This is a genomic window from Gordonia rhizosphera NBRC 16068, assembly GCF_000298195.1.
GTDB lineage: Bacteria > Actinomycetota > Actinomycetes > Mycobacteriales > Mycobacteriaceae > Gordonia > Gordonia rhizosphera.
This window is the reverse complement of record NZ_BAHC01000046.1, coordinates 55,542-111,902: the sequence shown is the minus strand read 5'-3', so window position 1 is coordinate 111,902 and position 56,361 is coordinate 55,542. Positions and strand designations below refer to the sequence as shown.

Sequence of the window (56,361 nt, the reverse complement as noted above, 5' to 3'; positions counted from 1 at the left end):
CGTGTGTGCGTGTAGATCGTCGGCATGCACAGGTTGCAGTGCACGCAGCGCGACGTCACCGTCGGGTCGGCCGCGATGCGCAGCGGCAGATCGGGTTCGCGGAGCAGGGCACGCCCCATCGCGACGAAGTCGAAGCCCTCGGACAGGGCTGTGTCGATCGAGGTGCGGTCGGTGATGCCGCCCAGCAGGATCAGCGGCATCCGCACCGACGCCCGCAGCTGCCGGGCCAGCGGCAGAAGGTAGGCGTCGTGATAGGCGTAGTGCTTCAGGAAGATCGGGCCCGCGGCCTTGAGACCCAGACGCATGACGCCGCCGAATGCGTCGGCGAACTCCGCGCGGGGCGGTGTGCCGTGGAAGAGATACATCGGGTTGAGCAGGGAACTGCCGGCCGTCGGTTCGATCGCGTCGAGATGGCCGTCGGACTCGAGGAGCTGCGCCACCGCGCACGCGTCGTCGAGGTTGAAGCCGCCGAAGCTGCCGAGGCCCGGCAGGCGCCGGGAGCGGGCCGAATCGATTCGACCGATGCCGTCGTACAGGTTCAGCTTCACCCACACCGCGGCCTCGTCGCCGACCTCGTCGCGCACCACCTCGACGACCTCGCGGGCCAGCCGGGCCCGGTTCACCAGCGACCCACCGTAGGAGTCGCGGCGCCGGTTCAGCAGCGGTGACAGGAAGCAGCTGATCAGATAGTTGTGGCCGCAGTGGATCTCGAGGCCGTCGAAACCCGAGTCCACCGCGATCCGCGCGCCGCGACGGAACTTGGCCAACAGGTCGGTGATGTCGCCGGTACCGAGTCTGGTGGTCAGCGACATGCCCAACGGCGCCGGAATCCGCGATGGACCCAGTGCCTTCGCCCGATTGGACGCGGTGTTCGCCACCGGTCCGGCATGTCCGAGCTGCGCTGCGGCCAGTGCACCTTCGGCGTGGATGGCGTCGGTCAGCCGACGCAGCCCGGGCATCGCCTCCTCACGCAGCCAGAGTTGATGGCGGTCAGTGCGGCCCTCGGGCGAGACCGCGCAGTAGGCGACGGTGCTCATCCCGACACCCCCGGCGGCGACCTCGCGGTGGAAGGCGATCAGATCGTCGGTGACGAGCGCATCGGGGGTCGCGCCCTCGAATGTTGCGGTCTTGATGAGCCGATTGCGCAACGTGAGGGGTCCGAGGCGGGCCGGGGCGAACGGGTCGGGGGTGGTCATGACTGCGTCTGCGGGCCGGTGCGGGCCGGCGTACCGAGCCCGGCGACGACGAACTGTGACAGCGCGTCCACCGAGGGCGCCGACAGCGGATGTTCGCCGCCGAAACCGGCCAGGATCAGCGCAAAGGCCAGCGACCACCGTCGGCGGGCGTCCTCGGTGGACAGTCCCGGGACGAGTTCGACGAGAAGCGTCGACCACCGCTCGAGCCGGAACCACGGCTGTGTCCACCCCGCCCGCGGGTGGGAGAGCGCGAATCGGCTCAACAGTTGGAGGTGCAGTCGTCCGCGTGGATCGCCCTGGATGGTGACGAACGGCGCCACCACGGTGTTCACGAGGTCGGCGACGCGGTGACACGCCGGGTCGAATCGGTCGAGCGGGTCGGCCCACAGCGGCGCCAGGCGCTCCTCGAGCAGGGCGACGGTCAGCTGGTCTTTCGACCCGAAGTGGTAGTGCACCGCGGCCGGGTTGGCCTGCGCCGCGGCGCAGATCGCCCGTACCGACACCTGGTCGTAGCCGTCGGCGAGGAACAGCGATTCGGCGGCCGCGAGCAACGCCGTGCGGGTCGAGGTGGTCGTCGTCGACGTGGAGGCGGACACGACGATGATCGAAGCACAGTTCAAACGTCGATTCAATCATTGTTTGAATCGATCGGGGTGGCGGATGAACTTACCGTGGAGTATGGGGACGCCCTGCGGCGATGACAGGGTGGGACGTAGGCTGACACTCGTGGCTGAACACTTTCAAACAGTTGTATTGGGTGCCGGTCCTGGTGGGTATGTGGCCGCGATCCGGTCCGCCCAGCTGGGCATGAAGACCGCCGTCATCGAGGAAAAGTACTGGGGCGGCGTCTGTCTCAACGTCGGATGTATCCCGTCCAAGGCTCTCCTCCGCAACGCCGAATTGGCGCACATCTTCAACCATCAGGCGAAGACATTCGGCATGTCCGGTGACGTCTCGTTCGACTTCGGCGCCGCGTTCGATCGCAGCCGTAAGGTGTCCGACGGGATCGTCAAGGGCGTCCACTTCCTGATGAAGAAGAACAAGATCACCGAGATCGACGGATACGGCAAGTTCGTCGACGCGAAGACGATCGTCGTCGGCGACCGGGAGATCACCTTCGACAATGTCATCATCAACACCGGGTCGACGGTGAAACTGCTGCCCGGCGTGCAACTCAGTGACAACGTGGTCACCTACGAGACACAGATCCTGACGAGGGAACTACCCGGCTCGATCGTCATCGTCGGCGCGGGCGCGATCGGCATGGAGTTCGGCTACGTGCTCGCCAACTACGGTGTCGACGTCACGATCATCGAGTTCCTCGACCGGGCACTGCCCAACGAGGATGCCGATGTCTCCAAGGTCATCGCCAAGGAATACAAGAAGCTCGGCGTCAAGGTTCTGACCTCCACCAAGGTGCAGACCGTCACCGACAACGGCGGCAGCGTCACCGTGACCTACAAGGACGCCAAGGACAACGACGGCCAGATCACCGTCGACAAGGTGCTCATGTCCGTCGGATTCGCGCCGCGTGTCGAGGGATTCGGCCTCGAGAACACCGGCGTGCAGCTGACCGACCGTGGTGCCATCGCGATCGACGATTTCATGCGGACCAATGTCGAGAACATCTACGCCATCGGTGACGTCACAGCCAAGCTGCAGCTCGCCCACGTCGCCGAAGCGCAGGGTGTCGTCGCTGCCGAGGTGATGGCCGGCGCCGAGACGATGACGCTCGGCGACTACCGCTTCATGCCGCGCGCGACATTCTGCCAGCCGCAGGTCGCGTCCTTCGGCCTGACCGAGCAGCAAGCCAAGGACGAAGGCTACAACGTGAAGGCGACCAGCTTCCCGTTCAGCGCGAACGGCAAGGCCCAGGGCCTCGGCGAGACCGCAGGTTTCGCCAAGCTCGTCACCAATGCGGACACCGACGAGCTGCTCGGCGGACATCTGGTGGGCGATAATGTCTCCGAGATGCTCCCGGAGATGACCCTGGCCCACAAGTGGGACCTGACGGCCAAGGAACTCGCGCGTAACGTGCACACACATCCGACGATGTCGGAGGCTTTGCAGGAGACCTTCCACGGCGCGATCGGGCACATGATCAATTTGTAGGCAGGTTGGTAGGGCGACCGTGCTGGGCGCGTCGGAGGTGAGGCCTCCGCCGGGACGGGTGCTGGTTGCGTCCGATGGGTGAGCTCAGGCGCGACTGGCGGCCGGGGTTCGCCCTCGACGTCCGGGCCACGGTCGGACTGCATCGTCGGGGGAGTGGCGATCCCGCGTTCGTCTACGGTCGCGACGGTTCGGTGTGGCGGGCGGTCCAGACGCCGGACGGTCCCGGCACGGTGACCATCGTCTACGACGGCACGACCGTGTCGTCGCGGGCCTGGGGAGCCGGGGCCGCATGGTTACTCGAACAGATGCCGGATTTTCTGGGCGCCAGCGATGATCCGGAAGCGCTGACCCCGCGCGACCCCGTGGTCGACCGACTGGTCCGGCAGTCGGCAGGCCTGCGTATCGGCCGGACCGACCGCGTCTGGGAGGCTCTCGTGCCGGCGATCCTCGAGCAGAAGGTCGTCGGCGCCGAGGCGTGGCGGGCGTGGCGGTATCTGTTGCGGCGCTTCGGGGAACGCGCACCTGGCCCGGTGCCCGACACCATGCGGGTGCCACCGCCGCAACGGGAGTGGGCCCGGATCCCGAGTTGGGAGTGGCACCGCAGCGGCATCGAACCGGTGCGGATGCGGACCATCCGCGGCGCCACTTCGATGGAGGTGGAACGACATCCGGACCGGATGCGCCTGCTGCGCGGGGTCGGTCGCTGGACCGAGGCGGAGGCGAGGGCACGGGCACTCGGCGACGCCGACGCCGTCTCGGTGGGCGACTACCACATCCCGGCCATGGTCGGGATGACGTTGGTCGGGGAACCGGTCGACGACGGACGCATGCTCGAACTCCTCGAACCCTATGCGGGACAACGGCAACGAGTGGTCCGGATGATCGAGCTGCACGGGGTACGCCGTGAGCGGCGCGGGCATCGCATCTCGGTGCGGGACTACCGCGAGATGTGAGGGCCAGGGCACTTGCGTCCAGGAGGCGCCGAGGGTGGTGGGGCCTCGGCCCCACCACCCTAGACTCGCATCACAAGCTTGGAGAAAGGTCAGTCCCGCACGATCATCAGCGGGGACTGGGTGTGGTACAGCAGTTTTTGGCTCGTCGAGCCGAGTAGCAGGCCGGTGAATCCGCCGTGCCCGCGGCTCCCGACGACCACGAGATCGGATACAGCGGACGCCTTCGTGAGCACGTCCACCGGCGACTCCTCGAGGACGTCGGCACCCACGACCAGGTCAGGGTGTTGCGCGTGGATCTCCTCGGCCTTCTCGCCGAGTCGCCGCTCGATCTCGGGTCGGGCCGCGGCGTATCCGGTGTCGGTGTAGTCGAAACCCGTAGAGTCCCAGATCGACACGAGGTCCAGTGCCGCGCTGCGCAGCACCGCCTCGTCGACGGCGAACTCGAGAGCGCGTAGCGAACTCGGCGACCCGTCAATGCCCACGGTGATCAGACCAGTATCCGGGCGTTCGAGTACCTGGTCGCGGATGACGACTGCGGGGCAGGGTGCGTGGGTCATCACCGCACTCGCGACCGAACCGAGCAATGCCGAACTCACCCTTCCGGATCCGGACGCGCCGACGACGATCAGCGACGAATCCTCCGACCACGTCAACAGCGCCTTGCGCGCCGAGTCCTGCTTAATGTGCGTGCGTACCTGCGGGGTGTCCGGTTTCTCCGACTCGGCCACGGCGCGCGCCTCGGCGAGGACGGTCTCCGCGATCGCGCCTGCTCTGTCGAAATAGTTTGCGGGAACAGAATATTCAACCATTGGTGCGGAAACGCCCTCGACCGCGTAGATGATGTCGAGGTCGGTGTCGTGCAGCGCTGCCGCATGCGCTGCCCAGCGGACGGCATCCATCGAGACCGCCGACCCGTCCACTCCGACGGCGACTGGTTTCGCGAACTGCATGACCCCCATTGTGGCGCGACGACCTGATCGAGTCCTGAGTCTTAGGTCACATGTATGTCGCGATTGGGGTCCGCCCCGGCGACGGCGGGACCGATCAGTCCGGTTTGACGGCGATGACGTACTGCCCCTGACCGGTGATGGTCTGCTCGATCTGATCTGCGCCCGCCGAGCGGAGGCGGTTGGTGATCTCATCGCGGCCGAAGATGCGGAAACCCGACATCTCCGCGAGTCTCCCGACGCCGGGTAGCGCGTTGAGCTCGGTGCGTACCGACGTGAAGATCACCACCTCGCCGCCGGGCCGTGTGACTCGGAGCAATTCGTCGAGGACGGGCAGCGGATCACCGATGAGGTAGAGCGCGGCCAGGCAGGTGACCACATCGAACGTGTCGTCGGGAAAGGGGAGCGCGTGAGCGTCCGCGCGGAGGTAGACCGCATGCCCACCGGCGTTGGTGCGCACCGCCTGGGCCAGCATCGCCGGCGAGTAGTCGACCCCGATGCAACGGCCGTCGCCGGTGAGACCGTCGGCGAACCGACGGGTGTAGTTGCCCGGCCCGCACGCGACGTCGAGCATCAGCCGCTCGCCCGGGCGTGACAGGTAGGCGCTCAGCGCGCGGTCGAAGTCGGCGGTCCCCGTGCCGCCGAGGCTGAACAGTCGGGTGAATACCGGCCGCCAGTGCCGTTCGTACACGTGCGAGAACAGCGGGTTGTGCATCAGCCGCTGTGCCATCGAGTTCATCGCGCGTTCCCCTCCAGCTCCCCCGATCGGAACGTTCAGACCTTCACGTCGCGCTGGATGCGCAGCGTGCCGATCGTGGTGGCCAGCGTGTCGTATTGACCGACCAGCAACACGAACGCGACCAGCTTCGACTCCTCGAGATGTCGACCCAGCGCCGTCCAGGTCTGATCGCTGATGTCCTTGGTGACGATCAGCTCATCGGTGGCGGCGAGCAGCGCCCGCTCCCGGTCGCCCCAGCCCGCGTCGGGCCCCTCGATGACCCGGTCGAAGACGTCGCCCCGGACCCCGGCACGTGCCCCCAGCCGACGATGATGGTCCAGCTCGTAGTCGCACCCGCGTAGATGCGCGACCCGGATGATGATCATCTCGGTCTCGGTGAGCGACAGGGCCCCGAACGGCATCAGACGAGCGCTGAAGTGCAACCAGCCGCGGAATAGCCCCTTCGCCCGGCCGAGGGTGGAGAAGATGCGCGCGTCGTCGACCCCGATCAGGCGCGACGCGCCCCGGGCGAACAACCAGTTGATCGGGCCGAGGTCGGTGAAACCGCCCGGAGAGACGCGAGGAGTGCTCATGGCCTCACGGTAATGTACGAGTCCATGACGAGCCTCACACAACGTACGTTCACCAGTGTCGACGAACTCAAGGCCGCGATCGGCGAGGATCTGGGTTCCGGGGACTGGTTGGAGATCACCCAGGAGCGGGTCAACGCCTTCGCCGATGCCACTGGCGACCATCAGTGGATTCACATCGACCCCGAGCGCGCCAAGGACGGCCCGTTCGGCGCCACGATCGCACACGGCTTCCTGACCCTGTCGCTGTTGCCGATGCTCGCCGGCAGCATCTTCACCGTCGAGGGGCCGAAGCTGGTCATCAACTACGGCATGAACAAGGTCCGCTTCCCCCACCCGGTCAAGGTCGGTTCACGCATCCGTGCCAACGCCGTCATCACCTCGGTCGAACAGACCCCGGCCGGTGTGAACATGGTGGTGAAGAACGTCATCGAGATCGAGGGTGTCGAGAAGCCCGCGTGCATCGCGGAGAACGTCCGCGTCATGGTGTTCTGAGCGCGAGTTCCCACGAACTCCGCCCGGCGAATACGGTTTCGCCGGGCGGAGCGGATCCGGGGGTGCGTTTCGCGGGCGCCCCGCACCTCGTTGGTGAGGTGCTCTGATCAGCGAGGTGCTCTGATCAGCGAGGTGCTCTGATCAGCGAGGTGCTCTGATCAGCGAGGTGCTCTGATCAGCGAGGTGCTCTGATCAGCGAGGTGCTCTGATCAGCGAGGTGCTCCGATCAGCGAGGTGCTCCGATCAGCACTGACTCTTCGGCGGATGCCCGGCGAGTCGCTGCTCGAGCCAGTTCATGGCGTCGGGGAAGCCGACGAAGAGGGTCGTGATGTGTTCGCCCGGGTACTCCCGATAGGTGGCGTTGGCGCCGAGTCGGCACTGTTCGGCGAACAGTGAGCGGGCCTGGCTCGCCGGAATCCACCACTCCTGGGTGCCGTGATAGATGTAGATCGGCATCGCGGCCTTGTGACCCTTCATCTCGGTGATGTCGAAGATGCGTTCTGCGACCGGCGAGTGGAAGGGGTCGGGGTCGTTGGAGAGCAACTGGGTGGGCACGAACGTCGCACCGAGGTTGCCCATCGTTCCGGTGCAGATGTTCTTCAGGGTCTCATTCGTGGCCAGCCAGCGCGCGAGATTGTTGGCCAGCGGCAGCAGCTCCGGCCGCTCCCGGGTGATACCGAGGATGGCAGCGTGGAAAATGCCGGTGCCGAGATTGGCGTTCATCGCCCGCGCGAGCACGCGATAGTCTGCGGGCACGCCGCCGATCGCGGCGCCGACGAAGCGACTTGCGACGTCGGGTGCATACGACGAGGCCAGTTTGGCCGTGGCGTTGGTCGCGATCGCGCCGCCGGAGTACCCGAGCATGGCGATCGGGCCCTTGCCGAAGTTACGGGGGTCGAACTTCGCCGCGGCGCGGGCTGAGTCGAGGACGACGTGCGCGGCGATATACGGTTCTGCGTAGGCCATCCGCGGCCCGGTGTGGTCGGGCATGATCACCGCGTACCCCTTGGCCAGCGACTGTCCGGTCGTCGGCGGAAACACGTCGCTGCTGTTGGTGTCGTCGCCGTAGCCGTGCGACATCGTGTACCCGGTCGTACAGCGGGTGCCGAGGGTCACGATCGGCGGGTTGTTGATCATGATCGGCCGCGCCCCGGGGCCCTTCCATGGCGTCGGCGGCACGAACAGGGTCGCGGTCCCGAATATCGGCCGGTTCTCGGCATCGACGGTCCGGAACTTGATCTGGCGTACGGAACCGACCGGCGCGCCAAACAGCAGTGGGGCGGCGACCTTGGTGACGGTCCGGCTGGTCAGCACATCACCGGGCTGACGGGCGGTCAGGCCGCGCGGCCAGTCGTCGAAGAAGGAGTCCCCGACCGGCGTGGGCATGATCGCCTCACGCAGTTCCTGCAGTTCACGGGATGCCCCGGGGGTCACCGACCGGGCCGGGATGGCCGCGAGCTTCGGCACCGCCGGCGGCGGGACCAGTGAGTCGACCCGATTCGGGAGCTGTGTCGGTGCCGGCAGCAGGTTCACCGGCTCGGCGATCGCGGGTCCGGCTGCCGTGACGGCCACCGTGGCTGCCGCAACCGAGGTGATCAGCGCGCCCAGCGACCATCGCCGAAACGCTTTTCCTACCGACATCAACTAACTCCTCGTCGCACTCTCCCGAGCCACCCCCACCGATGGACGGCCACCGTGGCACGAGCTTTTCCCTGTCGAACTCGATCTTCGAGGGATTGTAGAGTGTTGCGCCGACACGTGTCAGCCGAGGCCGACCGTCGCGACCGGTCGTCCGGCGTAGCTCAGAGTGTCTCGGGGTGCCTCGTGGTTCAGCGTGGACACCCGTTCGGGGCGGGAACCCCCTGCAGTCGGCGGGTCAACCAGTCCAATGCGTCATCGAAGCCGAGCAGCGCGGTCGAGACGTGCTCGCCGAACACCTCGCGGTAGATCGCACGGGCGCCGAGCCGGCATTGTTCGGCGAACAGATTCCGCGCGCCCTGCGCGGGGATCCACCATTCGTAGGTGCCTTGATAGAGGTAGAGCGGAACCACCGACTTGCGGCCGGGCATGGACGTCGTCCGGTAGATGTGCTCGGCCACCGGGGAATGGAACGGATCGGGGTCGGTGGACAGTAGCTGCATCGGCCAGAAGGTCCCGCCGGCGAACGCGACCGGGAGCGTGCAGACATTCTTCAGCGGTGATGTCGCCAGCCATCGCGCGAACGCGTTGGCCATGGACAGCATCTCCGTGCGTTCCCGGGCGATCCCCAGCGTGGCCGCGTGGAAGAAGCCGGTCGCGAGGTTTGGCGTTCATACTTCCGGCGAGCATCCGGAAGTCCGCGGGCACCCCGCCCAGAGTGGCGCCGACGACGCGTCCGGCCAGTTCCGGCGCATAGGTGTTCAGCAGCTTGGCGGCGCCGTTGGTGGCGATGGCGCCACCCGAGTACCCGGTCATGGCGATCCGGCTCGCCCCGAACGATTCCCGGTCGGTACCGAGTGAATCGATGGGCACATTGTTGACGACGACCGGCCGTGGGCCGCGGTACGGTGTGCGCGGCACCAGGACAGTGGCGGTGCCGAAGGTCGGGTTGTCGGTAGCGTCGGTGTTGCGGAACTTGACGAGTGTCGCCGAGCGGATCGATGTGGTGACGACCGGTGCCGCCGTGACGGTCACGTCGCGGGTCGCGATGATCTCACCGGGCGCCATCGTCGGGAGGTCGTCGGGCCATCGGTCGAAGATGGGATCGCCGGTGGGCAAAGGTAATACGGCCTCGCGCAGCTCCAGGATGCGGTGATCGAATCCGGCGGCCCGGGCACGCAGGGGGATCGTGCGCAACTGGGGTACCGACGGTGCTGGAACCACGCCATTGATCAGGTGCGGCAACTGCGGCGGGACCGGCCCCAGGTTCGGTGGATCGGCCGCGGCGGTGCCGGCGGTCGCGGCCAGCGTGGCGGCCGCGACGGCGGTGACGAGAACCGTTGCAGCCGTACGGCATCGAAGGAACACAGGATGTGAACGTCGTCCCCATCATGGGTGTGGCTCCCGCTCGGGCGCGAGACCCCCGAAGTCCCGCACACTGAGACGAATACTGCGACTCGTCTCAGGCGGATGACCCGGACAAATGACCAACCAGATCCGAATCGGTACCGGTTCGTGATCTCCGACGACGTCGTCGGCGGGTCCCGCGGGGAACGCGAATCAGCTGGTCATATAGGGCGACACGGTGCTGCGGTGAGAATCGATCCGCAGCTGCACGCCGAGCGCCGGGAAGGCGCGCTGCGGACAGTTCTGGCGATCGCACACCCGGCAGCCGGCGCCGATGGGTGTGACACTGGCCTGTGGGCCGATCTCGAGTCCGTCGGAGTAGATCACCCGGCCCGCATGCCGCAGTTCGCAGCCGAGACCGATCGCGAACGTCTTGCCGGGCTGTCCGTAGCGGGCCGCCCGTCGCTCGACGGTCCGCGCCACCCAGAAATACTCACGGCCGTCGGGCATCTCGGCGATCTGTGTGAGGATCTTCCCGGGTGACGCGAAGGTCTCGTAGACCGCCCACAGCGGACAGGTGCCACCGCTGGAGGAGAAATGGAATCCGGTGGCGGACTGCCTCTTCGACATGTTGCCGGCGCGGTCGACACGCACGAACGACCACGGGATGCCGCGAAGGTTCGGGCGCTGCAGCGTGGACAGTCGATGGCAGATGGTCTCGTAGGAGACCGCGTAGAAGGCCGACAGTCGCTCGATGTCGTAGCGGAAGTCCTCTGCGGCACCGTGGAATTGGCCATAGGGCAGGACCGCGGCGGCGGCAAAGTAGTTGGCCAGCCCGAGCAGCGCGAGCTGTCGCGCCTCCTCGCTGGTGAAGTTGCCCTCGTCGGCGAGTCCGTTGAGGAGGTCGCCGTATTCGAGATAGCCGAGCTCGGCGGCGAGTTTCATCGTGCGCTGGCCGGCCGACAGCGCCGCGGAGAACTCCAGACGCCGGGTCTCCGGATCGAACCGATGCAGCGTGTAGTCACCGAGGTCGACGCGCCTGACGATGCTCACCCCGTGCACGTTCTCGAGTCGGCTGGAGATCTCACGGCGGATGTCGGCGGAGTGCATGCGCATCCGCGCCGTCATCTCCTCGGCCGCGACGTCGAGGGCGTGGATGTAGTTGCGCCGCTGGTAGAAATAGTCGCGCACCTCTTCGTGCGGTGCGGTGATCGAACCCCGCATGCTGCGATCGCCGCGTTCGTCGGTGACCGCGGCGAGCTGGTCGGTGGCGATGCGATAGCGCTGGTGCAGGTTCACCATCGCCTGCGCGATGGCGGGGTGGGTCGAGACGACCGCGCTGATCTCGGACACGTCGGTCGCGCCCTGCGGTGCCTCGACGTCGTCGTCGAGCAGCACCTCGCGGAGTTCGGCGACGAGCCGCACATTGTCCTGGGTGTCGAAGAACTCCTCGTCGATACCGAAGACCTCGGTGATCTTCGACAGCACCGGGACGGTGAGCGGCCGGGCGTCGTGCTCGATCTGGTTGAGGTAGGACGGCGAGATCGACAGCGTCTGGGCGAGGGCGACCTGTGAGAGTCCGCGCTCGGAACGCAGCTGACGCAGCCGCGAACCGACGTAGGTCTTGGTCATGGCATCCTCCTGCATCCGGTGTCCAGGGTACGGTGACCGCGTGGGTGTCCTGGTGTCTCGGCGCTGGGCGGCGGGGGTGACCACGGTGGTCGGCGCCCTGGCCGTCCTCCTCGGCTGTGGTTCGGGCACGACACCGTCGCCGACCTCGGCCGCCCCGGCCGACCTCCTGCTCTCGCCCGACGAGCTGCCCGCCGGCTTCACCCCCGCCCAGCTCTCGGTCTCCGATCTCGTCGCGAGCAATCAGGGGGCCGTCGACTCCGCCGAATCGGCCGGCGTCGACCCGCCGGATTGTCGCCCGACCGCGGACGCGGAGCTCAACGCACAACTGACCGCCGGCAATGCCGCCGTACTCGCGGCCCGGGACTCGGGGGCGGGCCTCGTCGAGCTGGTGACCACGGCGCGCCGCGACATCGACTCCGACATCCGGGTGACCACCGGTATCTGCGCCACCACGACCACGACACTCCACGACGGCGACCTGCGCGGCACCCGGATCGTCACCCGGTACTCGGAACTGCCCACGAAGGAATCGGAGTCGGAGTTGGATCGGCCCGAAGTGATCGAACAGTCCCTGGTGCTGCGGTCGGTGGTGACGACCAGGCTGCCCGACGGTGGGATCCGAGCTCAGGTGGGATATGCGGGGTACGCGACGCTCGATCGTCCCGGGACGGGTTCGGTCACCGTCCAGCTGACCGTGTCGGGGGAGGCGACCCCGGCCGGTCCGACACCCGCCGAACCCGTCGAACCGATGAGCGCGGCGGAGTTCTCCACGCTGTTCGGCCAGGCCGTGAGCGCCGCCGCGGGCTGATCGACGCCGTCGCCGGATACGGACCCGCCCGCAAGTAGTGTGAAACACATCACATTCTGGCCTCGGCGGCCCCGGGGGCGGCGGCATCCGGGTCCCGGCCGCGCGCCGATGCGGCGGGCGGCGTGGAGAACAAAGACGCAGTACGCGCGTACTTTTTTGCTATGGCGGGTCGCTTCTTCACATGTCGAGGTTTGCAAACTTGGCAAATCCTGCTCTGGGACTGTCCGAATTTTGCACCCAAAAGGGATTGGACCTGCGACTTTGATCTGTGGCACCCTTGTTTCAGGCACCACCGGGGAGCGACGAATTGTTCGCAAATGTCTGGTCCGTCGTTCACATCCCGGAACTGTCTGTCAGCACCGAGACCCCCGGAGCCCTCGGGTCGAAGCACGACAAAACGAAAGCGAAGTAGGCAATGAGCAACGTCGGAAAGCCCCGCACCGCCGCGGAGATCCAGCAGGATTGGGACAGCAACCCGCGCTGGAACAACGTCAAGCGCGATTACACCGCCGAGCAGGTCGCCGAGCTGCAGGGTTCGGTCGTCGAGGAGCACACCCTCGCCCGCCGCGGCGCCGAGATCCTCTGGGACGGCGTGACCAAGGGTGACGGCAGCTACATCAACGCGCTCGGCGCGCTGACCGGTAACCAGGCCGTACAGCAGGTTCGTGCCGGTCTCAAGGCCGTCTACCTGTCGGGTTGGCAGGTCGCCGGTGACGCGAACCTCTCCGGCCACACCTACCCCGACCAGTCGCTCTACCCGGCCAACTCGGTGCCGAACGTCGTGCGTCGCATCAACAACGCCCTGCTCCGTGCGGACGAGATCTCGCGTGTCGAGGGCGACGACTCGGTCGACAACTGGCTCGTGCCGATCGTCGCCGACGGTGAGGCCGGCTTCGGTGGTGCGCTCAACGTCTACGAGCTGCAGAAGGCCATGATCGCTGCGGGTGCCGCCGGCACCCACTGGGAGGATCAGCTCGCGTCGGAGAAGAAGTGCGGTCACCTTGGTGGCAAGGTGCTCATCCCGACCCAGCAGCACGTTCGCACCCTGAACTCGGCTCGCCTGGCCGCCGACGTCGCCGGTGTCCCGACCGTCGTCATCGCCCGCACCGACGCCGAGGCCGCCACGCTGATCACCTCCGATGTGGACGAGCGTGACCGTCCGTTCATCACCGGTGAGCGCACCGCCGAGGGCTACTACCACGTGAAGAACGGCATCGAGCCGTGCATCGCCCGTGCGAAGTCCTACGCTCCGTACGCCGACATGATCTGGATGGAGACCGGTACCCCGGATCTCGAGCTCGCCCGCAAGTTCGCCGAGTCCGTCAAGTCCGAGTACCCGGACCAGCTGCTGTCCTACAACTGCAGCCCGTCCTTCAACTGGAGCGCGCACCTCGACGACAGCACCATCGCGAAGTTCCAGAACGAGCTCGGTGCCATGGGCTTCACCTTCCAGTTCATCACCTTGGCCGGCTTCCACTCGCTCAACTACGGAATGTTCGACCTGGCCTACGGCTACGCCCGCGAGCAGATGACCGCCTTCGTCGACCTGCAGAACCGCGAGTTCAAGGCCGCCGAAGAGCGTGGCTTCACCGCCGTCAAGCACCAGCGTGAGGTCGGCGCCGGCTACTTCGACAGCATCGCCACCACCGTCGACCCGAACACCTCGACGGCTGCGCTGAAGGGCTCGACCGAAGAAGGCCAGTTCCACTAGGAGCTGGGCTCGTCCGCCACCCCGTGTTTTGGCGAACCAGTCAGGCGGCTCGCGGCTTTCGCTGCGGGCCGCCTGTTGGCATTTGTGGGGGTTAGCCCGTACCCGGGGAGTTACCCATGTGCTTGCGAGATCAGTTGTTGCGGGCCGCCTTCCGCTCGCTGAGGAGCCAGTGGCGCCCACCGCTCCCTGAGAAGCCGGGCGAGGCGCTAGCCGAGCCGGCGTCTCGAAGGGTCGCCTTCGAAGTGAAATCTGTTGTTACGTAGATCTTTAGATGCGAGGTTAGTGTGGCTGGCGAAGGCATTTCTCGGGTCGGCGTCGTTGGTGCGGGGCAGATGGGGGCCGGCATCGCCGAGGTGTGCGCGCGGGCGCACACCGACGTCCTGGTCTGCGAGTCCACCCGCGAACTCGCAGCGGCCGGGCGTGCGCGCATCCTGCGGTCCCTGGATCGGGGTGTCTCCAGCGGGAAACTGACCGAGCGTGAGCGCGAGCAGGCCGCGTCGCGGCTGCGGTTCACCTCTGATCTCGGCGACTTCGCCGACCGGCAGTTCGTCTGCGAGGCCATCGTGGAGGACGAGGCGGTCAAGACCCAGATCTTCGCCGACCTCGACAAGGTCGTCGCCGACCCGAACGCGGTACTCGCCTCCAACACCTCGTCGATCCCGATCATGAAGCTGGGCATGTCAACTCAGCACGCCGAGCGGGTCATCGGCATGCACTTCTTCAACCCCGTCCCGGTACTGCCCCTCGTCGAGTTGGTCACCACGCTGATGACCTCGCCCGAGGTGAGCGAACGCGCCGAAACCTTCGCCCACGACGTGCTCGGCAAACAGGTCATCCGCTCCGCGGACCGTTCCGGGTTCATCGTCAATGCGCTCCTGGTGCCCTACTTGCTGTCCGCGATCCGCATGGTGGAGAGCGGATTCGCATCCGAGGAGGATGTCGACAAGGGCATGGTCCTCGGCTGCGCGCATCCGATGGGACCGCTGAAGCTGGCCGATCTGGTCGGCCTCGACACCATAAAGGCGATCGCCGACTCCATGTACGAGGAGTTCAAGGAGCCCCTCTACTCCCCGCCGTCGCTGCTGTTGCGCATGGTCGAGGCGGGGCGGTTGGGCAAGAAGACCGGTCGTGGCTTCTATCGGTACGCCGACGCAGCCAGGTGAAAACCCGGCCTGATCAGGCCGTTCTCGTGTCACCGATGTTGACGGGAGATCAACAAATCGTGACGCACACCTCACCTGCTAGCAAAACGCTTGCAATTGTTAGCAGAGCGTGGATACTGGGAAGTGGAAGAACGCACATGGCCCAAGCGCCATCGACATCCACGGCATCGCCGGCGGGTCGCTGACCCGGTTCGTCGGCTGAGTCCATTGTGCCGCAGTGCGATTGGTGACCACACAACCGAAGGAGTCCGCCATGAGTGAAACAACCCGCACACTTGCCAACCCGGTCTACGCCGCCGTCGGCGCCGGTGACTACGTCGTCGCCCAGTTCAACGACATCGTCGCGCAGCTGCGTGAGCGCACCGAGGCCGCCGGAGAGACCGCTCAGACGCGTTTCGAGGAGACCCGCTCGGCCGCTCAGACGCGTTTGGAGGAGACCCGCACGGCTGCCCAGACGCGTTTGGAGGAGACCCGCTCGGCCGCTGAAGCACGCTTCGAGAAGGCCGTCGAGGACGCCAAGGCCGGTTTCGGCGAGACCAAGACCCGCGTCACCGCCCTCCCCGAGGACGTACCCGCGACCATCGAGGAACTTCGCGGCAAGTTCAGCCCCGAGGAGCTGCGCAAGATCTACGAGGGATACCTCGAGGCGGCGACCGAGTTCTACAACTCGCTCGCCGAGCGTGGCGAAGGTGCCGTCGAGCGCCTGCGTCAGCAGCCGCTGGTCCAGGAGAACATCGACCGTGCCGGCAAGGTCTACAACGACGCGGTCGACATGACCGAGGATGCCCTCGGCGTCGTGTCGTCGCAGACCCGGCTCGTCGGTGAGCGTGCCGCCAAGCTGACCGGACGTGTCAGCAGCAAGGTCGAGGACCTCGCCGCCGATATCGAAGAGGCCGGCGAGACCATCAAGGCCGAGGCGGCCGAGGCGGCCGAGGAGATCGACGGCGCCGCAGGCACTGTCGAGGCCAAGGCCCGCACCGCCAAGGCGTCGCCGGCCAAGAAGGCTCCGGCGAAGAAGGCTCCGGCCAAGAAGGCTGCGCCCGCCGCCGAGTCGACCGACGAGGAGTGAGCTGATCTCCTGATTCGAGATCGCTTCTCGCGATGAGACAATTCGGTCCCGCTCGCCCACCAGGGTGAGCGGGACCGAATTGTATGCGGGGTCAGCCCGGCGAGTGGATGGTCAGCACCGCGGTCGCGCCGGCGGTGCTGGTATAGGTGTGGTCGGCATCGCTGATCCACTGCAGTGTTTGCCCGGCGCCGGCGTGGCGTTCGGCCCCCGCGCGACCCGCGACGAGTTCCCCGGTCACCACGAGCACGTTCTCCACCACGCCCGGCCCGTGCGCCGGCGAGGTGCGGGTGCCTCCGGGCAGTACCCGGAGCCAGAACACCTCGGTCGTTGCGCCATCGGGGTGGTGTTCGACATGGAGGATCTGCGCGCGCAGGAACTCGCCGCTGCCCTCCGTCCCCGATTCCTCGCCGAGCAGAGCGGTCAGCGGGACGCCGAGCGGACCGGCGATCGCGTAGAGGGTGTCCAGGGTCGGGTTACGTTGTCCGGCCTCGATTTCCGACAGCGAACCCTTACCGATGCGGGCCCGGCGCGCAAGCTCGGACAGCGACAATCCGCGCTCGGCCCGGATCGTGGCAATCCTGGCGCCGACGGCCTGCCGGTGCTTCTCGATGGTCACTGCGCATGGGTCCTCTCCATCTGCCGTTCTGTTTACAGAACGATTTGGGGTATTGTCCCCCGGGTGACCATCGCATCTCAAGACCGACTGCAGCAACCGATCATCGCCGGTGTGGTCACCGCGCTCGTCGGTTTCACGTCGTCGTTCGCGGTCGTCATCGCGGGATTGCGCGCCGTCGGGGCCTCGCCCGAGCAGGCGGCCTCGGGTCTGCTGGCCCTGACGGTCGTCTTCGGCCTCGGGGCCGTCGTGCTGAGCGTCCGGAGTCGGGCGCCGGTCACGCTGGCATGGTCGACACCGGGCGCGGCGATGCTCGCAGGTATGGGCGCCTCCTATCACGCCGGATGGCCCGCCGCGGTCGGCGCCTTCCTGCTCGTCGGGCTGGCGATCCTGATGACCGGCCTGGTTCCGGCGTTGGGGGAGTTGATCGTTCGGATTCCTACCCCGATCGCGCAGGCCATGCTGGCCGGGGTGTTGCTGACGCTGTGTCTGGCCCCGATGCGGTCCCTGGTCGAAGTGCCGTTGCTGACCCTTCCGGTGCTGGCGGTCTGGCTCACCGCGACCCGATGGCTGCCCCGCTGGGCGCTTCCGCTGGCCCTGGTGACCGCACTCGTCGTCATCGGCATCCATGTGGCGGTCTCCGGTGAGGCCGTGTCGTCGGCGAACTGGCTTCCCACGCTGACGTTCACGGTGCCCACCTGGGACGTCGGGGCCGTCGTCGGGATCGCGGTGCCGTTGTTCATCGTGACCATGGCGTCGCAGAACATCCCCGGTGTCGCGGTGCTGTCGTCGTTCGGCTATGTCACGCCGTGGCGGGCCGCGATGACGGTCACCGGGGTGGGGACGATGGTCGCGGCGCCTTTCGGCGGGCACGCGGTCAACCTCGCTGCGCTGTCGGCGGCGCTGTCGGCGGGGGAGGAGGCCGGGCCGGATCGCTCGAGGCGATGGATCGCCGGGGTGTCGTCGGGCCTTTCCTACCTGTTCCTGGCAGGCCTGTCCGGAGCGCTGGTCACCGTGGCCGCGATCGCGCCCGGAGGTTTGGTGGAAGCCGTTGCCGGACTGGCGCTCCTGGGTACCTTCGCGTCGGCGGTCGTCGGGGCGTTCACCGCGGTCGCAACCCGTGTCCCGGCCGCACTCACCTTCGTCGCCGCGGCGTCGGGGGTGACGTTCTTCGGCATCGGCGGCGCGTTCTGGGGTCTGGTCATCGGGCTGGTGGCGTACGGCGTGCTGCGGCCCGATCCCGAGCCGGCCTGATACGGATCGCTCGCATCAGGCTCCGTGAGCCGGCGCCGGATGCATTTGGTTCCGGCGCGAGCGTGCGTCAGCGGGGCGGGTAGAGCGGTCCGCCGCCGAATGCGCCGCGATGCGAGTCGGGCGCGGTGCCGTCGTTGTTGGTGATGCCGTACCCGGCGCCGAGTTCGGCGGTCACCAGGGTGTGCCCGTTGTACTCGGCGAGCGCGGGGTCGGCGGCGAGTGTGGCGATCACCCGGCCGACGAACTCCGGATCCTCGGCGCGTCGCAGCGAGAACCCGGCGAACTCATCGACACCCAGCGAGAGCAACAGTGCAGTGCGGACCAGGCCGGGCCACAGCGACACCGCGGTCACCCCGGTGCCGTCGAGTTCGCCGCCCATGTCGAAGGCCATCTTGTCCAGCGCCGCCTTGCTCATGCCGTAGAGCACCGAGTGCAGGTGTGCGCGGGAACCGAAGGACGAGATCGACGCGATCAGGCCGCTGCCGCGCGGCACCATCACCCGCGCGGCGTGCACCGACGACACGTAGTGGGCGCGCAGCCCGACCCCGATCAGCGTGTCCCAGTCATCGATCGGGCGTTCCCAGAACCGATCGGAGAAACCGCCGAAGCCCCGGGGCGCGGCCCAGACGTTGTTCACGAGCAGATCCAGCCGGCCGGCTTCGCGCCCGATCCGGGTGAACACCTCGGCGACGGCGTCGTCGTCGGTGTGATCGCACGTGATCGCGACCGTGCCGTCGGGTCCGGTCCCGCGCCGCGACGTCACGTACACCGTCCACCCGTCGTCGACGAGCGCCGACGCCACCCCCTCGCCAACCCCGCGGCTGCCGCCGGTGACCAGTGCCGTCCGGGTCACCCGGTATCCTCGTCGGCGGGCGGTTCCGGTGGCGGCTGCGCCGATGATCCGGGATCCGGTGGTGGTGGATCCGGTAGTGGCGGGGGTGCGGCGACGAAGGTCTCTCGTGACCCGTTGACCGCGGTGATCCCGACGATCGCGCTCCACGACATCATCGTCAGGTAGTCGATGAGGTCGTCCACCGGCAGTATTCGGTCGACCATCCACCAGTCGACGGCACGTTGGATCCCGCCGAGCAGCGCATACGACCACACCTCGGCCCCTGCGGTCTCTGCGTTGCGTTCGGTCAGTCGCACGGTGAGGGTGCTGGTCAGCAGGGCGGCGACGAGTTTCTCGGAATCGGCCGTGGCCGCCGCCGCGGCCGACGGCGACGTCGCGAGTGCGAACCGGTAGAGGTTGGGTTCGTCGGCGACCGCGTTGACGTAGACGCCGATGACGGTTCGCGCGAGCGTGTACTCGTCGACGTCGTCGGTGATCGCGTCGGTCAGCCGTGGCAGCAGTGTCGTCTCGAAGAAACGCACCGCGGTCGCCACTCCGAGATCGGTCTTGTCGGTGAAGTAGCGGTAGAGCACGGTCTTCGACACACCGATGTGCGCGGCGATCTCGTCCATGCCGACGTCGGACCCGAGCGCGCGCACCGCGTCGATCGTTCCGTCGGTCAGCTCGGTGCGCCGGGCGAGCTTGTGCTTCTCCCACCGTTGCCGGCGTCCGTCGGGTTTGGCGTCGACATCGGTGACGGTGCTCAGCAGCGCATGCTCGATACCCCGGGTGACGTTCGCAGCCGCCGACATCGCGGCTCGTGCTGCCGCGGCGGGACTCGTGCGACTGGCCATCACCTGGCTAGCCTAGTTGTCGGTTGGTAAAACTGGTCCAATGACGTCAACAGTCGTTCCGGGCGTCTCCGGAGCGGGTAGCCGGCCACCGCAGAGTTCGCTCGGCTTCGGCGGTGACGGTGGGGGAGACGCGGCGCGTCGTCGGGATCTGCGCCGGATGAAGGTGGTCGCGACCGGGTTCCTGGTCCTTGCGGCGGTGATCTACCTGTTCACGCGATACCTCGAACACCGTGACGGCACCGACGTCGCGGCATGGGTGGGTTACGTCCGCGCGGCGTCGGAGGCGGGCATGGTCGGTGCCCTGGCCGACTGGTTCGCCGTGACCGCGCTCTTCCGACACCCGCTCGGTTTGCCGATCCCGCACACCGCGCTGATCCGCAAGAAGAAGGACGAAATCGGTGACCAGCTCGGCGGGTTCATCGAAGAGAACTTCATGACACCGGACGTCATCGAACACCGGGCGATGACCCTGGACTTCCCGCGCCGCGTGTCGACCTGGCTGGCCGATCCGGTCAACGCGCCTCGCGTCTCCGACGAGGCCGCGCGGCTCATCGCGCTTTCCGCCGAGATGCTTCGCGACGAGGACATCGAACGGCTCATCGAATACGCGATCAAGTGGGCCGGGGAGCCGGAGTGGGCCCAACCGCTGGGCCGCATCATCTCCCAGCTCATCGCCGAGGACCGGCTCGAGCCGGTGTTCCAGCTCGCCTGCGACCGTGCCCACGAGTGGGCACTGGGCAGTCAGGATCTCATCGATCGCATCATCGATCAGGATGTCGGGCCCGCGTGGAAACCCAAGTTCGTCAACATCCTGCTCGGCGACAAGATCTATCGGGAGCTCGTCGACTTCACCTACAAGGTCAAGACCGATCCGCAGCATCAGGTGCGCCGGTCGATGCATCAATTCGTGGAGCGGTTCGCCGACGACCTGCAGCACGACCCGGAGATGATCAAGCGGTTCGAGGGCATCAAGCAGGAGCTCATCGGTCGTGACGAGGTCTCCAACGCGGCGTCGACGGCGTGGAAGACCGGCAAGGCGGTCATCGAACAGATGCTCGCCGATCCGAACCACACGCTGCGGAACTCGTTGTCGAATGCGGTGATCAAGCTCGGCGTCAGGGTCCGCGACGACCGTCCGTTGCAGGAGAAGCTGAACGGGTGGGTGGCCCGTGCGGCGCGTCACGTCGCGGTCAACTACTCGGAGGAGATCATCTCGGTGATCACCGACACGGTCCGGGGCTGGGACGCCGACGACACGAGCCGCAAGATCGAATTGCAGGTCGGTCGTGATCTGCAGTTCATCCGGATCAACGGCACCGTCGTCGGCTCGCTGGCGGGGCTCGCAATCTACACGGTCTCGGTGCTGATCTTCGGCTGACGTCGCGCGCCCTGCTTGCACGTGCTAGCACTCCCGCAGATACTGATGGTGAGGAACCGAACGGGAGTGGCATGAAACCGGACGAAATGGACCCCAACGACGCGGTCGCCGGTGATGTGCCGCCGGACGACGACGCTCCGAACGGGCCCGTCGAGACGGTGGCCAGTGCCGCCCAGGATGCCGTGGCCACCGCCGCCCAGGACATCGGTGCCTTCATCCGGTCCCAACGTGTCGCGGCCGAGGTGTCGCTGCGCCAGCTCGCCGAGCGGGCGGGTGTCAGCAACCCGTATCTGAGCCAGATCGAGCGAGGCCTGCGGAAACCGTCGGCCGAGGTGTTGGCCCAGATCGCCAAGGGGCTGCGGCTCTCGGCCGAGGTGTTGTACGTTCGCGCCGGGATCCTCGAAGAACGTCCCGCCAGCCCGGTCCGTGACGCGTTGCTCGCCGATGGATCGATCAGCGAGCGGCAGAAGCAGATGCTGCTCGAGATCTACGAATCATTTCGAAAAGAGAACGCCGACGTCAAGGAGTGAAGCCATGCCGGAGAACCCGTTGACCACCGTGATCGAACAGGTGACCGCGCTGCTCACCGAGCTGCGCGAACGCGGCGAGGCCGCGGGCGGTGAGGCCCAGCGGCGGCTCGGCGAGGCCCAGGCGATGGCCCAGAGCAGAGTCGATGACACACGCGACTCCGCGCTGGCGTTGTTCGAGGATGCGAAGTCGAAGTTGTCGTCGCTGCCGGTCGAGGTCCCCACCGAGATCGATGACCTGTTCACCCGGTTCAGCCCGGAGGAACTGCGCAAGGTTGCCGAGGCGTATCTCGCGGTCGCGGCAGGTCTGCTCACTGCGCTGTCGGAACGTCGCGAAGAGGTTGTCGACAAGCTGAGGTCCCAGCCCATCGTCGGGGAGAGTCTGCCGCGACTCGAGAAGGTCTACAACGACGCCGTCGGACTGACCGAGGATGCGTTGGGCACGATCTCCGGTCAGACCCGGGCCGTGGGCGAACGCGCGGCGGCGCTGGCCGGCCTCGGCCTCGCCAAGGCCGACGAGGTGACCCTGCCACCGGCCGAGGAGACACCTGCTGAGGAGACACCGGCCGAGGAGACACCGGCGACGAAGGCGCCCGCCCCGACGGAGACCCCTGCTCCGACCCCGGCCAAGAAGGCGGAAGCGAAGGCCCCGGCCAAGAAGACCCCTGCGGCAACGGCCCCGGCCAAGAAGACGGCGGCGAAGGCCCCCGCCAAGAAGACCCCTGCGGCAACGGCCCCGGCCAAGAAGACGGCGGCGAAGGCCCCGGCCAAGAAGACGAGCGCGACCAAGGCCCCGGCCAAGAAGGCGGCCGAGGAGACCGAACCGACGAAGGCCGCCGCGAAGAAGGCCCCCGCGAAGAAGACGCCGGCGAAGAAGACCTCGGCCACGACCGCAGCGAAGAAGGCCCCGGCGAAGAAGGCCCCGGCGAAGAAGGCGCCGGCCGGCCCGTCGGCAGACGCCTGACCAGGCTTTCGGTGCTTGACACGCACGTGCGGTAAGGGCCCACGGGCCGGATTGCCCGACTCGTCCTAAGCTGGACCCGTGGACTTCTTCAGTGTGATGGCCTACGGGCAGGGACTGATCCTGCTCATCCTGACCGTGGCGGCCGGCGTGGCGTCGGCGGTTGCGCTCGTGCATGCGGCGATACAACGGTCCGACGCCTTTCCCGCCGTGGACCGGCAGAGCAAGGTCATCTGGGTGTCCATCCTGGCCGGCGCGACCCTGTTCATCTGGGTGTTCGGGGCGGTGGGTTTCCTCGGCATCATCGGTGTGGTCGCGATGCTGGTCTACCTGGTGGACGTGCGTCCGCGCGTCGACGCGATCCAGGGCAAGTCGTGGTTCGGCAAGAAGGCCTGACCCGACGAAATACACTGGCGGGGTGGCGGAGTATCGGATAAACGACCTGGCTGAGGCGTCCGGGGTCAGCGTACGCAACATCCGCGTCTACCAGGACCGCGGTCTGCTGCCGCCCCCGACGATCCGCGGCCGGACCGGCTGGTACTCCGACGAGCACCTCGTGCGGCTCAACCTCATCTCCCGCATGCTGGAGCGGGGCTACACGTTCGCGACGATCAGCGAGCTGCTGCATGCCGCGCATTACGGCATGCGGGTCGAACAGGTGTTGCGCGGCGCGCCCAAGGGCGGCCGCTTCCGTAACTTCAAGCGCGCGGCGACGATCACCATCACCGAGCTGCGCAAGACCCTCAACGCCACCGACCGCTCGATCGCGTTGAGCCAGAAGTTGGGGCTGCTCGCCAAGGAGGGCGCGCACTTCGCGATCCGTAACCCCGAGGTGCTCGAGGGTGCCGAGACGCTGGTGAAGGCCGGCATCGACATCGACACCCTGCTGGACCGGTGGGTCCGCGTCCAGGACGACCTCGAGGACGTTGCGAGGAGTTTCGTCGCGATCATCACCGACAAGTACTTCGACGAGAACCTGCCCGACCTCGGTGAAGAGCAGATCAGCAAGATGGCCGAGCTGATCCAGACGGTGCGCCCCATGGCGCACGAGATCGTCGAGACGACCTTCCGCAAGGCCCTCGACACCCAGATCTCACACGCGATCGGCGAGGCCTCCACCTACTTCGACGCGGCGAAGGCCGACGGTCAGGTCAAAGACGGGGAGGTCAAAGGCGGGGAGGTCAAAGGCGGGGAGGTCAGCGCCGACAAGGCCACCGAGACGACCGGCACCGAGCTCTCGGGCTGACATCGGCCTCGTCGGATGGGTCTCGGGGGAGACGACAATCACATCCACGGCACATCCAGGAGGGGAAAGCGATGAAGAGACGAACGCTGGCGATCGCCGCCGGTGGCATCGCTGCGGCCGGCGCCGCAGCCGTGGCGGTGGGGATGGGGACCATCGCCACAAGACTGCTGCGTGACGCATTCCGCGCCGAACGCGCCATCGACGACGGTCCGGACGAGATGCTGGCCGCGCCGACGACCGGGATGCTGCGCGAGTGGGTCGAGACCGCCGACGGTGCCCGCATCAACGTCGAGCACTACGGTCCCGACGACGCCGGGTCCGACGATGACATCGTCGTCCTGGTCCACGGTTGGACCTGCAACACCGGCTACTGGTATCCGCAGATCAACCACCTCGCCCCGACACGCCCGGTGGTCGCCTACGACCAGCGGGGACACGGCCGCAGTGAACTCGGCCGGACCCGGCCCACGATCGCGATGCTCGGTCGCGATCTCGACGCGGTACTGGCGGAGGTCGTGCCGGAGGGACGGCGAGCGGTCCTCGTCGGCCACAGCATGGGCGGCATGACGATCATGTCGTGGGCCGCGCAGCACCCCGACACCGTGGCGTCACGGGTGTCCGGGGTGGTCCTCACCTCCACCGCGGCCGTGGCGGTCCTGAAGAATCACCTGCTGCTACCCGCCGACCTGCCCCGCTACTCGAAGCCCTTCGAGCCCCTGGTCGCCAGGCTGTTCACCAGCACACCGATGCCGTTGCTGCGCTCCGGTCGCGCCGCGTGGCTATCGCACTACATCGCGCTCGGCCCGCACGCACGCAAGGCGCACGTCGACTTCGTCGACGAGATGATCGCGGCGTGCCCACCGAGATCACGGGCCGGGTGGGGATCGGCGATGGGCACCCTCGACGTGACCGCCGGCCTCGAGGCGCTGCGCGTGCCGACGACAGTCGTCGTCGGCACCGAGGACCGACTGACCCCGCCGGCACACGCCGAACAGATGGCCGAGGTGCTGCGGCGCAACGGGGCACTGCGCGACCTGGTGGTCTTCGACGGCGTCGGGCACATGTCGAGCATCGAGGCGGCGACCCGCTTCAACGAACTCCTCGACGAGATCCTCGCCGACCTCGCGCCGGCCACCGTCTGAACACACAGAACTCCCAGCATCACGCAGAGTTCTGCGTGCTTGCGCGAATTGTGCGTGTTGCTGCTCAACTACAACGAACAGTTCACCAGCACGGGTTCGGGATGCAGCGTCAACCCGAACGCCGCCCGCACCCCTGCGCGCACGTCGCGCGCGAGGTCGAGCAGCTCCTCGGTGGTCGCATCGCCGCGGTTGGTCAGCGCCAATGTGTGTTTCGTCGAGAGCCGGACCGGGGAGGAGGGGCCGGGGTAACCCCGCGCATACCCGGCCCGCTCGATCAGCCAGCCCGCCGACAGCTTCATCCCACCGGCCGGCTCTGGATAGGTCGGCACCGTGATGTCCTCGCCGACCCGACTGCGGATCCGGTGCAGGACGGCGGGCGCCTCCTGCGCGGTGACGATCGGGTTGGTGAAGAAGGAGCCGGCGCTCCAGGTGTCGTGGTCGTCATCATCGAGCACCATGCCCTTGCCGCGTCGCAGGGCGAGCACTTCCTCGCGGACCGCGATCGCGTCGGCGGTGTCGCCCGGTTCGACACCCAACGCCGACGACAACTCGCGGTAGCGCAGGGATTGGGAGACCCGGTTCTCGTTCAGCCAGAACGAGACGGCCACCACCACGAACTCGTCGCGGTACTTCAGCCGGCTCGTCCGGTATCCGAGCCCCAACTCCGACGGGGACACCCAACGCAGCGAGCCCGTCCGGCGATCGAGGACCTGCACGCTGCGCAACACGTCGGCGACCTCGACGCCGTAGGCGCCGACGTTCTGCACCGGTGTCGTGCCCGCGGCACCCGGAATCCCCGACAGGCATTCCAACCCACCGAATCCGGTTTCCAGGGTGGCGCCGACCAGGTCATCCCAACCGACCCCGGCGTCGGCGGTGACGTGTGCGCGGCCCGACTCGCGGCCGGTCCCGAACCTCACCCCGGTACTGCGGACGAGGACGGCGGTCCCGTCGAACCCCTCGTCGGCGACAACGAGATTCGACCCGCCGCCGATCACCAGGGCCGGCTCACCGGCACGGTCGAGTGCCGAGATCTCCTCCACCAGCGTGCGGGTGTCGGGGCAGCGGACGAGTGCCCGTGCCGGACCGCCCAGACGCAGCGTGGTCAGATCGGCGAGAAGGGTTGTCGTCACCGGGGTAACGCTAGTCGTAGTCGGTGAAAGGGGCCGTCATCCGGGCGGCGCGATCGCCAGCCGGTAGCCTCATCCCCATGGCCAGCAAGATGGAACACGCGGTGTCCTATCCCTTCTCGGTACAGCGACTGTGGGAGGTGCTGACGACCGAGCAGTATTGGCACGATCTCCTCGAAGCCATCAACGCCAGCCACGGCGTGCTGGAGTCCTTCCATCACGTCGACGACACCGTGACGGTGTACCTGAAGCAGGGCGTGCCGGCGGACAAGCTTCCGTCGATGGTGTCGGCGGCATTGTCGGGTGACGCACACATCCCGCGTCACAACACCTTCACCTGGGCCGGGGACCGGATCACCGGAGAGATCACCGCGACCGTTGCGGGTACCCCCGCCAAAGTCCACGGCACCGTCCTGACCAGCAACGATCCCGCCACGACCCGATACTCGGCCACCGTCGAGGTGCCCATCCCGTTCGTCGGCGGCAAGATCGAGAAGGCGATCATCGAGCAGCTGATCGCCCTTCTCGACGCGGAACACGAAAACACGATGAATTGGGAGGCAACGAATCGGTAACGTAGCCTGTACGTCATGGCACGACGGCTCAGCTATTCGGCGCGCTTCACCGAACCAGCGGAGAAGCTCTTTCAAGCGCAGAGCACCCTGAAGTACTGGGAAGACATGATGGCGGGATTCCAGATGATCTCGCCGCATTGCGAGGTCGACTCCTTCGTCTCCGACGAGACGGGCATGCGGGTCGTCCTCAAGCAGACCATAGGTCGCCACCAGCTCCCGCCGCTCGCCCAGACCGTGCTGATGAAGGACATGGTCATCACCCGCGAGGAGTCGTTCGGCGCATTCGACCCGGACCTCACCAAGGGTGATTACACGGCATCCATCCCGGCCGGGCCGGGCAGCCTCAACGGCTGGCAGGAACTGGTGCCCACCGAGACCGGCTGCACCATCCGCAAGACCACCGAGGTGAAGGTGTTCATCCCCTTCATCAACGGCAAACTCGAACAGCTGATGCTGGTCAACCTCGTCAACCTGTTCCGGGCCGAGGCCGAATACGCGGCCGACTGGGTCAAGAAGAACCTCTGACCCGATGCCGCCGGGCCCGTCCGGGCGGATCACCCGCGGCACCACCAACATCAACCGCCTTCGCCGGGTGGATCGGTGGATGGCTCACCACCCCGCGATCACCGGGGTGCTCACCGGGACACCGCGACCGCTGGTCGTCGACCTCGGCTACGGAGCCCGCCCCGACACCACGATCGAGATGGCCCGACGGCTGCGTGCCGTCGCCCCCGATCTGCAGATGGTCGGCCTCGAAATCGATCCCGAACGCGTCGTCGAGCCGCGTGACGGCGTCCGTTTCGGGGTCGGCGGGTTCGAGGTGGCCGGCCTGTCCCCGTACCTGATCCGGGCGTTCAACGTACTGCGGCAGTACGACGAGTCCGAGGTCGCGCAGGCCTGGGCGACGATGCGGGCGGCGCTGGGGCCCGACGGGCTCATCGTCGAGGGGACCTGTGACGAGATCGGGCGTCGGTGCTGCTGGATCCTGCTCGACGCCGACGGCCCCCGCAGCCTGACGCTGAGCTGGTCTCCCGAGCACACCGCCCGTCCGTCGGAACTGGCCGAGCGTCTCCCGAAGGCGCTGATCCACCGCAACGTGCCCGGTGAACGCATCCACCGACTCCTCCGGCACGCGGACCGCTGTTGGGATGTCGCGGCGACCCACGCGGCGTTCGGGCCGCGCGTGCGGTGGCGCCGGGCGCTCGAGCTGCTCGCCGCCGACGGTGTCGAGTGCGTGATCTCCCGCGGCCGCAGCGTCGACAACGTCCTGACGGTGCCGTGGTCGGAGGTGGCGCCGCTGCCGGTCGAGTGAATGACCGACTCGGCATCTCGTGATGATTACCCTGGGTCCCATGCGAATCGCGATGGCGCAGATCAGCACCGGCACCGACCCCGTCTCCAATCTCGGGCTGGTGGAGTCGGCGGCCGCCGACGCCGCGGCCGAGGGGGCCGAACTCGTCGTCTTCCCCGAGGCCACGATGTGCCGGTTCGGGGTACCGCTGGGCCCGGTGGCACAACCGCTCGACGGGCCGTGGGCGTCGGAGGTGTCCGCGATCGCGGTCCGTCAGGGGCTGAGCATCGTCGCGGGCATGTTCACCCCCGACGACGACCGCGTCCGCAACACCCTGCTCATCGCGCAGCCGGACGGCACACGTTCGTCCTACGACAAGATCCACCTCTACGACGCGTTCGGATTCACCGAGTCACGCACCGTCGCACCGGGGACCGAGCCGGTCACCTTCGCCATCGGCGGGGTCACCGTTGGGGTGGCCACGTGTTATGACATCCGATTCCCGGCGCTGTTCACCGAACTGGCGCTGCGCGGAGCGCAGCTGATCGTGGTGCCCGCGTCCTGGGGAGCGGGGCCGGGCAAGGTGCATCAGTGGCAGGTGCTCGCGACGGCGCGGGCACTCGATTCGACCGCGTTCGTCGCCGCAGTCGGGCAGGCCGTGCCCACCGATCCGGCCTCGCGCGGGTCGTCGGCGCCCACCGGGACAGGTCACAGCCAACTCACAGATCCCTTCGGTACCGTGGTCGCCGCATACGACGATGACGTGCACGTTGGCGTCCACGACGTCGACCCGGCCGTCGTGGAAAAGGCCCGCGCGACCCTGGCTGTCCTGGACAACCTACGTCCGATTCCGCGGGCGGCCACTCCGATGCCGAACTGAGGACCACACTCATGACCGACAGCGAGAAACCGGGGAGTTCCGAGACCGGCGGCGACGAGCCACAGCACGGGGGAGACGGCGACCCGACCGCACGACTGCAGTCGCCGCCGACCGATGAGACCCCGCGCGCGTACTCGCAGAGCCCGCGCGTGCCGACCCGACAGTTCGACGAGACCCCGACGCCGGGCTACTACCCGATGTCCGACGGATTCGAACCGATCCCCACCGGGGCGCAGCCCGGCGTGGTCGCGTCGTCGCCGGCCAAGCGCAACACCGGCAAGATCATCGGCGCGATCGCCGCGCTCGCGGTGGTCCTGCTGGTGATCGGCGCGGTCGGCAGCGAACTCTATCTCCGCAGCAAGACCGAGAACTGTCTGGAGAGTGCGTTCAGCGACCTGACCGGGACCCAGACGACGGTGTCGCTGAGCCGGAAACCGATTCTGCTGCAGGGCTTCGGCAAGGACATCCCGTATGTGCAGGTCGACACGAAGGATCAGCCGGGCGAGATGCGCCTGCATGCGCGGGCCGAGAACATCACCGGTGACGGGGACTCCGCCACCATCGGTTCGCTCGTCGGTACCGGATACGTGCCGTTCGATCGTGTTGTGGCCATGAGCAACTCGTCCGGGGCCACCCAGACGGCGCCCGGCAACGGCACGGGCCAGGCCGGTGGCGGTCTGATGTCCGGTGCGAGCATCGAATCCATGAGCGGTGACGGTGCGGCCGGCACGATCGAGGTGAACTCGACGGTCCAGGTCGCCATCCTGCCCATCCCGGTCTCCACCACCCTCAAACCGGTCGTGCAGGACGGCCGCGTGCACTTCGAGGTGGTCAAGGCCAGCGCGTTCATCTTCGGCATCCCGGCGAACTTCGCCCAGCAGGTCGTCGACAGCGTCACCGGCTCGATGTTCGGCTCGTTCTTCGACGAGGTCACCGTCGAGAACCTCACCGTCACCGACCAGGGTGTCGACTTCGCCGTCGACGGCAGCGACGTCGCCCTCGCCGGCGGGCTCTCGGGCGGACCGGACGGTTGCTCGGTTTAGTCGACCCCACGTCGATCGTGCGCACCACACCCGTCGACCGTGCGCACCGCATCGTCGGTCGTGCGCACCGCATCGTCGGTCGTGCGCACCGCAGCGTCGATCGTGCGCACCGGAGCGGGATTCTGTGCACGCTCGATGCCGACGTGTGCACGCTCGACAGGCCTAAGCGTCGACCGTGCACGTGCGGGCGTTGATCGTGCGCGCCCGGCCCGTCGATCACGCACACTCGACGGAAATTCGTGCACGCTCGACGAGGTGGCATCCCTGGGCGCATCACTGCGACCTGCGGTGACGGGAGCGCGATCGCCGGGCCCGGTACGCTCGGTGATGTCCGATTCTTCCGGAGGAGAAAATGAGCGCCCTGTTCCTGATAGTGGTCGTCGTCCTGGTCGTCGTGGGCATCGTGATGGTGTCGCAGCAACGGTCGGGGGCCAGTGCGGCCCAATCCCTCGACGACGCGAAGGCCGACGCCCGGCAGGCGATCGAGCGGCTTGGTGGGCAGGTCTACATGCTGGTGGGCGACGGCCCGGCGTCCAAGCAGGCGCTGGCCGATGCCGGTGAGCGCTACACCGCAGCCGGTTCGCAGATCGAACAGGCCTCCTCACCCGCGCAGGCCCGGCTCGCCAAGCAGACTGCGATCGAGGGGCTGTACTACATCCGTGCCGCCCGCACCGCGATGAACATGGATCCGGGCCCCGCGATCCCCGAACTCGACGGGCAGAAGATCGCCGGGTCGGTGACCGAGGACCGCACCGTGGAGTTCGAGGGCCGGCAGGTGGAGGCGTCCCCGGTCCCGTCGTCGCGGACCCCCAACTACTATCCGGGCGGCCGGGTCGCCGGACGCCCGGTGCCGGCGGGCTGGTATTCCGAACCCTGGTGGAAGCCCGCGCTGGTCGCCGGCGCGTGGGGTATCGGATCGATGCTGCTGTTCTCGTCGCTCTTCGGTGGGATGCACGGCGTGCCGTATGACGCGAGTGCGTTCGAGAGCGGCGCCGGAGAGGGTGGCGACGTCGGGGCCCTCGACGCCGGCGACGGCGGGGGAGACTTCGGCGGCGACGCCGGTGGTGGCGACTTCGGTGGTGGTGACTCCGGCGGATTCTTCGACGGTGGCGGCGATTTCGGCGGCGGCGACTTCGGCGGGTTCGACTTCTGACCCACACAGGGCCGCGGAACCAGCTCCGCTAGTTGAACACGACGGTCTTACGGCCGTGCACCAGCACGCGGTCCTCGAGGTGCCACCGCAGCCCGCGCGACAGCACGACGGTCTCGATGTCGCGGCCCTGCCGGACCATGTCGGAGACCGTGTCACTGTGGTCGACGCGAACCACATCCTGTTCGATGATCGGGCCGGCGTCGAGTTCGGCGGTCACGTAGTGACACGTCGCGCCGATGAGCTTCACGCCGCGCGCGAACGCCTGGTGGTACGGCCGCGCCCCGACGAAGCTCGGCAGGAAGCTGTGGTGGATGTTGATGGCCCGGCCGGCCCATGCCTCGCAGAGCTGCGGCGGCAGGACCTGCATGAACCGCGCCAGCACGACCGCATCGGGTGCATGGCCGTCGACGATCCGCGCGACCTCGTCGAAGGCCTCCGGCTTGCGATCGGGTGTGAACGGCACGTGATGGAACGGGACCCCGAAACGCGTGACGAGACCCTCGAGATCACGGTGATTGCCGATCACCGCGTCCACCCTCGCCGGCAACTCGCCGCGGTAGGCCCGCCCCAGCAGGTCGACGAGGCAGTGTGACTCTTTGCTGACCAGCAGCACCACCGACTTCACCTGGCCCGTGTCGGTCAGCCGCCACTCCGTCTCCGGCCCGATCTCGGCGGCGACCTCGGTGGCGAACCGCGCGCGCATCTCGTCGACGCTCATCGCGACCGAACCCGCCCGCACCGTCTGGCGGGTGAAGAACCAGCCGGTCTCGTCGTCGGAGTGGTAGGCGGCCTCGGTGATCCAGCCGCCGATCTCGGCGAGGAAACCCGAGATACGCGCGACGATGCCGGTGCGGTCCGGGCAGCCCAACGTCAGGACGTACCGCCGCTCCGCATCGGCCGTCGCGGCTGGAGAACCGGTCGGTGTTGTCTCAGGCACTACCACGCATGACAGTGTGCCAAGCTCGTCTGTGTGATCACCACCGACCTCACCCGTCGCGATGTCGCGGCCCTCATCGACCACACGCTGCTCAAACCCGAGGCGACCCGCGCCGACGCCGAGGCGACCGTTGCGGAGGCGGCCGACCTGGGCGTTTACGCGGTCTGTCTGTCCCCGTCGATGCTGCCGATCAACACCGGCGCGCTGAAGACCTGCGTGGTGGCGGGCTTCCCGTCGGGTAAACATCACTCGCTGGTGAAGGCGTCGGAGGCCCGGCTGGCCGCCGAGAGTGGTGCCGACGAGATCGACATGGTCATCGACGTCGGCGCCGCGATCGCGGGGAACTTCGACGAGGTGTTCGCCGATGTGCTCATCGTTCGCGAGGCGATCGGCGATCAGGTCGTCCTGAAGGTCATCATCGAATCCGCGGCACTGCTGGAGTTCGCCGGACCCGACACCGTCTCGGAGGTCAGTCGCCGCGCCGCCCAGGCCGGCGCGACTTTCGTGAAGACCTCGACCGGATTCCACCCCAGCGGCGGCGCGAGTGTGGAGGCGGTCGCGCTGATGCGAGCGGCGGTGTCCGACCGGGTCGGCGTCAAGGCCAGCGGCGGCATCCGGACCGCCGAGTTCGCCGCCGACCTCATCGCCGCCGGCGCGACCCGACTGGGCCTGTCCGCCTCGCGCGCGGTGCTCGAAGGGTTCCCCGACTAGAACCGACTAGACGCGGGCCGCGGCGATCGCCGTGCGCACGTCCGCGGCGATCAGATCCGCATTGATCGCGGCGCCGGCCGACACGCCGGCGCCCATCGACACCGCGACCGTCGCGGAGAGATCGGCGACGTTGCCCGCGGCCCACACACCGGGCAGATCGGTGGCGCCCATCGGACCCGTCGGGATGTGCTGTCCGCCCATGGGATGATCGGCGAGTTCACCGCCGAGTCGTGTGAAGAGTTCCGAGCGGACGACGAACCGCGGTGCGACGAGCAGCGCGTCGCGCTCGACGGCCCGACCGTCGGCCAGCACGACCGATCGCAGCGTGTCCCCGACGATGCCGAGCCGTTCCACCCGCTCCTCGACGATGCGCACGCCCAGGGCCGAAAGCTGTTCGACCTGTTCGGGTTCCGGCGTCATGGTGTGGGTGAACAGGGTGATGTCGTCGCTGAGCCGGGCGAACATCAGCGTCTGATGGACCGACATGGCGCCGGTGCCGAGCACCCCGATCCGCTGCCCGCGGACCTCCCACCCGTGGCAGTACGGGCAGTGCAGGACCGACGATCCCCACAGGTCGGCCACCCCTGGGACGTCGGGCAGTTCGTCGACGAGGCCGGCGGCGAGCAGCAGTCGCCGCGCCGTCACGGTGTCCCCGTCGGCGAGGCGGAACGTGAAGCCGTCGCCATCGCGGGTGGCGTCGGCGACCTCGCCGGCACGGATCTCGACACCGTATCCGCGCGCCTCGTCGCGGCCCCGGGCGAGTAGCTCGGCCGGCGGGATGCCCTCGTGGCCGAGCACGTTGTGTGCGCCGGCGGCCGGGGCGTTGCGGGGCCGGCCGGCATCGACGACGAGGACCGACCGCAGTGAACGGCCCAACGCGACGGCGGCGCTCAGTCCGGCCGGTCCGCCGCCGACGATGACGACGTCGTAGTCGGTACTTCTCATGAGAGTTCCTCTCCGAGGGTTGTCGCGGGCCGTCGCGCGATCCAGGCGATCCGGCGGGCGTGCAGGGCGAGGTCGTCGCGACGGCGCAGCGACGTCGGGTCATCGTCGGACAGCAGGGCGTCGAGGGCGGCGCGTTCCGACGCGGTGAGCGACTCGGCCAGTCCTGACCGGGCGTGCGTCAGCCAGGCGACGGCATAGTCGGCGGTGCGTTCCGGCGTATCGGCCGGATCGGTGACGACGATGCGCGTCTCGACGAGTTCGAATCCGGCGGCGGTGATCGTCCCCGCCCAGTCCGGATGTGCGTTCCAGCCGCCGTCGGCCATCGCGGACCGCAGGCGCAACTCCATCTCGTGGCCGCCCGAGCCGGCGGCCAGGAACGTCGGCAACTCGTCGATCTCGACGGCGGCGAGGATCCCGCCGGGGCGCAGCGCACGGTAGACCGACCGCAACAGTGCGTCCGGGTCCGCGAAGTGATGCAACGTCGACGACGCCCACACGACATCGACGTCGGTCAGGCCCGACGGGAGGGCGGCGTCGAGGTCGGCGGTCGTGATGGTCACCCGATCGGCGAGTCCGGCGTCGGCGGCCGCCCCGGCGACGCGCGTCAGCAGGTCGGACGAGTTGTCGAGGGCCACCACGCGAGCGGTGGGAAAGCGACGCGCCAACGCCAGCGTGCCGGTGCCGGTCCCGGAACCCAGATCGACGATGGTGCGCGGCTCGACGATCCGCTCCGCGATCTGGTCGGGGATGTCGGTGAGGTATTCGCCGCACACCACGGCGTCGAGGTCGAGGACGGTGGCCATTACGTCGGGGTCGGGCTGATGGCCGGGGTGCTCATGCCCGTGGTGCTCATGCCCGTGGTGCTTGAGGTCCGGGTGCTGATGGCCATGGTGATGCTGTCCGGGGTGGCCGTGATCGGGGTGCATATCTGCGAAACTAGCGCTGATATGCGCTGTGCGCATACTCTCTTGCGTATGGAGCAAGAAATTGACGCAGTGGTCCGGCAGCGTATCCGCGGCCTGCGCCTGGCCAAGGGCTGGACTCTCGACGCGCTCGCTGCGCGCTGCTATCTCAGCCCGTCCACGTTGAGCCGGATCGAGACGGGGCACCGCCGGGTCGCCCTCGATCAGCTGGTGCCGATTGCCCGCGCGCTCGACACCTCCCTGGATCAGCTCGTCGAGGCGGCCGACGACGAGGACGTGGTCATCCGTCCCGAACCGCACGGCACACCTGGCCGGACGGTGTGGAAGTTGTCGCGTGACAGTGCGCCCGGCGGGGTGTCGGTGGCCAAGATGCGGATGACGCCGGAACCCACGGTGGGCCCCGACGACCTGCGCGTGCACCCGGGGCGGGAGTGGTTTCTCGTGCTGTCGGGCACGGTCCGGCTACGTCTCGGGGAGCGCGTCATCACCGTTCCCGCTGGTCAGGCCGCACAGTTCTCGACGATGGTCCCGCACGCCATCACGGCCGACGGCGGGCCCGCCGAGGTCATGTCGATCTTCGACCACAACGGTGAGCGCGCGCATCTGCGCGACGTCGCCATCAGCGACGTCACAGGTGGCGCAGCGGGTTTTGCCAGCTGACCGCCGGTATTCTGGAACCGATATGAGCGCGCATCCTTCCTTCAGCCGCCGCACGGTCCTCGCTGCCGCCGGCCTCGGCACCGTCGGTGTGGCCGTCGCCGCCTGCACACGCGACGACACAGCCGCCGATCAGGCCGCACCCAAGACGCCGACGGTTCGCGTCGTCTACACCCCTGCGCTCGACTCCGACGAGGCGCCCAACCCGACCGCGACGTTCTCCGTGAAGGCCGAAAACGGCCGGCTCAACCCCGACATCAAGCTGGTCAATCCCAACGGCAAGGTCGTCGCCGGCTCGATGTCCGACGACCAGCAGACCTTCACGGTCAGCGAACCGCTCGGCTACGGGGTGACCTACACCTGGAGCGGCAGTGCGACCGGGCTGGACCGACTGACCACGCCGGTCGAGGGATCGTTCACCACGTTGGCGCCGGATTCCCAGCTCAACGTCGTCGTCAACATCGGTGACGGTCAGGAGGTCGGGATCGCCGCGCCGATCATCCTCAAGTTCGACGGCACCGTCGAGGACAAAGAGGCGGCCGAGAAGGCGCTGTCGGTGACCACCGAACCCGCCACGGAGGGGGCGTGGGCGTGGCTCGGCGAGGACAACGGTTCCCGCGTGCACTGGCGGCCCAAGGAGTACTGGGCGCCGGGTACGAAGGTGCACATGGCCGCGAAGCTCTACGGTGTCGACCTCGGCGAAGGCGCGTATGGCGCAGCCGATGTGACCAGCGATTTCAGCATCGGCCGGTCCCAGGTGGTGCAGGCGGAGGCCTCGTCGCATCAGATCGTGGTGGTGCGCGACGGCGGGGTGCTGATGACCCTGCCGTGCAGCTACGGCGAAGGCGACCTCGACCGCAACGTGACACGTTCCGGGATTCACGTGGTCACCGAGAAGTACGAGGACTTCTACATGAGCAATCCCGCCGCCGGATATTTCAACGTGCGCGAACGTTGGGCGGTTCGCATCTCCAACAACGGTGAGTTCATCCACGCCAATCCGGAAACCGTTGGGGTACAGGGTTCGTCGAATGTGACCAACGGATGCATCAACCTGTCCCTGGAGAACGCACAGCGGTACTTCGCCACGGCCGTCTACGGCGACCCGGTCGAGGTCACCGGCACCCGGATCGCGTTGTCGGAAGCCGACGGCGACATCTTCGACTGGGCCTTCGACTGGTCGACCTGGAAGGGGATGTCGGCGATCAAGGGCGACCCGTCCCAGGTGACCGCTCCGGCGACACCGTCGGGTGCACCGACGTCGGCGGCTCCCGCCCCGGCGGGCTGAGTGCTACCCGGTCTTGATGTTGCGCCGGGCCGACGCCTGGTCGCGAGGCTTGAGCACGATCTGATCGAGGTTCACATGCGGTGGGCGTGAGGCGACGAATCCGATCACCTCGGCGACGTCTTCCGCGGATAGCGGATCGAGCCCCTGATAGACGGCGTCGGCACGCTCCTTGTCGCCTTCGAAACGGACGAGGGAGAAGTCGGTCTCCACCATGCCGGGCGCGATCTCGGTGAGGCGTACCGGTTTCCCGAGCAACTCGAACCGCAGCGTGCGGTGCAGCAGCGCCTGTGCATGTTTGGCGGAGGTGTACCCGGCGCCGTTGTCATAGGCCTCCATCGCCGCGATCGATGTGATCGTCACGATGAGGCCGTCACCGGAGGCGATCAGCGCGGGGATGAGCCCTTTGGTGATCCGCAACGTGCCCATCACGTTGGTCTCCCACATCCAGCGCCAGTCGTCGAGGTCCGCTTCGGCGACCGGGTCCAAACCCTTTGCCCCACCGGCATTGTTGACCAGCACGTGCACCCGGTCCAGACCTTCGAGGAACGCATCGACCGAGGCCTCGTCGGTCACGTCGAGCTGCCGTCCGGTGCCGCCGATCTCGGTTGCCAGCTCGTCGACCAGGTCGGTGCGGCGTGCGCCCAGGACCACGTGATAGCCCTGTGCGGCCAGCTGACGTGCGGTGGCGGCTCCGATACCCGAACTCGCGCCGGTGACCACCGCGACCTTCTGTTCCGCGGACCCTGCCTGTGCGGTGCTGCTGCTCATGCGATCAGCTTAGCTTCGCTAATGGTGCGTCTCGAAAATGGGCAACTCGTCTCCGGCGTTCGATCGACGCCTGGCCGCGTTGTCGTCGGTCACGATAGCGCCGCTATCGCTCCCTCCTCCGCCTTGCCAGATCGCCGATCGCTCCACCGGAGACGGGTCGCCTATTTCCGAGACACACCACTAGATTGGTTGCCATGTCGCCCTCCGGAGTCGTCCCCGCGGCCCTGCAGGTCGGCGCGCTACCGGCGGCCGCCGTGTTGCAGGCGGTGCGCGTCAACGGCCCGGTCACCCGGGATCATCTCGCGGCGGCGACGACGCTGTCGCCGGCGACCATCAACCGGCAGGTGACCAACCTGTGCGGCCTGGGCCTCGTCGTCGAGCGACCCGAACTGGTCGACCCGGGCGGCATCGGACGGCCCAAGAATCCGCTCACCCTCGACCGCGACCACCTCTGCGTGGCCGGCATGCACATCGGAGCGCGGCGCACCCTGCTCGCCATCGCCGATCTCGGCGGCCGGACGCTCTACAGTCACGCGGTCCGCACCCCACGCGATGCCGCCGAGGTCGGTGACTTGTGCATCCAACTGCGCGACCTCGCTGCACGTTTCAGCGGGCGGCGGCTGCTGTGGGGAGGTGTCGCGGCGGGTGGTGCGGTCGACGCGTCGTCGGGCGTCGTCGATCATCCGGTGCTGGGATGGCGGCGGGTGGCGGTCGGTCCGATGCTCGCCGACGCGCTCGGCGTGCCGGTCTCGGTGTGCGAGCACGTGCAGGCCATGGCCGCGGCCGAATTGCTGTTGACCTATCCGCGCGAGTTCGAGGGCACCGGATTGTTCTTCTACGCCCGCGAGACGGTCGGCATGGCGATGACGATCGACGGCAAGGTCCACATGCCGCTGCACGGGGCGGGGTCGATCGCGCATCTCCCCGTCGACGCTCCGGTGCTCGTACCCGGAGGGCGGGCACGCCTGCAACAGGTGATCGGCGGCCGTGTCGATCGTGAGGCGGCAGAACGGCTCGGTGTCGCGGCCGGCGCGTCGGTCATCGTTGACGAGCGAGCCGACGTGCTCGGCACGGTTGTCGCGATGATGAGAGACGTGATCAACCCGGATGCGGTGGTCGTCGCCGGAGACGCCTTCGCAGCGCATCCCGACGGCCTGGCCCCCGTGCAGGCGGCCTTCGACGCTGCCACGACCACATCCCGGACTCTCGAGATCTCCCCGTCCCGCTTCGGAATTCGCGTTCAGGAGAGTGCTGCCGTCGTCGTCGCGCTCAGCGTGATCTACGCCGACCCGGTGGCGGCGACGAGCACGGGCTGAGTGGCTCGTCACGTCTCATGTGACTGTTTGGGGACACATCCCCTACGGTGGGGCCATGATCCCACCACCACGCGATGTGTCCGCCACTCTCGAGGTGTATGTGTCCGCACCCACCGAACTGGAAATGCAGATTGCGGTGGCGAAACTGCCCGGGCTGACGGTGACCGAGGAACTCGCCGTGACGGTAGACGGCCGGTCCCTGTGGCCGGAGGAGATCGTGGGCGAGCACGGTAGCCGCATCCATCGACTCCGGGTCGAGTCGGGTCTCGTGGTCATCGACTACTCCGCCCACATCGAGACGCCGGCCTATCCTATCCCCGTGTTGACCACTGACCACTCGATCTACCTGCGCCCCAGCCGATATGCCGAATGCGACAAGTTCTTCGGATTCGTCGCGGGGCAGTTCGACATCGACGAGTCGCCGGGAGTCCTGATCGCGCAGGTGGCCGATTTCGTCGCACAGCGACTGAGCTACATCCCGGGTGCCAGTGACCCGATCGACGGAGCCGCCGACACGCTGCTGGCCGGTGCCGGGGTGTGCCGCGACTACGCACACCTCGCCGTCGCGCTGCTGCGGGCGTTGAACATCCCTGCCCGCCTCGTCGCGGTGTACGCGCCCGGCTGTGACCCCATGGACTTCCATGCCGTCGCCGAGGCGATCATCGACGGCGAGTGGGTCGCGATCGATGCCACCGGGCTCGCCCCGCGCCAGACCCTGGTGCGGATCTCCACCGGCCGCGACGCCGCCGACACCGCCTTCCTCGACAACCACCGCGGGTTGATCAACCTCAATTACTACAAGGTCACCGCGTTCGTCGACGGCGACTTGCCGATCGACACCGGCGCGGAACGTATTCGTCTGGGTTGATGTTCCCAACCGGCCATGCGCGGTCAGCGTGAGGCCAGCCAGCCCTGCCGTGCCGCGACCACAAACTCGAGTACGCCGGCGACGTCGTGGGTGTCGGTGATCCGGAAACCGGCGACGGTGTCACCGTCGCCGACCTTGATTCCGATGTCCCCGTTCGCCGTTCGCAGGTGGGCGAAGGCCTTCTCGTCGGTGACGTCGTCGCCGAGATAGATGACCGCGTCCGCGGCGAACCGTTCACGCATCAGATCGAGGGCATGGCCCTTGCTGGTCTCGATCACGGCGAGCTCGATGACCTCCTTGCCCTCGGTCACCTGCACGCCCGGCCATGTCGCCGGGCCCGACCGGGTGCGCTCGAGGGCGGCGTCGGCGTCCGCGCGCGCGGCGTTGCGCACGTGGATGACGGTGCTCGCCGGTTTGGTCTCGACCATCGATCCCTGGTAATCGGCTGCGATGGAACGGAGTTCGGCGATCAACCGCTCGAGGAGCGATCGATGTTCGTCGGTGATCTCGGCGACGAAGCCGGTGTCGAACTCGCTGCCGTGGCTGCCGATGAGGTGCACCGGCGGGGTCAGACCCGACAACTGGGCGAGCACCGCGAGTTCGCGTCCCGACACCACCGCTGTGACGGTGTCGGGCAGTCCGGCCGCGGCCACGATTGCCGTGATCGAGGCCGGGTTCGGTACGGCGTCCTCGGGTCGTGACACCAGGGGCGAGATGCAGCCATCGTAATCCGACGACAGCAGCAGACGCGGGACACGTGCCGCGACGTCGAGTGCTCCGGCCAGGTCGGAGGGGATTCCGTTGTGGCTCACGCGTCTGGGCCGTCGGTCGGCTGCTCGTTGCTTTCGACGAGGTGGACGCCGCGGTTGGCGTCGGAGGCGGTCTCCGTCGTGGCCGCCAAGGTTCCCAGGAAGCTCTGCGCCCACTTGGTGACGTCGTGGGTCAGGACCTGACGCCGCAGAGCACGCATCCGGCGGCGGCCCTCGTGCGCATTCTGATGCACCGCCTCCTCGATCGCATCCTTGACGCCCTCGAGGTCGTACGGATTGGCCTGGTAAGCGCTGCGCAGTTCCGCTGCGGCGCCGGTGAACTCGCTGAGCACCAATGCGCCGCCGAGGTCACTGCGGCACGCGACGTACTCTTTCGCGACCAGATTCATCCCGTCGCGCATCGGGGTCACGAGCATGACGTCGGCGGCGACGAAGAAGGCGATCAGGTCGTCGCGCGGGATGGGGCGGTGCAGGTACTCCACGACGGGCTGACCGACGCTGCTGTAGGACCCGTTGATGTTGCCGACGAGTTGTTCGATGCCGGCACGCATCTTGACGTAGGAGTCCACGCGTTCGCGGCTCGGGGTGGCCAGCTGCACCATCACGGTCTCCGCGGGATCGATCCGCTTCTCCGCCAGCAACTCCGACACGGCCTTGAGTCGGACGTCGATGCCCTTGGTGTAGTCGAGGCGATCCACACCGAGCAGGATCGTCTTCGGGTTGCCGAGTTCCTTGCGGATCTCAGCGGCACGTTTGCGGACCTCCTTGGACCGGGCCTTGCGGTCGAGTTCGCCGGAATCGATCGAGATCGGGAACGCGCCGACCCGCACCGTCCGGAAGCCGACCTGCACCACGCCGAAGCGGGAACGCACACCCACGGTGCCCTTGCTCGTGGCCTGCCCGGCGAGTCGCCGTGCCAGGTAGAGGAAGTTCTGCGCTCCGCCGGGTAGATGGAAGCCGATGAGGTCGGCGCCGAGCAGACCCTCGACGATCTCGGTTCGCCATGGGTTCTGCATGAACAGCTCGACCGGTGGGAACGGGATGTGCAGAAAGAACCCGATCTTGAGATCGGGCCGCAGCATGCGCAGCATCTTGGGGACGAGCTGCAGCTGATAGTCCTGCACCCACACCGTGGCTCCGGGCCCGGCGGCCTTCGCGGCCGCCTCGGCGAAGCGGCGGTTCACCTCGACGTAGGTGTTCCACCATTCGCGGTGATACTCGGGTTTGACGATGACGTCGTGATAGAGCGGCCACAGCGTCGCGTTGGAGAAACCCTCGTAGTACTCGGCGATCTCCTGGGCCGACAGCGGCACCGCGTGGATCTCTACTCCGGGTATGTCGGGGTTGTCGTCGGAGTCGGCGATACCCGACCAGCCGACCCAGGCCCCCGTCTGCTGGCGGAGGATCGGCTCGAGTGCGGTGACCAGGCCGCCCGGGCTGCGCTTCCAGTGCACAGATCCGTCGGGCAGCACCTCCTTGTCGACCGGCAGCCGGTTCGCGACGACGACGAACTGTGCGTCACCGGAGATGTGGTTGGCGGTTGACCCGCCGTTCGGAACCTCTGCGGAATCCGCCATTAGTGCCTAGGCGTTTTCGCCCGGTGCGATCCCCAGCATGGACAGCAGCATCCGGCATTCGTCGGCGTCGGTGGCGTAGGCGGCGACGACACGACGCGCCGAACTGGCGGTCTCGTCGGCGACTGGTTCCAGCTCGTCGTCGGTGATGTCGGTGGTCTTCGCAGGCATTTCGTCCTCATGATCGCGTCGTGCTCGGGGTGCGGCGACCGGTGCGGCAGCCGCGTGTGCGCAGGCCGTGGCGTGCGCGACACCTGATTCTACCCGGTCGGTCGCGATGCTCGGATCAGGTCGGTGGTTGCCGTCGCCGTGGGAGGTGTGGACGTACGTTGACTCGGTCGGGGCGGAGCACCGTCATCCACCTCGGCCGGACCGACAGCTGCGGCCGACGCAACGACCGTGCGATGAACTCGCCGAGGGTCACGCCGGCGGCCAGCGAAACGCCGATGGCGAAGGCGTTGGTCATCCAGGTGATGCCCACGACGGTCTGCTCGTTGAGCAGCCCGTAGAGGCCGCGGTAGACGGCCAGACCAGGGAGCAGCGGGGTGATACCCGCTACCGCGACGACCAGAGGCGGGGTCAGTGCGCGACGTGCCAGCAGACCGCCCACGAGACCGACGACGGCTGCCGCGACACCGTAGGCGACGACATCGCCGACCGTGAACAGGGTGAATGCAGCAACGATCGCCGCACCGATCGCCCCGGCCATGAACGCGACCGGGAGGGCGCGTCGCTCGGCATAGCTGGCCAGCGCGAACGCTGCCGAGGCGACGGCGCCGGACAACATCTGGATCGGCACGTCGACGGCCGCGAAGGCGGTGTTGGCGGTGAAGGTCGGCAGGTAGATACCGCCCTCCTCGAGGAGCTTGATAGCGATGCCGACGCCCGCGATCAGGCCGCCGGTCATCAGCACGAGTTCGAAGAAGCGAGCCACACCGGTGATCGGGGCCCCGGTGATCGCGTCCTGGACCGAACCGACCAATGACAAACCCGACAGCAGGACCACGATCCCGGCCGCGATGACCAGGGACGGCGAGAGCTCGACGGGGAGGCGGTCGATGAGGCCGAAGGTGACGGCGGCCGGAACCACCGCGATGAAGCCGCCGGTGAGCTGCTGGAAGAACACCGGCGTACCGAGCCGGTTCAACCGCCGGTTGACCACGACGATGACAACCGTGGTGACAAACGCGAGCACCGCGGCCAGCCCGCCACCGCCCAGCAGCACGGCGATGCCGGCCGCCATCATTCCCCACGAGCCGTTCGCGACCCAGTGCGGGTAGGGATGCGGCGCGTTGATGATCGCGTCAACCCGCCGATGGGCATTCCCGGGCGTGATGGCCATGTTGCGGATGCCGCGCACGAGACGGTCGATCTGTGCGAGCCGGGTGAAGTCCAGCGAGCGGTAGTAGACCTGCTCCATGGTCGTGATCGGCGGAAGGGTCGCGCCGCGACGTGCACTCACGATGATGGTGTTGTACGTGACATCGACCTCGACGTCTTCGAGGCCGTAGATGGCCGCCACGAACTCGATCTGTCGTTGGGTGTCGATCGCCGCAGTGCCCGAATCCAGCAGCACTGCACCGATTTTCGCCGCGAGGTCCAGAACCTCGGTGATCGCCGCGACGTCGAACCGGTCGATCGGTTTACGGGGCGCCACCATGATGCTGCCCGGCTCGATGGTGTCGATCGTCGCCTGACGGTCACCGATCAGGCGGACTGGGTTCAAGAACCCCAACGCGCGGCCGATATACTCGCGCACGCAGGCCTCCTTAGCTCAGTGGTAGAGCACTCGCCTTGTAAGCGAGCGGTCGTCAGTTCAATCCTGACAGGGGGCTCCACACGGATTGTCGGGTTGAGACCGACGGCGGCTCGTCGCGCACGGTCAGACGACGCGGCGACTGCGCCGATCACGAGATCCCGGGCCCGGGTGGGCCGACCCGGCACCGAGTGTAGCCATCGGCCGCCTGCGGCCCCTCCCACCCGGAACCCACGATGCGACGTCGGTCACTTGGACGCGAATGTTGCGGGCCCATCGGTCTACATTGGCAGCGCCAGCATTTCATCACGACTCTCGCGCCGTGGTGTGCGGGGGGAAGGCAGAAACAAATGAGTCGGGGGATTCTTGTGGACCGCGCATGCGGTCCGATCGACGCGGCGGCCGGTACGGCAGCGCCGCAAACCAACACGCGATTCGGCCGTCGCGGCCTGGTCGGGGCCGGGTTGGCCGGTGTGGCGATGGCCGGGGCACTGGCGATGACGGCGCCGTCGGCGTCGGCCGGGGTGCAGGCCGTCAATCCATTGGCCGCATCTGTGATCCAGGTCGAGAACGTCGCGCGGACCGTGGGCGCGCCCTTCGTGGCGCCGGTCGCCGGGTCCGCGCCGATGGTCGCGTCACCAATCGCCGCGCTGCCCGGTGCCGACTTCGGTCGGCACACCGTGGCGACTCCGCAGCAGATCGGGACGTCGACTGCGGTCGGTGCCGGTATCGGTGCGGTGGTCGGTTTCGGAGTGGGCCTCCTGGCGGGACCGGTTCTTGCGCCGGTCGTGGCACCGGCGACGGCGGTCGTGTGTGGTGCCCTGCTTGCTGCTCCGGGGGTGGGACCGGGGCTCAGCGCGGCCTGTGGCCTAGCCATCCCGCTGACCGTGGCAACCGGCGGGGCGCTGGTTCTCGTGGGCGCTCCGTTGGTCGGTGCTGCGGTCGGTGCCGGAATCGGTGCTGCCATCGGCGCCGGCATCGGGTCGACCTATGCGTCGCAGCAGGTTCCGCTCGCCGCGCCGCTGCCCGAGACGCCCGTCGCCGCGCCCGCGGTCGAGACGCCGGTGTGGACGCCGCCGGTGATCCCGGCACCCGTGATCCCGGAGCCGGTGATGGCCGCGGCCCAGCCGACGATCGACAACATCGCGCGCGCCGTCGATCGCGCCGTGGAGACCAGTCCGGAGTTGGGTCGGGCGAACGACCTGATCCGTTCCGTGCTGCCCGGGATGTGATCTGAACCGAGGTGAACCGATCGGGGTCGCGTGGGATACCGTCCCGCGCGGCCCCGATCGCCTACCGTGGGTGACTGCAGTCAAACACCACGACACTCGCGCCGCGGTGCGGGGGAAGGCGGTCCGAAATCATGGGTCGTGCAATCGAAGACGTGACGGGGCGACGTCGGCGGGGCGTCGTCGTACGTCGGCTGGCGGTGGCCGGTGTGGCCGGGGCGGCGATGGCGGGCGCGGTGGCCTTCGCGTCGGCGCCGGCGAGTGCGGCACAACTGCCGACGATCGAACCGACCGTGGAGAACGCAGCGCCCACGCTGGACAACATCAAGTTGGGCATCGACCGGGCGATGGTCACCAACCCGGAACTGGTGCCGCTGGGGGAGTTCGCCCTGTCGTTGTTCCCCGAGTACTGATCGTCCGAACCCACGCGCACCTCTCCTGCGCACGCGCAGTCTCGACGTACGCACGAGCGGGACGGGTGCGCGTTCGTGTTCTGGTGGCGCGGTGGGGTGACGCGGCGCCGGCTCAGCCGCACTCGTCGGGCACGTCGGCGTGGGGCAGGTAGGTCGCGCGCTGCGATGCGGTGAGTTTCGGCGTGGTGTCGCAGATCCACCTGTTCGCGGTGGCGAGGTCGGTGGTCTGCAGGTGGATGCTGCCGGTGATGTCGCCGCCGGTCATGATCGTGGCGTCGTCGGACATGTGCGGCGGTAGTCGCCACGTCGTGGTGGTGTCGGTGGTGGTCACCAACGGCACGATCGCCTGCTCGTCACCGAGGTGTCCCGACGGATCGAGCGCATACGTCGTCAGATGATGCGTCGCGGTCCCGACGACGAGCCGGTGCAGTGACAGCGACAGCGTCACCGCGTGGGTATTGGCCAACCGGTCGACCAGGATTGCGCGGTCGCCCGAGACATCCCAGGTGGTCAGGTCGCGGGCCGCGACGATCAGGGTGCGGCCGTTCGGTGCGAACACCGCTCGTGTGGCCGGACTCGAGTCGGTGATGACCGCCGACGGTTCGGTCCCGGCGGTGAGGTCGTAGAGGTAGGTTCGCTTGTCGTCGGAGGTGACGACCAGCCGGGAACCGTCGGGACTGAACGCGACGCTGCGGACGAGGTCGCCGGGCCCGGCCAGCGGCGCACCGATCCGGGACGGCCGGCGTGGGTCGGTCGTGTCCCATAACTGCACCGTCGTGTCGGTGGCCCCGACGGCGAGGATGTCGGCGTGCGGTGCATATGCGATCGCGTTCGTGTAGCGCGTCTGCACCGACAGCTGCGCGGTCAGCGTCGGCGCGTCCGGGTCACCGATGTTCCACAGCTGCACGCGGCCGCCGTTGTTGTTGGCCGTCGCGGCCTGGGTGCCGGAGGCGTTCACGGTCACCGACGGGTGGTCGTTGACGCGCCTTTCGATGGGCGTGCGGGCGTGCTGGGTCCACCCGTCTGGTCCATCGGTCCAGATGTTGAGCGTGGTGTCGGTGCCGACCGTGGTCAGTACGCGACCGTCGGCGCTGTTGGCCAGCCCGGTGACGGTGCCGCCCCGGTCGGGCATCACGCTCGACGGCAGATGCCACAGGTCGATCGTCCCGTCCGATCTGCCGACCACCAGTCGGCCGCCGTCGGGGGCGAACGCCGTCGAGAACGCGCGCACCGACCCTTGTTCGGGCGCCTGCGCGCTCGACGACTGGAGTGTCCACTGGGTCGCCGGCATGGCCTGGTTGACGGTGTTCCACACCATCACCGCGCCGTCCGAGCGGGCCGAGGCCACCTGATCGCCGGCCGGTCCGTAGGTGATCGACCACGATCCGCCCGTCACGCCGGGCAGCGATGCCGTGATCGGGGCCGGGTGTGCCGGGTCGGTGACGTTCCACAGCTGGGCGTTGGCGCTGTCCCCGGTCACCGCCAGCGAGCGGCTGTCGGGGCTGAATCCGACCGAATGGGTGATGCTGGGGAAGCCGGTGATCGGCGGGCCGGCCGGCACCGGGTGGTCGCCGTCGACGGTGTCCCACAACCGCACCACCTGGTCGTCGCCTCCGGTGGCGAGCAGCCGACCGTCGTCGCTGTAGGACAGCGTCCGTGCGGCACCGCGGTGTGCGGCGAGCACGGTGGTCTCGCGCAGCGATCCGTCGTCGCCGACGGCGTAGATCGTCACCGACCCGTCATCCGACGACGCGGCCAGATGTCGTCCGTCGGGGGAGAACCGCACCAGGTAGACGGTTCCATGGCCGGGGGTGACCACTGTCTGCTGATGCGGTGTCGCGGGCGTGCGGATGTCCCAGATCCGCACGGTCCCGTCGCCGCTGCCGGTGGCCAGGAACCCTCGCGTGGAGTGGAAGGCGGTCGAGGTCAGGTAGTTGCCGTAGCCGGACAGCGTCGCCACCGACCGGAACGAGTCGTCGTCGGTGCGTTCCCAGAGCCGGGCCGTGCGGTCGCCGCTGGCCGAGGCGAAGTACTTGCCGCTGCTGTCGAAGCTCACGTCGTAGACGGGGCCGCTGTGGCCGATCAGCGGCCGGGACAGCGGACTCGTCGCGGCGCCGAGGACCCGCTGGTCCACCGTCGGATCGTCGGGGTAGAGGTCCTGGGCGACGAGCAGCAGTCGGGCCGCGAGGGAGGGGTGGGTCTGTTGCAGGCTGTCGATGTGCGAGAGCAGCGCCGCGCGTTCGGCGCTGTTACGTTGCCGGGTGAGGTCCTGGGCCTGGGTGACGGCGAAGGCGGCGGTGATCGTGGACACCACGGCGAGGACGACGACGACTGCGATCGAGGCCACCCGCACGATGCGTCGTCGACGTTGCTGGACGACCGCGGCGTCGATGAACTCCTCGTTCTCGGCCGACAGTAGGTGCTGGTAGTTGCGCTGCAGCGCGGCCCGGTACTGCCGGGCGGTGTCGACCCGCGATCCGGTGTACAGGAAGGACCGGCTGTGCCCGGCCTCGGCCCACGCGGCCGTGTCGGCGTCGAGTTGCTGGCGCCAGAGGTGGATACCGGAATCGCCGGCGATCCAGTCCGCGAGCCTCGGCCAGGAGGTGAGGACGACGTCGTGGACGAGCATCACCGAGTCCGAGGTCACGATCAGCAGCCGGGCCTGGGCGAACACGTCGATGACACGCGACACGCGCGGTCCGAACCGGTCGGCGATGGTGTCGGTGTGCAGTGGGACGCGCAGGGCGATCCCGCCGGGGGCGACATGCACGAGGGCGAGCAGCAGGGCACGCGCGAGGGTGTGGTCCTCGCGGTCGACGGCCGACCAGGCGGCCTCGGCGGTGTCGGCCACGGCCCGCGCGATGCCGCCGGTGGCACGGTACCCCGAGATCGTCATCCGGTTGCCCGATCGTCGCGCCCAGGTGGCCGCGAGCACGTGCGCGAGGAGCGGGAGGCGGCCGGCGCGGTCGCCGACAGTCGATGCGGCGTGCAGGTCGGCGATCATCACGTCGGCCAACCCGGACTCGATCCGTCCACCGGCCAGCCGGACCGGGCCGGTGATGACCTCGCGGAGCTGGGCGCCGGTCATCTCGGGGACGATGACGCATCGCGACTGCCAGGCCTGCGCCAGGACCGCGAACTCGACGCACTGGCCGAAGAAGTCGGCGCGCACGCCCAGCACGACGACCGAGTCGTGGGCCAGGGACTCGACCTCGCGAATGGCGTCGACGACGGCGTCGTCGGGCAGCGCGAACACGCTCTCGAACTGGTCGAGGACGATGACGTCGGGGCACGTCGGGTCTGCGGCGTTGTCTGCGGCGGCGTTGTCGGTGGTGGCGGTGCCGGTGGGCGCGTCGGCGATGGGGGAGTCGGCGATGCGCACACCCGCAGCGGTGATCCGGGCGCGTCGCGGCGTCGGAAGCCGCCGGTCGCGCGCGAGTCCGGCGTCGAGCAGCGACGACTTGCCCGATCCCGAGACGCCGGTGACGACGATCAGCCGCGGTCCGGACGGGGCCGCGGCGGTGTCGAGGATGGTGTCGACGAGCGTCGCGATGAGATCGTCGCGACCGAAGAACACGTCGCTGTCTGCGGCGGTCAGGCTGGACAGACCCGCGTAGGGGCGGGTGACCCCGGCCGTCGGGGTCGACGGCGCGGTCTCGTAGGCGGTCGGTTCGGTCAGACGCTGATCCCACAGATCCTTCCACTGCGGCATCGTCAGGACATGTTCCTGACCCGACGAGACCGCGCGGGAGGTGAGCCATACCAGCAGCGGCTCGACGGTCCCGAAGTCGCGCGGCAGATGGCGCCCGTTGCGCCAGTCACTGATTCGCTGCGCCGACACCGTCGACCGCGCCGCGGCCGCGCGCAGCGTCGGACGCCCGGCCTGCACGAACAGCCGGGCCAACGCCTCACCGAAATCCACTGTCAATCCCCGAAGCCCCCCGACCGACACAATCGTCACCCATGATGCGACGAACGTGCGCGTCGTTGCCAATCTACGTGGCCGCCGCCACCGCAAGGTGGTCCATCCGAATGACACCCGGTCCGGTTCGCGTCTGTCCGGACAGATCCGGTGTCCGGTCCGGAATGTGCGATCTGACCCTGATCAGCGCGTTTGGTCGCATATCCGGAGCGCGGCTGGACCCGGGCCCGCGCGAGGGGTGGACTGGTGGCAACGCGTGAGACCGCCATCGAACGCGTGGGCTGGGGCCGTTGCACGACATGCGGTGATGCGATCGCATCACCATGTCGGGGGTGCGTGTCGCGCAATGGCTGCAGCCGTTCCCGGACGGGATCTGTCACGAACGGGGGCGCTCCGGTGCCGTAGCGGGGTACGGCACCGGGCGCTTTCCCATCGCGACACGACGTACGATCCGGATATGTCACGAGTCCGATTGCACGGGTCGACCACACTTCCGGACCACGGGTTCGCGTACAGCGCGACCGTGGGACCCGGGCCCCTGGTGTTCACGGCGGGGATCAGCCCGGTCGACGGGCAGGGCATCGTGACGACGCCCGGAGACGTGGTCGGGCAGACCCGGCAGTGTCTGCAGAATCTCGCCGGCGTTCTCGCCGAGCGCGGCGCGTCACTCGCCGACGTCGTGAAACTCACCGTCTATGTCGCCGAACGCCTGCAGGCCGACCTCGTTGTCGCCTGGCAGGAGGTGGCCGCGGAGTTCGGCGATCCGGTGCCGCCGGCGATGATGCTGGGTGTGACCGTCCTGAGCTACGACGACCAGCTCGTCGAGATCGAGGCGATCGCCGCACCGCAAGAATGATTGCGGCCCGCCCGGCGATCACCGACGCGCAGCGCCGGACCCGACTGCTCCGCCGTCACCTGCTGGCCATCGAAACCCACGCCGAGTCGGTGACCGACGTGGCCGACGCGCTGGTCGGGCTGCACGCCACCACACCGTCGACCGTCTACCTGTCGGCGTGGGCACGCATCGACGGCTTCGCGCCGGACACCATGACCACCGCCCTCTACGACGACCGCTCTCTGGTGAAACAGCTCGCCATGAGGCGGACCCTGTTCGTGTTCACTCGCCCGACATTGGCCGAGGCGGTCGGCGGGATCGGCCCCCGGGTCGCCGCGTCGGAACGGACCAACATGCTCCGTGACTTGCGGCGCAGTCCGGATTTCGCGGACCCGGACGCCTGGATCGACGCGGCACGGGCCGCGGTACTCGAGGATCTGGCCGATGGGGTGGCCCGGACGTCGACGCAGCTGCGTGAACGGTTACCGGCCCTCGGCGGCCACGTCGTACAGGGTGAGGGAAGGTCGTGGGGTGCGCGGACACCGATGGGGCCGCGGGTGCTGAACATGATGAGTGCCGCCGGGGAGATCGTGCGGGGGAAGAATGCCGGATCGGTGGGCTGGCATCAGTCGAAACCCACCTGGGTGTCGATGCCCGCGTGGCTCGGCACGAACCTCCCGACCGTGTCGGTCGCAGACGGGCACCGGGCCCTGATCGAGCGCTGGCTCCGGTCCTTCGGTCCCGGCACCGAAACCGATCTGGTGTGGTGGCTCGGGTCGACCAAGCGGGCGGTGCGCGAGGCCCTCGCCGGACTCGACGTCGTCGGGGTCGACCTCGAGGGTGGTGACGTTGGCTACCTCCTCGCCGACGACCTCGACGACGACGACCCCGTTGAGCCCCAGGGTTTCCTGCTCCCCGAGCTCGATGCGACGACCATGGGCTGGAAGCGGCGCGACTTCTTCCTCGGACCGCACGCCGGACGGGTCTTCGACCGCAACGGCAACGGTGGGCAGACGGCGTGGTGGGACGGGCGTATCGTCGGCGGGTGGCGTCAGCACCGAGGCGACGGCCGTATCGAGCTGATCCTCCTCGAGGAGCTGTCCCGGACGGCAAATCGCGCCCTGACAGACGCCGCCGGCCGCCTCGAGGACTGGCTGGGTGACGTCCGTCCAACTCCTGGCTTCCCCGCGCCCTTCATGCGGGACGGCTGACGACGTCGTCGCAGGTAGACATTCACAGAAATCTCCCAGCGAGCATCCAGACTCGTGGCAGTCTGATGGGGGAGAGTCAGGGCATGAGTCAACCGGTGCGCAGCGAAGAGGCGAAAAACTTGGGAGCGAAGGTACTTGTCGTCGACGACGAGGAGAACATCCGGGAACTGCTGTCGGTGTCGCTGAAGTTCCAGGGCTTCGAGGTCACGACCGCCGACAACGGACCCGCCGCCCTCGACCGCTGCCGTACCTTCAAGCCCGACGCTTTGATCCTCGACGTGATGATGCCGGGCATGGACGGATTCGGTCTGCTGCGTCGGCTCCGAGCCGACGGTATCGACGCCCCGGCGCTGTTCCTGTCCGCGCGCGACTCCGTCGAGGACAAGGTCAACGGGCTGACCATCGGCGGCGACGACTACGTGACGAAACCGTTCTCACTCGAGGAAGTGGTCGCACGTCTGCAGGTGGTGCTCCGGCGCAGCGGCTTCGATGAACAGGCCAAGGAGTCCTCGCGGATCACCTTCGCCGACATCGAACTCGACGACGAGACCCACGAGGTGTGGAAGGCCGGCAAACTCGTGGCGCTGTCGCCCACCGAATTCACCCTGCTGCGCTACTTCATGGTCAACGCCGGCACGGTGCTGTCGAAGCCCCGCATCCTCGACCACGTGTGGAACTACGACTTCGGTGGCGAGGTCAACGTGGTCGAGTCGTATGTGTCCTATCTTCGTCGCAAGCTCGACACCGGTGACAAGCGCCTTATCCACACCCTGCGCGGTGTGGGCTACGTGATGCGTGAGCCACGAGAGTGACCGCCCTCGGCGCACCGGTCGACCGACGGACCGAACCCGTCGCCGCGGCACCGAGCGCGGCAGCGGCGAAACCCAGGTGCGGGATTCCCCTGCGGATCTCGCTGGTGGCGCTCACCCTCGTGCTCGTGGTGCTGGGGCTGCTCGCCTCCGGGCTCGCGGTGACCTCAGCCATGAAGTCGGACCTGATCTCCCGCACCGACGGCGAACTCATCAACGCACTGCAGACCTGGGCGCGCCCACGCGATCACATCAACGAGCCGACCGACGGACCCAGCCCCGGTCCGCGCCGGCCGCCGTCTCAGTTCTTCGCGATGACCGTGCTCACCAACGGCGACACCATCATCAACAACGACTTCTCGAGTCAACCGGATATCTCCGCCCTCCCCGCCGGTGATTCGCGCCCGGTCACCATCGGATCGGCCGGTGGCGACGGACCCGAGTGGCGGGCGGCCAGGACCAGCAACGCAAACGGCGTGTCCGTCGTCGCGACCCCGCTCACCGACGTCAACGCCACCCTGTCGCGGCTGATGTGGCTGCAACTCGGGATCGGGACGCTCGTCGTTCTGGTCATCGGCGCGCTGAGCTATCTGCTCGTCCGTTCCAGCCTGCGGCCACTGCGGCGCGTCGAGGAAACCGCCCATGCGATCGCGGCCGGCAACCTGAACATGCGGGTGCCGCCGGCGCCGCCCAACACCGAGGTGGGCAGTCTGTCTGCGTCGCTGAACACCATGCTCGGCCAGATCCAGCGGGCCTTTGCCCGCACCGCGGCATCCGAGCAGGAGGCACGCGCCTCCGAGGTCAAGATGCGGCAGTTCATCGCCGATGCGAGTCACGAGCTGCGGACCCCGCTGACCTCCATCAAGGGATTCGCCGAACTGTACAAACAGGGGGCCGTGTCCGACGTCCCCGACGCCATGGGACGCATCGACACCGAGGCCGGACGGATGGGACTTCTCGTCGAGGACCTGCTCATGCTGGCGCGGCTCGACGCGCACCGTCCGATCGCCGAACAGCCGGTCGACATTCTGGGCCTGGCAGCCGACGCGGTGCAGAGTGCGAAGGCGGCGGCGCCGCAACGCGCCATCTCGCTCGAGATCGGCGAGACGGAGGAACCGCCGATGGTGACCGGCGATGCTCCGCGGCTGCTGCAGGTACTGCGCAACCTGATCAACAACGCCATCGCGCACACGCCGGACGAGGCGTCCATCACCGTCGGCGTGGCGGTGGACACCTCCGATGGGCACGACGATGTGGTGCTCACCGTCGCCGACACCGGGCAGGGACTCGCTCCCGAAGATGCCTCGCGGGTGTTCGAGCGCTTCTATCGCGGGGATTCATCGCGGCACCGGGGTGACCGTGGCGGCGGGAGTGGACTGGGGTTGTCGATCGTCGCCGCGCTCGTGCATGCGCATGGCGGCGCGGTCGGGGTGGAGTCGACCCAGGGCGTGGGATCGACCTTCTGGGTGCGGTTGCCGCGTCGCACCGACTGACACGAAGAGCCCGGAATGCTCCGCGGGTCCCTGAGGAGCGAGGCGCCGTCCGAGCGCCACGAAGGCAATGCAGTCCGGCGGGCCGAACCGTCGTGGCGTCAGCGCTTGCCGAGTTCCTCGGCGAGCATTACGAGGATGCCGCTGGGGCCGCGCACATACGTGAGCTTGTACACGTCCTGGTAATTCGCCACGCCGCGAAGCGGGTGGCAGCCGTGCCTCGCGGCGATCTCGAGGGCTGCGTCGATGTCGTCGACCGAGAAGGCGACGCGGTGCATGCCGATCTCGTTGGGCAGGGTGGGTTCGGTCTCGATCGCCTCAGGGTGGATGTACTCGAAGAGTTCGAGGCGACCCTGCCCGTCCGGTGTCTGCAGCATCGCGATCTTGGCGTGGTTGCCGTCGAGCCCGACGGCCGTGTCGGTCCACTCGCCGCTGACCGTGTCCCTGCCGAGCACGGTGAGACCGAGATCGGTGAAGAAGGCGATCGTCGCCTCGAGGTCGCGCACCGCGATTCCGACGTTTTCGAGTTTGATGGCCATGGCAACGACCGTCACTGTCCGTAAAGCCGAGCCACGTCGGGTGAGTCCAGCCAGCCCGCGTAGGTGGGCCCTTGCGGCCAGCCGTCGGGTGAGTCCTGCCATTCCTCCCCGCGTCCGTAGGGCAAGACGTCGATGAGCGGGAACGTGTGACTCACCTGCTCGACTCCGCGGCCCGTGGTGTGCCAGGTGCGGTAGACGGTGTCACTGTTCCTCAGGAACACGTTGAGTGCGAAACCTTCGCCGGGCGCGGCGTCGACGTCGGCACCGAAGGAACTCTCCGCCGACGAGTGTGTAGTCGGGCAGCTCTACCATGGGCAGACGTCGTCGCTGCGCGGCGATCGCGTCGAGCTCCCGGGTGGCGGCCTTCTCACGGACCCGTAGCTCGGCCAGGGCCTCACGCCACGTTTGCCCGTCGACCACCGAGGGCATGCCATACGTCATGAGTCGTCCCCTTTCTCTGCAGAGATGTTGACCTTGGTCGACGTCGAAACTCATCGCAGCTCGCTACGCTCGCACCTCAGCGGTCGGAGGATGTTGGCACCCCGGTCGATGCTGTCAGGTCAGTCGGCGCAGAGTGGCGAACTCGCGGACGTCGTCGCGGAATCGGTCGAGGCTGACCAGTGTGTACATGCCGTCGATCTGTCGGTCGGCCCACAGTTGATGAATGCGCCGGAGGTCGGATTGCCGTGACTTCCAGCCGATCCCGTCGATAACGGCGAGCACGAGTTGCCGGGGCAGGCGAACCTCGGCCATCTCTTCGATCTCGCGGACCGCGTCGGTGAGCTTGCTACCCGTCGAATCGAAACCCTTCGCCGCGACGACGATGTCGGCGGTGTCCGGGTCACCGATGATCAGGTCGGCCGGTGCGGTGCGCCCGTTGCGGCCGGTGAAGCGTGAGCGCGTCACGTAGTCGAGTCCGAGATCGTATGCGATGGACTCGATCTCGTCCTCGATGCGTCGTCCCGATGCACCGGCGCGGGCCGCGGTCACCCGGCTGCCGGCGCGTGCCACCAAGATGTCCGCGAAGGTGAAGGTGCGGTCGAGTTGGGTGCGTAACATCCGGACCAGGTCGAACTCGGTGTCCAGCCAGGTGACCAGGTCCACCGGTTGCGTCCGGGCGACGCCGTGCCAGCCGGTGGTGCCGAAGCGGTCACGCAGGACGTTCTTCAGCTTCTCCTGCGACAGCCCGACCGCCAGCCCGAGAACCGGAACATCGGCGGGGTGGTCGCGGACCCAGGCCGCGAGGCCCGCGACGTCAGTGTCGAGAAGCTCACCCAGACTGTAGGTGGCCGACGTGATCCGGTCGGCCTCGGGCGTCGACGCGGTCGGGTCGACATGAGAAGTCAGGCGGCCCAGCGTCTTCAGATAGGCGTCGAAGTCTCCGGCGTCACTCATCGTGCTCAGTCGCGGCCGATGAACAGGTACTCGCTCACGTCGCGCCGGGTGGCTGACGCATGCGTGCCGAAACTGTACTTGTGGTCGATGGCGATCACCTCCACGGATGGTTTGACCTTGCCCAGCAGGTCGGTGATGCGTTCCGGCCCGGGCAGCGCGTTCGACGAGTAGGACAACACGATCGCGCCGGCATCGTCGAAATGTTCGAATGTGCGGACCAGCGCGTCTTCGATGGTGTGCTTGTAGGCGAACGGGGTGTGGCGCTTGGTGAGCTTCTTGGTCTTCGTGTGTTCCATGATCGTCATGCCGCGCCAGTACGCGGACAACCCCTCGAGGAAGTGGTAGCGCTTGATGTAGTCGTTGTCGTCGGTGGGCGGTGCGTACGGCGGATCGAGGTAGACGAGGTCGGGAGCCGAACCCAGCCCCGACAGATCCAGGTCGAAGATGTCACCGCAGACACTGCGGTTGGATTGTCCGTTGCTGAACACGGTCGCGTTGTACTCGCCGGCCGCACGCAGCCGGAAATGGTCGCGCAACGACATCCGTAGGTCGCGGCGCCCGTCGGCGTAGCGCGACGAATCGGTGAAGGTGAACACACCGCGCGGCTGCTTGCGCGCGGCGGATAGCACCAACGCGGAGATCGCGAGGTCACGCCGGTAACCGCGGATGCGGTCGATATGCGACCAGGCCGAATCCAGGAAGGCGCGATCCTCTGCGGTGAAGTAGAGACCGTCGAAGGTCGAGCGG

At 67.9% G+C, this 56,361-nt stretch carries 53 protein-coding genes, 1 tRNA gene and 3 pseudogenes (2 of these 57 running past the window's edge); 32 read left to right on the top strand and 25 right to left on the bottom strand.

What is annotated here, in order from left to right; translation table 11 throughout:
* Both GORHZ_RS04440 and GORHZ_RS04435 read right to left on the bottom strand, forming a co-directional pair.
* Window positions 1-1,196 carry the 5' portion of an oxidoreductase gene (locus tag GORHZ_RS04440; protein WP_006330733.1) on the bottom strand. It extends 43 nt beyond the left edge of the window, so 1,196 of the gene's 1,239 nt are visible here — the first part of the coding sequence; its start codon is at window positions 1,194-1,196; its stop codon lies beyond the left edge, outside the window.
* A complete protein-coding gene (locus tag GORHZ_RS04435) occupies window positions 1,193-1,792 on the bottom strand; it encodes a TetR/AcrR family transcriptional regulator (RefSeq protein ID WP_040530185.1) in 600 nt (199 codons plus the stop codon). Before GORHZ_RS04435 ends, GORHZ_RS04440 begins: the two co-directional genes overlap by 4 nt.
* An 82-nt stretch (window positions 1,793-1,874) precedes the next feature.
* Here GORHZ_RS04435 and lpdA point away from each other — a divergent pair, with 82 nt between their 5' ends.
* Together lpdA and GORHZ_RS04425 are read left to right on the top strand one after the other, a co-directional pair.
* Window positions 1,875-3,308 carry a dihydrolipoyl dehydrogenase gene (lpdA, locus tag GORHZ_RS04430; RefSeq protein ID WP_373279558.1) on the top strand — a complete coding sequence of 478 codons (1,434 nt, stop codon included), beginning with the start codon at window positions 1,875-1,877 and terminating at the stop codon, window positions 3,306-3,308.
* A 74-nt stretch (window positions 3,309-3,382) separates the two neighbouring features.
* On the top strand, window positions 3,383-4,261 hold the full coding sequence (locus GORHZ_RS04425) for a DNA-3-methyladenine glycosylase family protein (protein WP_006330726.1): 879 nt from the start codon (window positions 3,383-3,385) through the stop codon (window positions 4,259-4,261).
* An 89-nt stretch (window positions 4,262-4,350) separates the two neighbouring features.
* Here GORHZ_RS04425 and GORHZ_RS04420 read toward each other — a convergent pair whose 3' ends face one another.
* From GORHZ_RS04420 to GORHZ_RS04410, 3 genes are all read right to left on the bottom strand, one after another.
* A complete protein-coding gene (locus GORHZ_RS04420; protein ID WP_040530182.1) occupies window positions 4,351-5,211 on the bottom strand; it encodes a universal stress protein in 861 nt (286 codons plus the stop codon).
* A gap of 94 nt (window positions 5,212-5,305) precedes the next feature.
* Window positions 5,306-5,947 (bottom strand): class I SAM-dependent methyltransferase, encoded by a 642-nt coding sequence (locus tag GORHZ_RS04415; RefSeq protein ID WP_006330724.1) that lies wholly within the window; start codon window positions 5,945-5,947, stop codon window positions 5,306-5,308.
* A 35-nt stretch (window positions 5,948-5,982) separates the two neighbouring features.
* A complete protein-coding gene (locus GORHZ_RS04410) occupies window positions 5,983-6,519 on the bottom strand; it encodes a carboxymuconolactone decarboxylase family protein (protein ID WP_040530143.1) in 537 nt (178 codons plus the stop codon).
* A gap of 24 nt (window positions 6,520-6,543) precedes the next feature.
* On the opposite strand from GORHZ_RS04410, the gene GORHZ_RS04405 reads away from it, so the two are divergent.
* On the top strand, window positions 6,544-7,011 hold the full coding sequence (locus tag GORHZ_RS04405; protein WP_006330722.1) for a MaoC family dehydratase: 468 nt from the start codon (window positions 6,544-6,546) through the stop codon (window positions 7,009-7,011).
* A 243-nt stretch (window positions 7,012-7,254) separates the two neighbouring features.
* Here the strand turns inward: GORHZ_RS04405 and GORHZ_RS04400 are convergent, their stop codons facing one another.
* The 3 genes and pseudogenes from GORHZ_RS04400 to ramB all read right to left on the bottom strand — a co-directional run bounded on the left by GORHZ_RS04400 (window position 7,255) and on the right by ramB (window position 11,628).
* Window positions 7,255-8,652 (bottom strand): lipase family protein, encoded by a 1,398-nt coding sequence (locus tag GORHZ_RS04400; protein WP_006330721.1) that lies wholly within the window; start codon window positions 8,650-8,652, stop codon window positions 7,255-7,257.
* A 188-nt stretch (window positions 8,653-8,840) separates the two neighbouring features.
* Window positions 8,841-9,957: pseudogene (locus GORHZ_RS04395) on the bottom strand (lipase family protein).
* Between the two features lie 252 nt (window positions 9,958-10,209).
* Complete coding sequence (gene ramB, locus GORHZ_RS04390; RefSeq protein ID WP_006330718.1) at window positions 10,210-11,628, bottom strand: acetate metabolism transcriptional regulator RamB; 1,419 nt, start codon at window positions 11,626-11,628, stop codon at window positions 10,210-10,212.
* A gap of 40 nt (window positions 11,629-11,668) precedes the next feature.
* Here ramB and GORHZ_RS04385 point away from each other — a divergent pair, with 40 nt between their 5' ends.
* The 4 genes from GORHZ_RS04385 (at window position 11,669) to GORHZ_RS04370 (ending at window position 16,379) form a co-directional block, all read left to right on the top strand.
* Window positions 11,669-12,436: a hypothetical protein gene (locus GORHZ_RS04385; RefSeq protein ID WP_006330716.1), complete on the top strand. Its 768-nt coding sequence runs from the start codon at window positions 11,669-11,671 to the stop codon at window positions 12,434-12,436.
* 415 nt (window positions 12,437-12,851) lie between these two features.
* Entirely contained in the window at window positions 12,852-14,147 is a 1,296-nt protein-coding gene (aceA, locus tag GORHZ_RS04380; RefSeq protein ID WP_006330714.1) for an isocitrate lyase, read from the top strand.
* A gap of 284 nt (window positions 14,148-14,431) precedes the next feature.
* Window positions 14,432-15,310 (top strand): 3-hydroxybutyryl-CoA dehydrogenase, encoded by an 879-nt coding sequence (locus tag GORHZ_RS04375; RefSeq protein WP_040530140.1) that lies wholly within the window; start codon window positions 14,432-14,434, stop codon window positions 15,308-15,310.
* Window positions 15,311-15,563: 253 nt separating this feature from the next.
* A complete protein-coding gene (locus tag GORHZ_RS04370; protein WP_006330710.1) occupies window positions 15,564-16,379 on the top strand; it encodes a hypothetical protein in 816 nt (271 codons plus the stop codon).
* Window positions 16,380-16,470: 91 nt separating this feature from the next.
* On the opposite strand, the gene GORHZ_RS04365 is transcribed toward GORHZ_RS04370, so the two are convergent.
* Window positions 16,471-16,995, bottom strand: a complete 525-nt coding sequence (locus GORHZ_RS04365; protein WP_006330709.1) for a helix-turn-helix domain-containing protein — start codon at window positions 16,993-16,995, stop codon at window positions 16,471-16,473.
* A 63-nt stretch (window positions 16,996-17,058) separates the two neighbouring features.
* On the opposite strand from GORHZ_RS04365, the gene GORHZ_RS04360 reads away from it, so the two are divergent.
* The gene (locus GORHZ_RS04360) at window positions 17,059-18,246 is read left to right on the top strand and encodes a benzoate/H(+) symporter BenE family transporter (protein ID WP_040530135.1); all 1,188 of its coding nucleotides are present in this window, start codon (window positions 17,059-17,061) and stop codon (window positions 18,244-18,246) included.
* A 67-nt stretch (window positions 18,247-18,313) separates the two neighbouring features.
* Here GORHZ_RS04360 and GORHZ_RS04355 read toward each other — a convergent pair whose 3' ends face one another.
* Window positions 18,314-19,099 (bottom strand): SDR family NAD(P)-dependent oxidoreductase, encoded by a 786-nt coding sequence (locus GORHZ_RS04355; protein ID WP_006330707.1) that lies wholly within the window; start codon window positions 19,097-19,099, stop codon window positions 18,314-18,316.
* Entirely contained in the window at window positions 19,096-19,932 is an 837-nt protein-coding gene (locus GORHZ_RS04350) for a TetR/AcrR family transcriptional regulator (RefSeq protein WP_157205056.1), read from the bottom strand. The genes GORHZ_RS04355 and GORHZ_RS04350 overlap by 4 nt, the downstream gene beginning before the upstream one ends.
* 40 nt (window positions 19,933-19,972) lie before the next feature.
* On the opposite strand from GORHZ_RS04350, the gene GORHZ_RS04345 reads away from it, so the two are divergent.
* The 6 genes from GORHZ_RS04345 (at window position 19,973) to GORHZ_RS04320 (ending at window position 25,186) form a co-directional block, all read left to right on the top strand.
* Complete coding sequence (locus GORHZ_RS04345; protein ID WP_040530134.1) at window positions 19,973-21,310, top strand: DUF445 domain-containing protein; 1,338 nt, start codon at window positions 19,973-19,975, stop codon at window positions 21,308-21,310.
* Window positions 21,311-21,381: 71 nt separating this feature from the next.
* Window positions 21,382-21,840: a helix-turn-helix domain-containing protein gene (locus tag GORHZ_RS04340; protein WP_006330704.1), complete on the top strand. Its 459-nt coding sequence runs from the start codon at window positions 21,382-21,384 to the stop codon at window positions 21,838-21,840.
* Window positions 21,841-21,844: 4 nt separating this feature from the next.
* Window positions 21,845-22,801, top strand: coding sequence for a hypothetical protein (locus GORHZ_RS04335; protein WP_006330698.1), 957 nt, complete (start codon window positions 21,845-21,847; stop codon window positions 22,799-22,801).
* 96 nt (window positions 22,802-22,897) lie between these two features.
* Window positions 22,898-23,194: a DUF2516 family protein gene (locus tag GORHZ_RS04330; RefSeq protein ID WP_040530177.1), complete on the top strand. Its 297-nt coding sequence runs from the start codon at window positions 22,898-22,900 to the stop codon at window positions 23,192-23,194.
* A 22-nt stretch (window positions 23,195-23,216) separates the two neighbouring features.
* Window positions 23,217-24,044 carry a MerR family transcriptional regulator gene (locus GORHZ_RS04325; RefSeq protein ID WP_006330696.1) on the top strand — a complete coding sequence of 276 codons (828 nt, stop codon included), beginning with the start codon at window positions 23,217-23,219 and terminating at the stop codon, window positions 24,042-24,044.
* A 71-nt stretch (window positions 24,045-24,115) separates the two neighbouring features.
* Complete coding sequence (locus tag GORHZ_RS04320; RefSeq protein WP_006330695.1) at window positions 24,116-25,186, top strand: alpha/beta fold hydrolase; 1,071 nt, start codon at window positions 24,116-24,118, stop codon at window positions 25,184-25,186.
* A 68-nt stretch (window positions 25,187-25,254) separates the two neighbouring features.
* Here GORHZ_RS04320 and GORHZ_RS04315 read toward each other — a convergent pair.
* Window positions 25,255-26,337: pseudogene (locus GORHZ_RS04315) on the bottom strand (UDP-N-acetylmuramate dehydrogenase); the annotation flags it as partial.
* Window positions 26,338-26,396: 59 nt separating this feature from the next.
* On the opposite strand from GORHZ_RS04315, the gene GORHZ_RS04310 reads away from it, so the two are divergent.
* The 6 genes from GORHZ_RS04310 to GORHZ_RS04285 all read left to right on the top strand — a co-directional run bounded on the left by GORHZ_RS04310 (window position 26,397) and on the right by GORHZ_RS04285 (window position 31,258).
* On the top strand, window positions 26,397-26,891 hold the full coding sequence (locus GORHZ_RS04310) for a DUF2505 domain-containing protein (RefSeq protein ID WP_006330693.1): 495 nt from the start codon (window positions 26,397-26,399) through the stop codon (window positions 26,889-26,891).
* 15 nt (window positions 26,892-26,906) lie between these two features.
* Window positions 26,907-27,416 carry a DUF2505 domain-containing protein gene (locus GORHZ_RS04305; RefSeq protein ID WP_006330692.1) on the top strand — a complete coding sequence of 170 codons (510 nt, stop codon included), beginning with the start codon at window positions 26,907-26,909 and terminating at the stop codon, window positions 27,414-27,416.
* A 4-nt stretch (window positions 27,417-27,420) separates the two neighbouring features.
* The gene (locus GORHZ_RS04300; protein WP_006330690.1) at window positions 27,421-28,203 is read left to right on the top strand and encodes a hypothetical protein; all 783 of its coding nucleotides are present in this window, start codon (window positions 27,421-27,423) and stop codon (window positions 28,201-28,203) included.
* Window positions 28,204-28,243: 40 nt separating this feature from the next.
* Window positions 28,244-29,062 (top strand): carbon-nitrogen hydrolase family protein, encoded by an 819-nt coding sequence (locus GORHZ_RS04295; RefSeq protein WP_040530132.1) that lies wholly within the window; start codon window positions 28,244-28,246, stop codon window positions 29,060-29,062.
* A gap of 11 nt (window positions 29,063-29,073) precedes the next feature.
* Window positions 29,074-30,105, top strand: a complete 1,032-nt coding sequence (locus tag GORHZ_RS04290) for an LmeA family phospholipid-binding protein (protein ID WP_006330686.1) — start codon at window positions 29,074-29,076, stop codon at window positions 30,103-30,105.
* 352 nt (window positions 30,106-30,457) lie between these two features.
* Window positions 30,458-31,258: a hypothetical protein gene (locus GORHZ_RS04285; protein ID WP_006330684.1), complete on the top strand. Its 801-nt coding sequence runs from the start codon at window positions 30,458-30,460 to the stop codon at window positions 31,256-31,258.
* A 28-nt stretch (window positions 31,259-31,286) separates the two neighbouring features.
* On the opposite strand, the gene purU is transcribed toward GORHZ_RS04285, so the two are convergent.
* Window positions 31,287-32,195: a formyltetrahydrofolate deformylase gene (gene purU, locus GORHZ_RS04280; protein ID WP_040530129.1), complete on the bottom strand. Its 909-nt coding sequence runs from the start codon at window positions 32,193-32,195 to the stop codon at window positions 31,287-31,289.
* A gap of 33 nt (window positions 32,196-32,228) precedes the next feature.
* Between purU and deoC the strand changes: the two genes are divergently transcribed.
* Complete coding sequence (gene deoC / locus GORHZ_RS04275) at window positions 32,229-32,906, top strand: deoxyribose-phosphate aldolase (protein ID WP_006330681.1); 678 nt, start codon at window positions 32,229-32,231, stop codon at window positions 32,904-32,906.
* A 6-nt stretch (window positions 32,907-32,912) separates the two neighbouring features.
* Here deoC and GORHZ_RS04270 read toward each other — a convergent pair whose 3' ends face one another.
* A complete protein-coding gene (locus tag GORHZ_RS04270) occupies window positions 32,913-33,851 on the bottom strand; it encodes an NAD(P)/FAD-dependent oxidoreductase (protein WP_006330680.1) in 939 nt (312 codons plus the stop codon).
* Complete coding sequence (locus tag GORHZ_RS04265; protein WP_083877180.1) at window positions 33,848-34,813, bottom strand: class I SAM-dependent methyltransferase; 966 nt, start codon at window positions 34,811-34,813, stop codon at window positions 33,848-33,850. Before GORHZ_RS04265 ends, GORHZ_RS04270 begins: the two co-directional genes overlap by 4 nt.
* A 12-nt stretch (window positions 34,814-34,825) precedes the next feature.
* On the opposite strand from GORHZ_RS04265, the gene GORHZ_RS04260 reads away from it, so the two are divergent.
* Entirely contained in the window at window positions 34,826-35,434 is a 609-nt protein-coding gene (locus GORHZ_RS04260) for a helix-turn-helix domain-containing protein (RefSeq protein ID WP_040530173.1), read from the top strand.
* Window positions 35,435-35,456: 22 nt separating this feature from the next.
* On the top strand, window positions 35,457-36,719 hold the full coding sequence (locus tag GORHZ_RS04255; protein WP_006330677.1) for a L,D-transpeptidase: 1,263 nt from the start codon (window positions 35,457-35,459) through the stop codon (window positions 36,717-36,719).
* Between the two features lie 3 nt (window positions 36,720-36,722).
* On the opposite strand, the gene GORHZ_RS04250 is transcribed toward GORHZ_RS04255, so the two are convergent.
* The gene (locus tag GORHZ_RS04250; protein WP_006330676.1) at window positions 36,723-37,487 is read right to left on the bottom strand and encodes an SDR family NAD(P)-dependent oxidoreductase; all 765 of its coding nucleotides are present in this window, start codon (window positions 37,485-37,487) and stop codon (window positions 36,723-36,725) included.
* A 194-nt stretch (window positions 37,488-37,681) separates the two neighbouring features.
* Here GORHZ_RS04250 and GORHZ_RS04245 point away from each other — a divergent pair, with 194 nt between their 5' ends.
* Window positions 37,682-38,803: an ROK family transcriptional regulator gene (locus GORHZ_RS04245; RefSeq protein ID WP_006330674.1), complete on the top strand. Its 1,122-nt coding sequence runs from the start codon at window positions 37,682-37,684 to the stop codon at window positions 38,801-38,803.
* 55 nt (window positions 38,804-38,858) lie between these two features.
* The gene (locus GORHZ_RS04240; protein WP_040530126.1) at window positions 38,859-39,671 is read left to right on the top strand and encodes a transglutaminase-like domain-containing protein; all 813 of its coding nucleotides are present in this window, start codon (window positions 38,859-38,861) and stop codon (window positions 39,669-39,671) included.
* A 23-nt stretch (window positions 39,672-39,694) separates the two neighbouring features.
* Here the strand turns inward: GORHZ_RS04240 and otsB are convergent, their stop codons facing one another.
* The 4 genes from otsB to GORHZ_RS04225 all read right to left on the bottom strand — a co-directional run bounded on the left by otsB (window position 39,695) and on the right by GORHZ_RS04225 (window position 43,774).
* The gene (otsB, locus tag GORHZ_RS04235) at window positions 39,695-40,483 is read right to left on the bottom strand and encodes a trehalose-phosphatase (RefSeq protein ID WP_006330672.1); all 789 of its coding nucleotides are present in this window, start codon (window positions 40,481-40,483) and stop codon (window positions 39,695-39,697) included.
* Entirely contained in the window at window positions 40,480-42,018 is a 1,539-nt protein-coding gene (locus tag GORHZ_RS04230; protein ID WP_006330671.1) for an alpha,alpha-trehalose-phosphate synthase (UDP-forming), read from the bottom strand. Before GORHZ_RS04230 ends, otsB begins: the two co-directional genes overlap by 4 nt.
* Before the next feature lie 6 nt (window positions 42,019-42,024).
* The gene (locus tag GORHZ_RS31205; protein WP_006330670.1) at window positions 42,025-42,186 is read right to left on the bottom strand and encodes a hypothetical protein; all 162 of its coding nucleotides are present in this window, start codon (window positions 42,184-42,186) and stop codon (window positions 42,025-42,027) included.
* 115 nt (window positions 42,187-42,301) lie between these two features.
* Entirely contained in the window at window positions 42,302-43,774 is a 1,473-nt protein-coding gene (locus tag GORHZ_RS04225) for a threonine/serine exporter family protein (protein WP_006330661.1), read from the bottom strand.
* Between the two features lie 4 nt (window positions 43,775-43,778).
* Here GORHZ_RS04225 and GORHZ_RS04220 point away from each other — a divergent pair.
* From GORHZ_RS04220 to GORHZ_RS30525, 3 genes are all read left to right on the top strand, one after another.
* Window positions 43,779-43,853, top strand: a tRNA-Thr gene (locus tag GORHZ_RS04220).
* 268 nt (window positions 43,854-44,121) lie between these two features.
* Window positions 44,122-45,003, top strand: coding sequence for a hypothetical protein (locus GORHZ_RS04215; RefSeq protein ID WP_006330660.1), 882 nt, complete (start codon window positions 44,122-44,124; stop codon window positions 45,001-45,003).
* A 131-nt stretch (window positions 45,004-45,134) separates the two neighbouring features.
* The gene (locus tag GORHZ_RS30525; protein WP_006330659.1) at window positions 45,135-45,413 is read left to right on the top strand and encodes a hypothetical protein; all 279 of its coding nucleotides are present in this window, start codon (window positions 45,135-45,137) and stop codon (window positions 45,411-45,413) included.
* Between the two features lie 112 nt (window positions 45,414-45,525).
* Here the strand turns inward: GORHZ_RS30525 and GORHZ_RS04205 are convergent, their stop codons facing one another.
* Window positions 45,526-49,335: an NACHT and WD repeat domain-containing protein gene (locus GORHZ_RS04205; RefSeq protein ID WP_040530120.1), complete on the bottom strand. Its 3,810-nt coding sequence runs from the start codon at window positions 49,333-49,335 to the stop codon at window positions 45,526-45,528.
* Between the two features lie 457 nt (window positions 49,336-49,792).
* On the opposite strand from GORHZ_RS04205, the gene GORHZ_RS04200 reads away from it, so the two are divergent.
* The 4 genes from GORHZ_RS04200 to GORHZ_RS04185 all read left to right on the top strand — a co-directional run bounded on the left by GORHZ_RS04200 (window position 49,793) and on the right by GORHZ_RS04185 (window position 53,683).
* Window positions 49,793-50,191, top strand: a complete 399-nt coding sequence (locus tag GORHZ_RS04200; protein WP_040530118.1) for a RidA family protein — start codon at window positions 49,793-49,795, stop codon at window positions 50,189-50,191.
* Window positions 50,188-51,381 carry a winged helix DNA-binding domain-containing protein gene (locus GORHZ_RS04195; protein WP_006330638.1) on the top strand — a complete coding sequence of 398 codons (1,194 nt, stop codon included), beginning with the start codon at window positions 50,188-50,190 and terminating at the stop codon, window positions 51,379-51,381. The genes GORHZ_RS04200 and GORHZ_RS04195 overlap by 4 nt, the downstream gene beginning before the upstream one ends.
* 65 nt (window positions 51,382-51,446) lie before the next feature.
* Window positions 51,447-52,193, top strand: coding sequence for a response regulator transcription factor (locus GORHZ_RS04190; protein WP_006330636.1), 747 nt, complete (start codon window positions 51,447-51,449; stop codon window positions 52,191-52,193).
* Window positions 52,190-53,683: a sensor histidine kinase gene (locus tag GORHZ_RS04185; protein WP_006330635.1), complete on the top strand. Its 1,494-nt coding sequence runs from the start codon at window positions 52,190-52,192 to the stop codon at window positions 53,681-53,683. Before GORHZ_RS04190 ends, GORHZ_RS04185 begins: the two co-directional genes overlap by 4 nt.
* 98 nt (window positions 53,684-53,781) lie before the next feature.
* Here GORHZ_RS04185 and GORHZ_RS04180 read toward each other — a convergent pair whose 3' ends face one another.
* The 4 genes and pseudogenes from GORHZ_RS04180 to GORHZ_RS04165 form a co-directional block, all read right to left on the bottom strand.
* Window positions 53,782-54,219 (bottom strand): VOC family protein, encoded by a 438-nt coding sequence (locus GORHZ_RS04180; protein ID WP_006330634.1) that lies wholly within the window; start codon window positions 54,217-54,219, stop codon window positions 53,782-53,784.
* 11 nt (window positions 54,220-54,230) lie between these two features.
* Window positions 54,231-54,660 (bottom strand): annotated as a pseudogene (locus tag GORHZ_RS04175) (DUF899 family protein).
* Between the two features lie 114 nt (window positions 54,661-54,774).
* Entirely contained in the window at window positions 54,775-55,614 is an 840-nt protein-coding gene (locus tag GORHZ_RS04170) for a hypothetical protein (protein ID WP_006330631.1), read from the bottom strand.
* A 5-nt stretch (window positions 55,615-55,619) separates the two neighbouring features.
* Window positions 55,620-56,361 carry the 3' portion of a DNA adenine methylase gene (locus GORHZ_RS04165; RefSeq protein WP_245551341.1) on the bottom strand. The gene runs 341 nt beyond the window's last position, so the window shows 742 of its 1,083 coding nt (coding positions 342-1,083); its start codon lies beyond the right edge, outside the window — the gene reads right to left on this strand; it ends in the stop codon at window positions 55,620-55,622.

Bases quoted from the DNA above. Each gene is read 5' to 3' on its own strand.
- lpdA (WP_373279558.1), top strand. From the start codon at position 1,875: ATGGGGACGCCCTGCGGCGATGACAGGGTGGGACGTAGGCTGACACTC.
- GORHZ_RS04425 (WP_006330726.1), top strand. From the start codon at position 3,383: ATGGGTGAGCTCAGGCGCGACTGGCGGCCGGGGTTCGCCCTCGACGTC.
- GORHZ_RS04420 (WP_040530182.1), bottom strand. From the start codon at position 5,211: ATGCAGTTCGCGAAACCAGTCGCCGTCGGAGTGGACGGGTCGGCGGTC.
- GORHZ_RS04415 (WP_006330724.1), bottom strand. From the start codon at position 5,947: ATGAACTCGATGGCACAGCGGCTGATGCACAACCCGCTGTTCTCGCAC.
- GORHZ_RS04410 (WP_040530143.1), bottom strand. From the start codon at position 6,519: ATGAGCACTCCTCGCGTCTCTCCGGGCGGTTTCACCGACCTCGGCCCG.
- GORHZ_RS04405 (WP_006330722.1), top strand. From the start codon at position 6,544: ATGACGAGCCTCACACAACGTACGTTCACCAGTGTCGACGAACTCAAG.
- GORHZ_RS04400 (WP_006330721.1), bottom strand. From the start codon at position 8,652: ATGTCGGTAGGAAAAGCGTTTCGGCGATGGTCGCTGGGCGCGCTGATC.
- ramB (WP_006330718.1), bottom strand. From the start codon at position 11,628: ATGACCAAGACCTACGTCGGTTCGCGGCTGCGTCAGCTGCGTTCCGAG.
- aceA (WP_006330714.1), top strand. From the start codon at position 12,852: ATGAGCAACGTCGGAAAGCCCCGCACCGCCGCGGAGATCCAGCAGGAT.
- GORHZ_RS04370 (WP_006330710.1), top strand. From the start codon at position 15,564: ATGAGTGAAACAACCCGCACACTTGCCAACCCGGTCTACGCCGCCGTC.
- GORHZ_RS04350 (WP_157205056.1), bottom strand. From the start codon at position 19,932: ATGGCCAGTCGCACGAGTCCCGCCGCGGCAGCACGAGCCGCGATGTCG.
- GORHZ_RS04345 (WP_040530134.1), top strand. From the start codon at position 19,973: ATGACGTCAACAGTCGTTCCGGGCGTCTCCGGAGCGGGTAGCCGGCCA.
- GORHZ_RS04340 (WP_006330704.1), top strand. From the start codon at position 21,382: ATGAAACCGGACGAAATGGACCCCAACGACGCGGTCGCCGGTGATGTG.
- GORHZ_RS04335 (WP_006330698.1), top strand. From the start codon at position 21,845: ATGCCGGAGAACCCGTTGACCACCGTGATCGAACAGGTGACCGCGCTG.
- GORHZ_RS04330 (WP_040530177.1), top strand. From the start codon at position 22,898: ATGGCCTACGGGCAGGGACTGATCCTGCTCATCCTGACCGTGGCGGCC.
- GORHZ_RS04320 (WP_006330695.1), top strand. From the start codon at position 24,116: ATGAAGAGACGAACGCTGGCGATCGCCGCCGGTGGCATCGCTGCGGCC.
- GORHZ_RS04310 (WP_006330693.1), top strand. From the start codon at position 26,397: ATGGCCAGCAAGATGGAACACGCGGTGTCCTATCCCTTCTCGGTACAG.
- GORHZ_RS04305 (WP_006330692.1), top strand. From the start codon at position 26,907: ATGGCACGACGGCTCAGCTATTCGGCGCGCTTCACCGAACCAGCGGAG.
- GORHZ_RS04300 (WP_006330690.1), top strand. From the start codon at position 27,421: ATGCCGCCGGGCCCGTCCGGGCGGATCACCCGCGGCACCACCAACATC.
- GORHZ_RS04295 (WP_040530132.1), top strand. From the start codon at position 28,244: ATGCGAATCGCGATGGCGCAGATCAGCACCGGCACCGACCCCGTCTCC.
- GORHZ_RS04290 (WP_006330686.1), top strand. From the start codon at position 29,074: ATGACCGACAGCGAGAAACCGGGGAGTTCCGAGACCGGCGGCGACGAG.
- GORHZ_RS04285 (WP_006330684.1), top strand. From the start codon at position 30,458: ATGAGCGCCCTGTTCCTGATAGTGGTCGTCGTCCTGGTCGTCGTGGGC.
- GORHZ_RS04270 (WP_006330680.1), bottom strand. From the start codon at position 33,851: ATGAGAAGTACCGACTACGACGTCGTCATCGTCGGCGGCGGACCGGCC.
- GORHZ_RS04265 (WP_083877180.1), bottom strand. From the start codon at position 34,813: ATGCGCACAGCGCATATCAGCGCTAGTTTCGCAGATATGCACCCCGAT.
- GORHZ_RS04260 (WP_040530173.1), top strand. From the start codon at position 34,826: ATGGAGCAAGAAATTGACGCAGTGGTCCGGCAGCGTATCCGCGGCCTG.
- GORHZ_RS04255 (WP_006330677.1), top strand. From the start codon at position 35,457: ATGAGCGCGCATCCTTCCTTCAGCCGCCGCACGGTCCTCGCTGCCGCC.
- GORHZ_RS04250 (WP_006330676.1), bottom strand. From the start codon at position 37,487: ATGAGCAGCAGCACCGCACAGGCAGGGTCCGCGGAACAGAAGGTCGCG.
- GORHZ_RS04245 (WP_006330674.1), top strand. From the start codon at position 37,682: ATGTCGCCCTCCGGAGTCGTCCCCGCGGCCCTGCAGGTCGGCGCGCTA.
- GORHZ_RS04240 (WP_040530126.1), top strand. From the start codon at position 38,859: ATGATCCCACCACCACGCGATGTGTCCGCCACTCTCGAGGTGTATGTG.
- GORHZ_RS04230 (WP_006330671.1), bottom strand. From the start codon at position 42,018: ATGGCGGATTCCGCAGAGGTTCCGAACGGCGGGTCAACCGCCAACCAC.
- GORHZ_RS31205 (WP_006330670.1), bottom strand. From the start codon at position 42,186: ATGCCTGCGAAGACCACCGACATCACCGACGACGAGCTGGAACCAGTC.
- GORHZ_RS04215 (WP_006330660.1), top strand. From the start codon at position 44,122: ATGAGTCGGGGGATTCTTGTGGACCGCGCATGCGGTCCGATCGACGCG.
- GORHZ_RS30525 (WP_006330659.1), top strand. From the start codon at position 45,135: ATGGGTCGTGCAATCGAAGACGTGACGGGGCGACGTCGGCGGGGCGTC.
- GORHZ_RS04200 (WP_040530118.1), top strand. From the start codon at position 49,793: ATGTCACGAGTCCGATTGCACGGGTCGACCACACTTCCGGACCACGGG.
- GORHZ_RS04195 (WP_006330638.1), top strand. From the start codon at position 50,188: ATGATTGCGGCCCGCCCGGCGATCACCGACGCGCAGCGCCGGACCCGA.
- GORHZ_RS04190 (WP_006330636.1), top strand. From the start codon at position 51,447: ATGGGGGAGAGTCAGGGCATGAGTCAACCGGTGCGCAGCGAAGAGGCG.
- GORHZ_RS04180 (WP_006330634.1), bottom strand. From the start codon at position 54,219: ATGGCCATCAAACTCGAAAACGTCGGAATCGCGGTGCGCGACCTCGAG.
- GORHZ_RS04170 (WP_006330631.1), bottom strand. From the start codon at position 55,614: ATGAGTGACGCCGGAGACTTCGACGCCTATCTGAAGACGCTGGGCCGC.